This is a genomic window from Micromonospora sp. U21, from assembly GCF_018070045.1.
Taxonomy (GTDB): Bacteria; Actinomycetota; Actinomycetes; order Mycobacteriales; family Micromonosporaceae; genus Micromonospora.
Map to the genome: position 1 here is coordinate 114972 of NZ_JAGPYK010000016.1, position 48749 is coordinate 163720.

The 48749-nt window shown below is 71.8% G+C and carries 46 protein-coding genes and 2 pseudogenes (1 of these 48 only partly in view); 26 read left to right on the forward strand and 22 right to left on the reverse strand.

Annotated features, from left to right (window positions below; all coding sequences use genetic code 11):
* The 3 genes in view from KBX63_RS21185 to KBX63_RS21195 are tightly spaced (at most 27 nt apart) and all read right to left on the reverse strand, a layout consistent with a single transcriptional unit that may run on beyond the window.
* Positions 1-289, reverse strand: partial view of an extradiol ring-cleavage dioxygenase gene (locus KBX63_RS21185; protein WP_210913271.1) — the 5' portion only. It extends 578 nt beyond the left edge of the window; the window shows 289 of its 867 coding nt (coding positions 1-289); its start codon is at positions 287-289; the stop codon falls past the left edge of the window.
* 27 nt (positions 290-316) lie between these two features.
* Complete coding sequence (locus KBX63_RS21190) at positions 317-1087, reverse strand: citryl-CoA lyase (protein WP_210913272.1); 771 nt, start codon at positions 1085-1087, stop codon at positions 317-319.
* Positions 1072-2208: a CaiB/BaiF CoA-transferase family protein gene (locus KBX63_RS21195; protein WP_210913273.1), complete on the reverse strand. Its 1137-nt coding sequence runs from the start codon at positions 2206-2208 to the stop codon at positions 1072-1074. The genes KBX63_RS21190 and KBX63_RS21195 overlap by 16 nt, the downstream gene beginning before the upstream one ends.
* Before the next feature lie 195 nt (positions 2209-2403).
* Between KBX63_RS21195 and KBX63_RS21200 the strand changes: the two genes are divergently transcribed.
* The 3 genes from KBX63_RS21200 to KBX63_RS21210 all read left to right on the forward strand — a co-directional run bounded on the left by KBX63_RS21200 (position 2404) and on the right by KBX63_RS21210 (position 6731).
* Entirely contained in the window at positions 2404-3840 is a 1437-nt protein-coding gene (locus KBX63_RS21200; protein ID WP_210913274.1) for an amidohydrolase family protein, read from the forward strand.
* A gap of 3 nt (positions 3841-3843) precedes the next feature.
* Complete coding sequence (locus tag KBX63_RS21205; RefSeq protein ID WP_210913275.1) at positions 3844-4647, forward strand: IclR family transcriptional regulator C-terminal domain-containing protein; 804 nt, start codon at positions 3844-3846, stop codon at positions 4645-4647.
* A gap of 503 nt (positions 4648-5150) precedes the next feature.
* Positions 5151-6731 carry a DHA2 family efflux MFS transporter permease subunit gene (locus tag KBX63_RS21210; protein WP_210913276.1) on the forward strand — a complete coding sequence of 527 codons (1581 nt, stop codon included), beginning with the start codon at positions 5151-5153 and terminating at the stop codon, positions 6729-6731.
* A gap of 57 nt (positions 6732-6788) precedes the next feature.
* On the opposite strand, the gene KBX63_RS35345 is transcribed toward KBX63_RS21210, so the two are convergent.
* Together KBX63_RS35345 and KBX63_RS36465 are read right to left on the reverse strand one after the other, a co-directional pair.
* Positions 6789-7676 (reverse strand): DUF5709 domain-containing protein, encoded by an 888-nt coding sequence (locus KBX63_RS35345; protein ID WP_247662782.1) that lies wholly within the window; start codon positions 7674-7676, stop codon positions 6789-6791.
* Between the two features lie 106 nt (positions 7677-7782).
* Positions 7783-7971, reverse strand: a pseudogene (locus KBX63_RS36465) (transcriptional regulator); the annotation flags it as partial.
* A gap of 30 nt (positions 7972-8001) precedes the next feature.
* Between KBX63_RS36465 and KBX63_RS21225 the strand changes: the two are divergent.
* From KBX63_RS21225 to KBX63_RS21235, 3 genes are read left to right on the forward strand one after another with little or no spacing between them, the layout of a single operon-like run.
* Entirely contained in the window at positions 8002-8202 is a 201-nt protein-coding gene (locus KBX63_RS21225) for an epoxide hydrolase N-terminal domain-containing protein (protein WP_210913279.1), read from the forward strand.
* Positions 8199-9359, forward strand: coding sequence for a winged helix DNA-binding domain-containing protein (locus tag KBX63_RS21230; protein ID WP_307871781.1), 1161 nt, complete (start codon positions 8199-8201; stop codon positions 9357-9359). Before KBX63_RS21225 ends, KBX63_RS21230 begins: the two co-directional genes overlap by 4 nt.
* A gap of 19 nt (positions 9360-9378) precedes the next feature.
* Positions 9379-10122 (forward strand): YqjF family protein, encoded by a 744-nt coding sequence (locus tag KBX63_RS21235; RefSeq protein WP_210913280.1) that lies wholly within the window; start codon positions 9379-9381, stop codon positions 10120-10122.
* Between the two features lie 48 nt (positions 10123-10170).
* On the opposite strand, the gene KBX63_RS21240 is transcribed toward KBX63_RS21235, so the two are convergent.
* The gene (locus KBX63_RS21240) at positions 10171-11148 is read right to left on the reverse strand and encodes an aldo/keto reductase (RefSeq protein WP_210913281.1); all 978 of its coding nucleotides are present in this window, start codon (positions 11146-11148) and stop codon (positions 10171-10173) included.
* 173 nt (positions 11149-11321) lie between these two features.
* Between KBX63_RS21240 and KBX63_RS21245 the strand changes: the two genes are divergently transcribed.
* Together KBX63_RS21245 and KBX63_RS21250 are read left to right on the forward strand one after the other, a co-directional pair.
* Positions 11322-12347, forward strand: coding sequence for a class 1 isoprenoid biosynthesis enzyme (locus KBX63_RS21245; protein WP_210913282.1), 1026 nt, complete (start codon positions 11322-11324; stop codon positions 12345-12347).
* 194 nt (positions 12348-12541) lie between these two features.
* Positions 12542-13285 (forward strand): hypothetical protein, encoded by a 744-nt coding sequence (locus tag KBX63_RS21250; protein ID WP_210913283.1) that lies wholly within the window; start codon positions 12542-12544, stop codon positions 13283-13285.
* A 13-nt stretch (positions 13286-13298) separates the two neighbouring features.
* Here KBX63_RS21250 and KBX63_RS21255 read toward each other — a convergent pair whose 3' ends face one another.
* Positions 13299-15368, reverse strand: a complete 2070-nt coding sequence (locus KBX63_RS21255) for an NACHT domain-containing NTPase (RefSeq protein ID WP_210913284.1) — start codon at positions 15366-15368, stop codon at positions 13299-13301.
* Between the two features lie 327 nt (positions 15369-15695).
* Between KBX63_RS21255 and KBX63_RS21260 the strand changes: the two genes are divergently transcribed.
* From KBX63_RS21260 to KBX63_RS21285, 6 genes are all read left to right on the forward strand, one after another.
* The gene (locus KBX63_RS21260) at positions 15696-16058 is read left to right on the forward strand and encodes a helix-turn-helix transcriptional regulator (protein WP_210913285.1); all 363 of its coding nucleotides are present in this window, start codon (positions 15696-15698) and stop codon (positions 16056-16058) included.
* Positions 16055-16537, forward strand: coding sequence for an SRPBCC family protein (locus tag KBX63_RS21265; protein ID WP_210913286.1), 483 nt, complete (start codon positions 16055-16057; stop codon positions 16535-16537). Before KBX63_RS21260 ends, KBX63_RS21265 begins: the two co-directional genes overlap by 4 nt.
* 178 nt (positions 16538-16715) lie before the next feature.
* Positions 16716-17318, forward strand: a complete 603-nt coding sequence (locus KBX63_RS21270; protein WP_210913287.1) for a dihydrofolate reductase family protein — start codon at positions 16716-16718, stop codon at positions 17316-17318.
* Between the two features lie 93 nt (positions 17319-17411).
* Positions 17412-18173 carry a maleylpyruvate isomerase family mycothiol-dependent enzyme gene (locus KBX63_RS21275; RefSeq protein ID WP_210913288.1) on the forward strand — a complete coding sequence of 254 codons (762 nt, stop codon included), beginning with the start codon at positions 17412-17414 and terminating at the stop codon, positions 18171-18173.
* A 103-nt stretch (positions 18174-18276) separates the two neighbouring features.
* The gene (locus KBX63_RS21280) at positions 18277-19140 is read left to right on the forward strand and encodes a hypothetical protein (RefSeq protein WP_210913290.1); all 864 of its coding nucleotides are present in this window, start codon (positions 18277-18279) and stop codon (positions 19138-19140) included.
* A gap of 122 nt (positions 19141-19262) precedes the next feature.
* Complete coding sequence (locus KBX63_RS21285) at positions 19263-20615, forward strand: cellulase family glycosylhydrolase (RefSeq protein ID WP_210913292.1); 1353 nt, start codon at positions 19263-19265, stop codon at positions 20613-20615.
* A 136-nt stretch (positions 20616-20751) separates the two neighbouring features.
* On the opposite strand, the gene KBX63_RS21290 is transcribed toward KBX63_RS21285, so the two are convergent.
* On the reverse strand, positions 20752-21405 hold the full coding sequence (locus KBX63_RS21290; protein WP_210913294.1) for a GNAT family N-acetyltransferase: 654 nt from the start codon (positions 21403-21405) through the stop codon (positions 20752-20754).
* Between the two features lie 107 nt (positions 21406-21512).
* Between KBX63_RS21290 and KBX63_RS21295 the strand changes: the two genes are divergently transcribed.
* Together KBX63_RS21295 and KBX63_RS21300 are read left to right on the forward strand one after the other, a co-directional pair.
* A complete protein-coding gene (locus KBX63_RS21295; protein WP_307871782.1) occupies positions 21513-22055 on the forward strand; it encodes a hypothetical protein in 543 nt (180 codons plus the stop codon).
* Between the two features lie 50 nt (positions 22056-22105).
* Positions 22106-22717: a dihydrofolate reductase family protein gene (locus KBX63_RS21300; protein ID WP_307871783.1), complete on the forward strand. Its 612-nt coding sequence runs from the start codon at positions 22106-22108 to the stop codon at positions 22715-22717.
* Between the two features lie 7 nt (positions 22718-22724).
* On the opposite strand, the gene KBX63_RS21305 is transcribed toward KBX63_RS21300, so the two are convergent.
* Positions 22725-25760 carry a BTAD domain-containing putative transcriptional regulator gene (locus KBX63_RS21305; RefSeq protein ID WP_210913296.1) on the reverse strand — a complete coding sequence of 1012 codons (3036 nt, stop codon included), beginning with the start codon at positions 25758-25760 and terminating at the stop codon, positions 22725-22727.
* Positions 25761-25840: 80 nt separating this feature from the next.
* Between KBX63_RS21305 and KBX63_RS36780 the strand changes: the two are divergent.
* From KBX63_RS36780 to KBX63_RS21315, 3 genes and pseudogenes are all read left to right on the forward strand, one after another.
* A pseudogene (locus KBX63_RS36780) lies at positions 25841-26167 on the forward strand (alpha/beta fold hydrolase); the annotation flags it as partial.
* A gap of 564 nt (positions 26168-26731) precedes the next feature.
* Positions 26732-28606, forward strand: a complete 1875-nt coding sequence (locus KBX63_RS21310) for an adenylyl cyclase (RefSeq protein WP_247662817.1) — start codon at positions 26732-26734, stop codon at positions 28604-28606.
* Positions 28607-28802: 196 nt separating this feature from the next.
* Positions 28803-31190, forward strand: a complete 2388-nt coding sequence (locus tag KBX63_RS21315; protein WP_210913300.1) for a discoidin domain-containing protein — start codon at positions 28803-28805, stop codon at positions 31188-31190.
* Here the strand turns inward: KBX63_RS21315 and KBX63_RS21320 are convergent.
* From KBX63_RS21320 to KBX63_RS21330, 3 genes are all read right to left on the reverse strand, one after another.
* Positions 31178-32116, reverse strand: a complete 939-nt coding sequence (locus KBX63_RS21320; RefSeq protein WP_210913303.1) for a metallophosphoesterase — start codon at positions 32114-32116, stop codon at positions 31178-31180. The genes KBX63_RS21315 and KBX63_RS21320 overlap by 13 nt on opposite strands.
* 61 nt (positions 32117-32177) lie before the next feature.
* Positions 32178-32471, reverse strand: a complete 294-nt coding sequence (locus tag KBX63_RS21325) for a hypothetical protein (RefSeq protein WP_210913305.1) — start codon at positions 32469-32471, stop codon at positions 32178-32180.
* Positions 32465-32785: a hypothetical protein gene (locus KBX63_RS21330; RefSeq protein WP_210913306.1), complete on the reverse strand. Its 321-nt coding sequence runs from the start codon at positions 32783-32785 to the stop codon at positions 32465-32467. Before KBX63_RS21330 ends, KBX63_RS21325 begins: the two co-directional genes overlap by 7 nt.
* Positions 32786-32970: 185 nt before the next feature.
* Between KBX63_RS21330 and KBX63_RS21335 the strand changes: the two genes are divergently transcribed.
* The gene (locus tag KBX63_RS21335; RefSeq protein WP_210913308.1) at positions 32971-33822 is read left to right on the forward strand and encodes an alpha/beta fold hydrolase; all 852 of its coding nucleotides are present in this window, start codon (positions 32971-32973) and stop codon (positions 33820-33822) included.
* Positions 33823-33921: 99 nt separating this feature from the next.
* Here KBX63_RS21335 and KBX63_RS21340 read toward each other — a convergent pair whose 3' ends face one another.
* From KBX63_RS21340 to KBX63_RS21355, 4 genes are all read right to left on the reverse strand, one after another.
* Positions 33922-34938, reverse strand: a complete 1017-nt coding sequence (locus KBX63_RS21340) for a methyltransferase (RefSeq protein ID WP_210913310.1) — start codon at positions 34936-34938, stop codon at positions 33922-33924.
* Positions 34939-35019: 81 nt separating this feature from the next.
* Positions 35020-35424 carry a hypothetical protein gene (locus tag KBX63_RS21345; protein WP_210913312.1) on the reverse strand — a complete coding sequence of 135 codons (405 nt, stop codon included), beginning with the start codon at positions 35422-35424 and terminating at the stop codon, positions 35020-35022.
* A gap of 102 nt (positions 35425-35526) precedes the next feature.
* Positions 35527-36450: an alpha/beta fold hydrolase gene (locus KBX63_RS21350; protein WP_210913313.1), complete on the reverse strand. Its 924-nt coding sequence runs from the start codon at positions 36448-36450 to the stop codon at positions 35527-35529.
* Positions 36451-36543: 93 nt separating this feature from the next.
* Positions 36544-37578 (reverse strand): LacI family DNA-binding transcriptional regulator, encoded by a 1035-nt coding sequence (locus KBX63_RS21355; protein WP_210913314.1) that lies wholly within the window; start codon positions 37576-37578, stop codon positions 36544-36546.
* 296 nt (positions 37579-37874) lie between these two features.
* On the opposite strand from KBX63_RS21355, the gene KBX63_RS35360 reads away from it, so the two are divergent.
* From KBX63_RS35360 to KBX63_RS21375, 4 genes are all read left to right on the forward strand, one after another.
* Entirely contained in the window at positions 37875-38666 is a 792-nt protein-coding gene (locus KBX63_RS35360) for a LamG-like jellyroll fold domain-containing protein (protein WP_307871784.1), read from the forward strand.
* Positions 38667-38703: 37 nt separating this feature from the next.
* A complete protein-coding gene (locus tag KBX63_RS21365) occupies positions 38704-40806 on the forward strand; it encodes a PQQ-dependent sugar dehydrogenase (RefSeq protein ID WP_307871785.1) in 2103 nt (700 codons plus the stop codon).
* A 134-nt stretch (positions 40807-40940) separates the two neighbouring features.
* A complete protein-coding gene (locus KBX63_RS21370) occupies positions 40941-41426 on the forward strand; it encodes a molybdenum cofactor biosysynthesis protein (protein ID WP_210913315.1) in 486 nt (161 codons plus the stop codon).
* A gap of 130 nt (positions 41427-41556) precedes the next feature.
* The gene (locus KBX63_RS21375; protein ID WP_210913316.1) at positions 41557-42144 is read left to right on the forward strand and encodes an SUKH-4 family immunity protein; all 588 of its coding nucleotides are present in this window, start codon (positions 41557-41559) and stop codon (positions 42142-42144) included.
* A gap of 33 nt (positions 42145-42177) precedes the next feature.
* Here KBX63_RS21375 and KBX63_RS21380 read toward each other — a convergent pair whose 3' ends face one another.
* Entirely contained in the window at positions 42178-42582 is a 405-nt protein-coding gene (locus KBX63_RS21380) for a nuclear transport factor 2 family protein (protein WP_307871786.1), read from the reverse strand.
* A 163-nt stretch (positions 42583-42745) separates the two neighbouring features.
* Between KBX63_RS21380 and KBX63_RS21385 the strand changes: the two genes are divergently transcribed.
* The gene (locus tag KBX63_RS21385) at positions 42746-44290 is read left to right on the forward strand and encodes a PP2C family protein-serine/threonine phosphatase (RefSeq protein ID WP_210913317.1); all 1545 of its coding nucleotides are present in this window, start codon (positions 42746-42748) and stop codon (positions 44288-44290) included.
* A gap of 10 nt (positions 44291-44300) precedes the next feature.
* Here KBX63_RS21385 and KBX63_RS21390 read toward each other — a convergent pair whose 3' ends face one another.
* The 4 genes from KBX63_RS21390 to KBX63_RS21405 all read right to left on the reverse strand — a co-directional run bounded on the left by KBX63_RS21390 (position 44301) and on the right by KBX63_RS21405 (position 46569).
* Positions 44301-44723, reverse strand: coding sequence for an ATP-binding protein (locus tag KBX63_RS21390; protein WP_210913318.1), 423 nt, complete (start codon positions 44721-44723; stop codon positions 44301-44303).
* Positions 44723-45055 (reverse strand): STAS domain-containing protein, encoded by a 333-nt coding sequence (locus tag KBX63_RS21395; protein WP_210913319.1) that lies wholly within the window; start codon positions 45053-45055, stop codon positions 44723-44725. The genes KBX63_RS21390 and KBX63_RS21395 overlap by 1 nt, the downstream gene beginning before the upstream one ends.
* Positions 45056-45257: 202 nt before the next feature.
* Positions 45258-45590, reverse strand: coding sequence for a nuclear transport factor 2 family protein (locus KBX63_RS21400; protein WP_210913320.1), 333 nt, complete (start codon positions 45588-45590; stop codon positions 45258-45260).
* Positions 45591-45762: 172 nt separating this feature from the next.
* On the reverse strand, positions 45763-46569 hold the full coding sequence (locus tag KBX63_RS21405; protein ID WP_307871787.1) for an SAM-dependent methyltransferase: 807 nt from the start codon (positions 46567-46569) through the stop codon (positions 45763-45765).
* Positions 46570-46738: 169 nt separating this feature from the next.
* Between KBX63_RS21405 and KBX63_RS21410 the strand changes: the two genes are divergently transcribed.
* Positions 46739-47125, forward strand: coding sequence for a DUF2267 domain-containing protein (locus KBX63_RS21410; protein ID WP_210913328.1), 387 nt, complete (start codon positions 46739-46741; stop codon positions 47123-47125).
* A gap of 143 nt (positions 47126-47268) precedes the next feature.
* On the opposite strand, the gene KBX63_RS21415 is transcribed toward KBX63_RS21410, so the two are convergent.
* Complete coding sequence (locus KBX63_RS21415; protein ID WP_247662785.1) at positions 47269-48468, reverse strand: discoidin domain-containing protein; 1200 nt, start codon at positions 48466-48468, stop codon at positions 47269-47271.
* Positions 48469-48749: the final 281 nt, after the last annotated feature.

Genomic DNA, 48749 nt, shown 5'->3' on the forward strand with positions numbered 1-48749 from the left:
GCATGCGGGGCAGGCCGAACTCGCGCTCCTCGTTGTACCAGTTGGCGTCGTAGTGGGGCGCCTTGCCGACCAGGAACTGCGGCATGTTGTCCAGCCAGAGCTGGTGGAAGTGGTCGGAGCCGACCATCACCAGCACGTCGGGCCTGGCCCGGGTCAACGTCTCGCGGAAGGCCAGGATCTTGCTGGTCCACTCGTCGGCGAACGGTGGCCGGTCCTCGCCCGTGGCCGTGCTGGCCCGGTAGTAGAAGGGGTGGTGGGTGGAGGCGATGACCGCGACGACGGTGGCCATTCCGCTCCTTTCGCTGCAGCAGAGGGGTCAGGGTTCGTAGACGGCGTTGCGGTCGACGGTGCGGTAGATGTCCATGCCGAGCGGTCGGCGCCGCTCCTCGGCGAGGTGCCCGAGCAGCCCGGCCGCGCGGGCCAGCAGGGCGAAACCGCGCAGCATCTCGACGGGGAGCCCGAGGTCGGCGAGCGCCGCGCCGCAGACCCCGGCGCCGTTGAGCGGCAGGGTCCGGCCGAGCACCTGCGGGTGCACCCGTCCGATGGCCTCGAACAGTCGCAGGTGCGGGCCGTGCAGACCCTCCTCGGTGGCGATCCGGATCAGGACGGGGGTGCGGGGGTCCTGTTCCTTGTGCACGGGGTGGCCGAGCCCGGGGACCAGCCGGCGCTCCTGCCTGGCCCGGGTGACAGCCTCGAGCGCCACGGCGTCGTAGTCGGTCACCTCGCCGGCCTGTGCGAGTGTGTCGGCGAGGAAGCGTCCACAGTCCTCGGTGACGCCGAGGAAGCGGGAGCCGCCACCGAGCAGGCCGGCGGCGAGCGCGCCCTGTAGCGACTCCGGCGCGGACAGGTAGGTGAGTCGTGCGGCGATCGCCGTGGGGGTGAAGCCGTGGTCGGCGAGTGCCACCAGCACCGCCTCGAAGACCCGTACCTCACCCGGGGTGGGACGGCGGCCGGCGACCAGCCAGTACGCCAGCTCGCCGAAGCCCACCGTGCCCATCAGGTCGGCGGCCAGGTCCTGCCCGAGCAGCGAGATGGTGGTCGGGTCGGAGGTGCCGATCCCGGTGGGGAAGCTCAGCTCTTCAGCCACGCGCGGATCTCCTCGCCGTGTTCGTCGAGCCCGGGCGGCGGCAGCTCGTACCGGGCGGGGGTGTCGGAGAAGGTGATGGGGTTGCGGACCCCCGGCACGTCGCCGACGGCGACCACCGGGTCGAGCCCCAGCTCCTCGGCGAGTGCCACGCCGCCGTCGATGGTGTTGATCGGTGCGCACGGTACGCCCGCGGCGAGCAGGTCACGGAACCACTCGTCCTTGGTCCGCTTGGCGAGCCGTTCGACGAGCAGGGGCCGCAGCTGCTCGCGGTTGGCGGTGCGGTCCTGGTTGCGCCCGAAGCGTGGGTCGTCAGGCAGGTCGGGCAGGTCGAGCACCTGACAGAGCTTGCGGAACTGCCCGTCGTTGCCGGCGATGACGATCAGCTCGCCGTCGGCGGTGGGCAGCGGCTCGTACGGGAAGAGGCTGGGGTGCGCGTTGCCCATCCGGAACGGAACGGTGCCACCGGCGACGTAGCCGCTGGAGTGGTTGACCAGGCCGGACAGCGCCGAGCCGAGCAGGTTGACCTCGACGTGCTGCCCCTTCCCGGTCGCGCCCCGGTGGTGCAGCGCGGCGAGGATGCCGATACTCGCGTGCAGCCCGGCCATCACGTCGAACACGGAGATGCCGGCCCGGTACGGCGGGCCGTCCGGGTCGCCGGTGAGACTCATCAGGCCGGAGATCGCCTGCACCATCAGGTCGTAGCCGGGGAAGTCCGCTCCGGCGCCGGTGCCGAAACCGCTGATGCTCGCGTACACGACCTTCTCGTTGCCGGCGGTGACGGTGTCGTAGTCCAGGCCGAAGCGGGCGAGGCCGCCGGGCCGGAAGTTCTCGATCATCACGTCGGCCCGGCGGGCGAGTTCCTGCGCGGCCGCCAGGTCGTCCGGCTTCTTGAGGTCGAGGGCGACCGACCGCTTGTTGCGGTTGATGCCGAGGTAGTACGTCGAGACGCCGTCGCGGGTGGGCGGCATCCAGGTGCGGGTGTCGTCGCCACCGGGGCTCTCCACCTTGATCACCTGGGCGCCCAGGTCTGCCAGGAGCATCGTGGCGTACGGCCCGGCGAGGATCCGGGAGAAGTCCGCGACGAGCAGGCCGGCCAGTGGCCCCGTCGATTGCTGCACCATGTTTCCGCCCGTTCTGCGGACACCTGTCCGCCGAAACAGCTTGCGTCACCGGCCGGGACCTGTCAACGGCCACTTCCTTGTGCCGAAACACGTCCTTGACACGACTCGTGACCGGGACCACACTGGCGCCACTCGGGCTGACCGCAGAGCGGACAGTGGTCCGGATCCCTCGTACCCGGAAAGGAAGGGGTGGCGATGAGCGCAACCTCCCGGCCGGTGATCTTCCGCAACGGCCTGGTTCTCACCATGGACGACGCACACACGGTGCTGCCCGGCGCCGACGTGCTGGTCATCGGCGACCGGATCGCGGAGGTCGGCGTCGGCCTCACCGCCCCCGACGACGCCCTGGAGATCGACGCCGCCGGCGGCATCGTCATGCCGGGAATGGTCGACACCCACCGGCACATGTGGCAGACCGCCATGCGGGGGTACGGCGCCGACTGGACCCTGACGCAGTACTTCGTCTGGTACTACCTGGAATCCGGCAGGCTGTTCCGGCCCGAGGACGTGTACGCCGGCAACCTGCTCGCCGCGATCGAGGCGGTCGACGCGGGCGTCACCACCACCGTCGACTGGTCGCACGGCCTCCAGACGCCCGACCACGCCGACGCGGCCGTCGACGCCCTCGAGGCGGTCGACGGACGGTTCGTGCTCGCCTACGGCAACATCCAGCAGGGCCCGTGGGAGTGGGCCACCTCGCCGGAGTTCCGTGACTTCCACCGCCGCCGCGTCGACGGTGGCAAGCTGGCCGGCTTCCAGATGGCGTTCGACGTCACCGGCGATCCCGCCTTCCCGGAGCGGGCCGCCTTCGAGGTGGCCCGGGAACTGGGCGTCGCGGTGACCACCCACGCCGGCGTGTGGGGCGCCACCAACGACGACGGCATCCGGCTGATGCACGAGCACGGCTTCATGAGCCCCTCAACCGTCTACGTGCACGCCGCGACGCTCACCCATGACTCGTACAACAGGATCGCCGCCACCGGCGGCTCGGTCTCCGTCTCGACGGAGAGTGAGCAGAGCGCCGGGCAGGGCTATCCGCCCACCTGGCAGCTGCGCCACCACGACATCCCGGTGTCGCTCTCCATGGACACCAGCGTCTGGTGGAGCGGCGATCTCTTCTCGGCGATGCGGAGCACCCTCGGCGCCGACCGCTCCCGCGAGCACCTGGAGGCGCACGCCAAGCAGGACACCATCACCCACTGTCACCTGCGCGCCGAGCAGGTCGTCGAGTGGGCCACCCGGGGCGGTGCCCGCGCCCTCGGCATGGACTCCACGATCGGCGCCCTCACCCCCGGCCGGCAGGCCGACATCGTCCTGATCAAGAACGACGCCTCGCCGGTGATGTTCCCGATCCTCAACCCAAACGGTCACGTCGTCTTCCAGGCCCAGCGCGGCGACGTGCACACCGTGCTGGTGGGCGGCCGGATCGTCAAGCGGGACGGCCGCCTGGTCGACGTCGACCTCGCCGCCGCCCGGGCCGGGGTGGCGGCCACGATCGACCACCTCCGCGAGACCATGGGGGAGGAGGCGTGGCAGCGGGGCATGAACCCGGACGTCCCCGAGACCGCGATCCTGGAGAACCCGTACCAGTACACCGAGTGGGACGCCGGCTCCGCGCAATGGAAGCATTAGGACATGAGTGACAACGGAAGGGGCGCCGGGCCCGACTTCATCGAGGCTCTCGCCCGTGGTCTCGACGTCCTGCGCTCCTTCCGTCCGGCCTGCCCGTCGATGACGCTCAGTGAGATCGCCGCCGCCACCGGCCTGGCCCGGCCCACGGTCCGGCGCATCCTCATCACCCTCGAGTCGCTGGGCTACGTCCGCGCGGTCGGCCGTGGCCACACCCTCACCCCGCGCGTCCTGGAACTGGGGATGGCGTACGTCAACGCGCTGAACATGTGGGACGTGGCCCGCCCGCACATGGAGAAGCTCGTCGCGCAGACCAACGAGTCGACCTCGATGGCGCAGCTCGACGGCAGTGACATCGTCTACGTCGCCCGCGTCGCCGTACCGAAGATCGTCACGCTCGCCGTGACCATCGGCACCCGCTTCCCGGCCCCCGCGACGTCGATGGGCAAGGTGCTGCTCGCGGGGCTGCCCCCGGAGGCACTGGCCGCCGTGCTCGCCGAGCCGACCCGCTCCGGGATCACGCCCCGCTGGCAGCCCTCGCCCGGCGAGTTGGACGCCGTGTTGCGCGAGGTGCGCGCGAAGGGTTGGGCGCTCGCCGACCAGGACCTCGCTCCGGGGATCCGGTCCGTCGCCACCGGCGTCCGCGATGGAGACGGCCGGGTCATCGCCGCGATCAACGTGACCGTGCACGCCGCCGAGACGTCGCTGGAGACGCTGCTCGACGACCATTTGCCCCTGCTGCTACGCGCCGCCGCCGACATCGGGCACGACTGGGCGCTGACGGCCGCGGTGCCGGTGACCACCGCCTGAGGGTCAACCTCGCCGGCCGGGTGCGCTGAGCCGCGGCTCGCGGCGCGCAGCTCGCTCGCGGCTCGCGGCTCTGCGTCCTCCTCCTCCGCGTGCGGCCGCCGGGCCCCGGCCCTCTCTCTGTGCGCCCTCTGCTCTGCTTACGCCCGCGCAACAGTGCGGGCCCCTCGGTGTTGCGTCAGGTCAAGCAGAGCAAAGGGCACGATCGGGGGTCAGCCCCCGGCACGTAACTCGCCGCGCCTCCACGTGGGAACCGCCCTTGGCGACTGCGTCGACGGTGGCTCGGTCGGCCCATCGCTGACCGACACCCCGACGACCGGTTGTAATCGGAGGGCCGTTCGGACGCGCGGCCGGGCGGTCACGAAATCCGGCGGCGAATCGTCACAACCGGCGGATAGTCTGCCTGCGCGCGTCGTCGCTTCGGTACGCCGCGCCCCGCGACTGGTCGGCGCGGCACCGCCGCCACCGCCCACCAGACGCCGGCTCAACCGACTTCAGGAGCGTTTGTGACACAGCAATCTGTCGCGACATCGGACAAACTCGACGCCGCGGTGCTCAAGGTGGCAGGCGTCGTCGTCCTCGGCGCGATCATGTCGATCCTCGACGTGACGGTGGTCAGCGTCGCGCTGCCGACGTTCCAGAGCGAGTTCGACGCGTCGTACGCCCGCGTCGCGTGGACGATGACGGCCTACACCCTCGCCCTGGCCACGGTGATCCCGCTGAGCGGGTGGGCGGCCGACCGGTTCGGCACCAAACGCCTCTACATGGTGGCGTTGGCCCTGTTCACCATCGGGTCCGGGCTCTGCGCCACCGCCGACACGATCGGCGAGCTGATCGGCTACCGCGTTCTGCAGGGCCTCGGCGGCGGCATGCTCATGCCGCTGGGCATGACCATCATGACCCGGGCCGCCGGGCCGCACCGGATCGGTCGGTTGATGGCGGTCCTCGGCATCCCGATGCTGCTCGGGCCGATCGGCGGCCCGATCCTCGGTGGCTGGCTGATCGACACCGCGAGCTGGCACTGGATCTTCCTGATCAACCTGCCGATCGGCGTGATCGCGCTGGTCTACGCGCAGATGGCGCTGCCGAAGGACGCTCCCGAGCCGTCGGAGTCGTTCGACTTCATCGGCATGCTGATGCTCTCACCGGGGCTCGCGCTGTTCCTCTACGGCGTCTCGTCACTGCCGGAGACGGGCACCTTCGCCGAGACCAAGGTGTGGGCGCCCATGCTGGTCGGCGCCGCGCTGGTGGTGGCGTTCGTGCTCTACTCCTTCAAGCCCCGGCACCCGTTGCTCGACCTGCGGCTGTTCACCAACCGCAACCTGACCATCGCCTCGGTGACGCTGTTCGTGTTCATCATCGCGTTCATGGGCGCCGGCCTGCTGTTCCCGAGCTATTTCCTCCAGGTGCGCGGCGAGTCGACGCTGGCCGCCGGTCTGCTGATGGCCCCGCAGGGCATCGGCGCGATGATGACCATGCCGATCGCCGGCATGCTGGCCGACCGGGTGCCGATCGGCCGTACGGTCCCGTTCGCGCTGGCGCTCATCGTCGCCGGGTTCTTCAGCTTCACCCAGGTCGACCCGCAGACCTCGTACTGGCTGCTCGGCGGGTCGTTGTTCGTGATGGGCCTGGGCATGGGCGGCACGATGATGCCGATCATGACGTCGGCGCTGCGGACGCTCCAGGCCCACGACGTGGCGCGCGGCTCCACGCTGGTCAACATCCTCCAGCAGATCGGCGGGTCGATCGGCGCCGCGGTGATGTCGGTGATCCTCACCAACGAGCTGAACGGCTCCCGGCCGATCCCCGGCCTGGTGGACCCGAGCGGCAAGCCGGTCACCGAGGCCGGGCTGGCCATCGCCGCCCAGCAGCGGCCGGAGCTGCTCCAGCAGACGCCGGTGGACCCGTCGCTCATCGAGCGCGGGCTCGACTTCGCCGCCAGGTCGTTCGCCACCACGTTCTGGGTGGCGTTCGCGCTGGTGCTGCTCACGTTCGTTCCGGCCGCCCTGCTGCCGCGTCGGCGGAAGCCGACGCAGCCGCTCGACGACCAGGCCGAGCTGGTCAAGGCGCCCGTCGTCATCCACTGAGCGACCCGCCCGCCGCGCTCGACGCCCCTCGTGGTGCCGAGCGCGGCGGCGCGGCGTTCAGCGAAGGGGGCCGTCCCCGGGCCCGTTCGGGTCCTCGATGATGTGGATCGCAGCCTCCTCGGCGCTGGCGGCGCCTCCATCGATCCCGACGTCCCACGCCACCGACTCGGCCTCCTCGTCCTCGCCGAGACCCTCGTCGTCGGCGACGAGGCGACCCGCCCGCGCCTCGCGCTCGTATCCCCGTCGGGTCAGCTCATCCTCGTCGTCGACGCTCTCGGCGTACGGGTCGGTGTCCGGTTCCTCCTGGGCGAGGTGCTGCTCCAGGGACTCACCCGCCCGCTCCTCGGCGGGCGTGGTGCCGAACCGGTTCGCCGCCGTCCAGTGGTCCTCGGCGATGATGCCGGTGTCGAGTGGGTCGCTGACGCGATCGTCGTCCAGGGTGTCGGAGGCGTCCAGCACCCCGTCGTCCTCGGCCACGTTCCACTCGTCGACGGAATCCATCCGCTCGGCCTGGCTCACGATGGTCTCCTCTTCGTTCACGGCGCAGCGACGGGACCAGCCTATGACCGCCCACCGGCGCCGCACCCCCGAGGCCCCCGGACACGACGGGCGGACCTCGGGGTACGACTCGCGGCGCGGGATCAGCGCTCCAGCAGCTCCATCACGGCGCGGGTGAACTCCGCCGGCTGCTCGATGTGCCCGAAGTGTCCGCTGCGCTCCAGCAGCACGAGACGCGAGTCCTTGAGACCCTCGTGCAGCTGCCCGGGCGCCGATCTCCCGGAGGTACGCGATCAGCTCCGGCGGCTCGTGCACCTCGATGTCGCAGCCGAGGGTCAGCAGGCGCCACGCCAGCCAGTCCAGGGTGTCGGCGTGACCGCGCAACCGGCAGGAGTTGACGTCGATCGGCTCCAGGTCGACCGAGGCGCCACCGAGCGGGCCGGTCATCCGCTGGACCGGTGCGTGCAGGGTCACCACCGCCCGGTAGACCGGCGTCAGTTCGAGCAGCTTCGTAGCCCACCAGATACCAGCGGCGGCCCGCAGACACCAGCTTGTAGGGCTCGACCAGCCGCTCACCGGCCGCGCCGTCGCGCCGCCGGTAGGCGAACCGCAACTGCTCGCGGTTGGTGACGGCGGCGGCCAGCGCGGTCAGCCGCTCGGGGTTGACCGTCGGCCGACCCCAGGTGAGCAGCGGTTCGACAGCAGGCCCAGCAGCCGGGCGGGGGTGTCGGATTTGGCTCACCTGACATACCTAGGTCGTAACGTGGCCGGCATGGCGCCATCCCGCATCGACATCCCGCAATCGGACCTCGACGACCTGCGTGACCGGCTCTCCGGGACCCGGTGGCCCCGTTCGTTGCCCGGCGCCGAGTGGAGCCGCGGGGTGCCGGTGGACTACCTGCGCGACCTGGCCGACCACCAGCCGCTGGCGCACGCGGCGGACATCCGCGCCTTCTTCGGGAGCCTGCGGTGACCCGCCTGAGCTGGGCGCAGGTGTGCGCCCGACGCCTGGAGCGGCACGCGCTCTCGGCGCCGGCGTCGACCGCGGCCGGGTTGGCGCCGGAGGCTGAAGCGGTCGCCGCCGTGGTGTCCGCGATGTGCGGCGCGCATGCCCAGATCGCCTCCGCCGCCGAGCTGTCCGTCGGGCTGCGGGTCCCGGGCGCCATCCGTACCGTGGTGCGCCAGGCACTGTGGACGGACCGCACCCTGGTCAAGACCCGCGGGCCACGCGGCACCGTGCACCTGCTCGCCGCCGCCGACCTGCCGATGTGGACCGGCGCGCTCTCCGAGCTGCCGGTCGCGTCGCACGAGCAGAGCCTGCTGACCCCCGAGCAGACCGAGCGGGTCCTCGCGGCCATCGCCGACGCCCTGGCAGAGGCCGAGCTGACCACCGCCGAGTTGACCGAGCAGGTCGTCGCCCGCACCGGGCCCTGGGCCGGCGATCGGGTCATGGAGGCGTTCCAGGACAAGTGGCCGAGGTGGATCTCCGCGATGGCGGCCGCCACCCGGGGCGGGGTGATCTGCTTCGGCCCGAATCGCGGCCGCTCCACCACCTACACCAGCCCGGCCCGGTGGCTGCCCGGGTTCGCGCCGATGGGCGGTCGGGCCGCGCTGGCCGAACTCGTCCGGCACTACCTGTACGCGTACGGGCCGGCCACCCCGGCGCAGTTCGCCCGGTGGCTGTCGGCACCCGCGACCTGGGCGGCGAAGCTGTTCGAGTCGCTGGACCTGACACCCGTCACGGTGGAGGGCGCGCGGGCGTGGGTGGCGGCCGGCGACACCGACTTCCCGGACGACCAGCCGGCGGGGTTGCGTTTGCTGCCCTACTTCGACGCGTACACGGTCGGCTGCCACCCGCGTGAGTTGCTCTTCCCCGCGGCGGCCGCCGACCGGGCGCTGGCGCGTGGGCAGGCCGGCAACTACCCGGTGCTGCTGGTCGACGGGACGGTCGGCGGGGTGTGGCACCAGCGCCGCTCCGGTCGCACGATCCACGTGACGGTCGAGCCGTTGCGGACGCTCGGCGCCCGTCGACGGCGGGCGTTGGAGGAGCAGGTCGAGCGGGTCGGTCAGATCCTGGAAGGAACAGCGTCGCTGACCATCGGCGCGGTGGATGTCGGTCCACACGCCTGAGCCGGGGCAGGATGAGGCTGTGCACATCGAGCCGGTCGACTCCGCGCCCCAGCGGCTGTTCCCCTGGGCGATGCTGCGGCAGCGCTGGCAGGATCTCACCTTCCTGCACTGGCCCGTCGCACCGGAACTCGTCGCGCCGCTGCTGCCGGCCGGGACCCACCCGGACACCCTCGACGGGGTCAGCCACGTCGGCCTGATCGGCTTCCGGATGGTCGGGCTGGGCCTCGGCCGTGGGCCGGGGGTGCCGTACTTCGGCACCTTCTGGGAAACCAACGTCCGGCTCTACTCGGTGGACGACACCGGCCGGCGGGCGGTGGTGTTCCGGTCGCTCGACGCGTCCCGGCTGGTGCCGGTGCTGGTCGCCCGGGCGACGCTCCGGCTGCCGTACCTGTGGTCGTCGATGCGGTTGGACCGCGACGGTGACCGGCTCACCTACCGGTGCCGGCGGCGCTGGCCCGGCCCGGCCGGTGCGACGAGCCGGATGGTGGTCCGGGTGGGGGAGCGGATCGCCGACCCGACCCCCCTGGAGCATTTCGTCACGGCCCGTTGGGGGCTGCACACCCGGGCGTACGGGCGCACCCTGCACCTGCCGAACTGGCACCCGCGCTGGCCGCTGCACCGCGCCGAGCTGCTGCACCTGGACGACGAACTGGTGGCCGCCGCCGGGCTGCCGGCGCCGATCGGGCCCCCGGTCAGCGTGCTGTATTCCCCCGGTGTCGGGGTGCGGTTCGGCCCGCCGGTCACCGTGCGCCGGCCAGGCTGACCCGCTGGTGCCGGTCCCGCCGGGCCGGTCGCGATGGCACGTCGGGCGTCAGTAGCGGCCACCCTCGGGCGCGGGCAGGGCGTCGAGGTCGGCCAGGTCCTCGGCGCTGAGCCGCACGTCCCCCGCCGCGCAGTTGTCCACCAGGTACTTGGGAGTCTTGGTGCCGGGGATGGGGATGACGTGGCGTCCCTGGGCGGCCACCCAGGCCAGCGCGACCTGTGCGGGGCTGACGCCGGCCCGATCGGCGATCTCCCGGACCCGGCCGACGATGGCGAGGTTGGCGCATAGCGCCTCCTGCTGGAAGCGCGGCAGGCCACGCCGGAAGTCGTCGGTGGGCAGATCGTCGAACGAGGTGAACCGGCCGGCGAGGAAGCCCCGGCCCAGCGGGGAGAACGGCAGGAAGGCGATGCCCTGCTCGGCACAGTACGGCAGCACCTCGGTCAGCGGGTCGCGGGTCCACAGTGACAGCTCGGACTGCACCGACGCCACCGGGTGCACCGCCTGCGCCCGCACGATCTGGGCCACCGTCACCTCGGACAGACCGAGGTGCCGCGCCTTGCCCGCCGCCACGACCTCCGCCATCGCACCCCAGGACTCCTCGATGGGCACGTCGGGATCGACCCGGTGCAGCTGGTAGAGGTCGACGTGGTCGCTGCCGAGCCGGCGCAGGCTGTCGTCGATCGCCGCGCGGATGTGCTCGGGGCGCCCGTTGTTGCCGATGGTCGGCGAGTTGCCGGGGCCGCCGGTCGGGGAGGTGACGACCAGCCCCACCTTGGTCGCCAGGACGGCCCGGTCCCGGTGCCCACCAGCCAGTGCCCGGCCGACCAGCTCCTCGTTGGTGTACGGCCCGTACACGTCCGACGTGTCGATCAGAGTGGCCCCCAGGTCGAGCGCCTCACGGATGACGGAGATCGACGTGTCGTCGTCGCGAGGGCCGGTGATGTCGTATCCGTGGCTCATGCCCATGCACCCGAGGCCGATGACACCGACCTCGGGACCTGCACTGCCCAGCGTGGTGGTTCGCATGCGCCCTACGCTACGGCGGGCTCCAGCCTCCGGCGAGCGCGCGGCGGCGCCCCTGCCGATCGGACGTCACCGGTCGGATACTCGCGGTGATAGCCTTCGATACTGTCGGGGCATGCGCCAGCCTCGTCAGCGAGTCACGGGACGCGGGTCGGGTCCGGCCGAGTGCGCCGGCCGTGTCCGCTGAGACCGTCGCGGTCCTGCGGCTCGCTCCACTGGCCGTCGGGTGGCCGAGTGTGTACCGGTACGTGCGCCGCGAGGTCGACCAGGTCATCGGGGTCTTCGACCGGACGGTGGGGCCGATCGTGGATCGGAGCATCGAGGGAGCCCGCCGACGACGGGAGGTCTCACGAATCCTGCTGAGCACCAGCGTCAAGGTGTGCCTCGCCATGTCCGGGTACGCACAGGCCATCGGCATCGCGTTCCAGGCCGACCGTGCCGTACTGGGTAGTTCCTTCACCCGGGTGTACGACGACCTGTTCGACAATTTCCGCAGCCCACGGCTGGATGAGCGGCTGACGGTCCTGTTCGACGGCGGACCTTTCCGGCCCCGGTCGGACGCGGAGTCGCTGCTGTTGGCGTTGTACCGCACAATCGAGATCGCGCTACGGCGCGAGGATTCCGAGCCGGTGTACGCGGCCCTGCGGCGGATGCACAGATTCCAGATCCAGTCGCGGCAGCAGCGGGGCTCCGAGGTCTCCGGGCCGGACCTGCGCCGGATCACCCGCGGCAAGGGCGGGCTCGGCACGACCGCCCTGTTCGGGCTGCTCCGGCCGGCGCTGGCGCCGGCCGACGAGCGGTTGCTCCTGGAGCTCGGCGACATCCTCCAGGTGCTGGACGACTACCACGACGTGTCCCTGGACCGGGCCACCGGAGTCGTTACCGAGGTGACTCTCGGTACGGTCACTCTCACCGAGACCGCCCGGCGGATCAGGTACCTCCGCCGGGAGTTCGACCGGCAGTACCCCCGGTGCAGCGGTGACCGGCTGTTCGGCATGTTGTTCATGATGCTGGCGGGCGCCCTGCTCCAACATCTGGCTGACCGGCGCCGCCGCCCGCCCGGTGCCCCGTCCCGGCGGCGGTCCGGGGCGGGGCTGACCGGATCCCATCCGGACGATCGCCGACCGCACCGGTTGCTGCTCTGGCCGGCGGGGAACATCCATCCCGCGGCGGGCACCGCGCCGGCACGCGAGTCAGACTGATTGTGCGCATCATGCCAGCTTGCTGGATTCACATTCGGTGGCCGCGCGGTGGCCGGCGGTACAGTGAGCGCGGCGGCGCATGCTCCGCGGTCGCCCGCGCGCTCGGGGCCGACAGGCCGGGCTCACCGCCATGACCAGGTCGCGGCACGGCCGGCGACGGTGCGGGCACGGCGCCGGGGGAGAGGCGGCAGGCGGTGCGGACGACAGAGGTGGTGCTGGTCGAGCCGGGCACTGTCCGGCCGGAGGTGCCGATACCGTTGGCACCACTGGGCGGCCCCGCGCGGCTGTTGCGCCGGCTCGCCGTCGGACCCGGCCGGTCGTCCTTCCAGCGAGCCCGCAATGTCACCCTGGGTTGGCTGGTGGCCGCCGTGCTGGCCGTGATCGTCGACCGTCTGGTCGTCGCCCACGTCCTGGCGATGTGGGCCGCCGTCGCGCTGGTCGTGTACGCGGTCGCACGCGTCGTCGCCCTCGTGGTGGTCGAGCGGCGGCAGTGCGCGTTCGAGTGGCGATGGCTGGACGACCAGTCACGCCTGCTGCGCCGGCATCCCTTCGAGGTGGTCGCGGTGCGGGTACGGGTGACGTCGGCCGGGACCGGGCCCGCCGTCCGCACCCTCGACCTCACCGACGCCGCCGACGTCGGTTGGCTGCTGGACCGGCAGACCGACCCCGGGGTCGACGTCTCGTCCCAGGCGCGGATCGAGTTCGGCTACTGGGCCGTCAATGGCTCCGGTCGGAGCAGCGACAGCGTACGGAGGGGCTTGTGGGATCTCCAGGTGCATCCCGTGGACGCGCCCGTCACCCGTGCACGCATCCGGTTTCCGCAGGCCCGGTATGTGACTGTCGCCGACAGCGGTGGGGCGGGTGGCCAATGGCCCGGCCGCGCCGCGCACTGGTCGCTCGTCGGGCCGGTGCGACTCACCACCGCACGGGCGGCGTAGTCCACCTCGCCGGTCACCCGTGGATCGCCGTCTGCGCTTCCGGCGCGCCCCTCGATGCGGGCTCGGGCTGCGCCAGCCGCTCCTGGAGCAGCGCGTGCCGGAACTGGTAGAGCGGTCCCACCTGGCGAAGCACGCCGAGTTTGTGCGCGTCCTGGAGGAACGTCATGAGCCGCAGCGGGGTCCACCCCCGGTACGCCAGCCACAGCCGCGCGACCACGAGCTGGGACCACGCGCTGGTGGTATACACCATCAGCCCGAGGCCGGCCGCCCCGAGCAGCAGCCCGACCGCCGCGCCGAGCAGCCCCTCCAGCGGTGGGCTCAGCTGGACGATGAGCCCGTACTGCTCGGCGCCGACGACGCCGCCCAGGAACCCGCCGACCAGTGCGCCGGCAGCCCCGCCCAACGCGGTCCCGTACAGCACGGTGCTGCGATCACTGTGCAACACGTTGCTGGGACTGGCCGGTTCCTTCGGCTCGGTCGGCTCCGTGAACCGGCGCACCAACCCGAAGACCAGCCCGAAGAACAGGCCGATCAGCACGCCGTACCCGACGCTGAACAGCAGACCGACGATGAGCCCGCCGACCAGAGCGCCGATGATGCCGAAACCGAGGTCACGCACCAGCAACGTCGGCGCCAGCTCCGCACGACGAAGGAACCGGGGTACGAACCGGCGTGGCCTCCTGGCTCGCAGCCTGCCCAGCGCCAGCACGGCGAAGAAGCCGACCAGCAGGCCGAAGGTCACACCGAGGTAGGGCCGACCGAACAATCCGAACATCACCCAGCCCAGCAGGCCGCAACTCAGGGGGCCCACCGTCAGCCGCACGGCCTCGTGGACCGCCCGGGGCACCGCGCCAGGCAGCTGCCACCAGGCGAGGTCGCGGGTCCCCAGGGTCTGCAGGTGTGCGGCCAGGAACGCCAGAGCCCGCTGCGCGACGACCGGATCCCACCGACGGGAGACCCGGGTCGGACTGGGCACTCCCCGGTGTGGGCGGGTGCGGAACGCGCTGGGGATGAACCGATCGAGGAGGTACTCCTCGACGTCGTGCTGTCGGGGGAACCGACGCCTGTCGAGCAGTTCCCGGGGTGACACCTCCTCGGCCTCGTAGACGGTGCGGGCGAGCGCGAGCATCAGCGGGTTGGTCAGCGTCTGCGCCAGCTCGTCCGACGAGTGTTCGACGAGGTCCGCCAGGACCGGCTCCCACTCCTCCAGCCGGGTGTCCGCGGCGGCGTCGAGCAGGAAGGTCGCCGCTGCCTGCGGCTCCAGCGGTTGCAGGCGGACGACGAGCACGCCGACGAGGAGGTTCTGCGCGTTGGCCGCCTGGAACTCCTCCGTACGGCAGGTCAACACGAAAGGCCGGTCGGCTGACCAGTCGTCATCGAGCGCACGTAGCGCGACGGGCCGTAGCTCGGCCGGCATCTCGTCCAGCCCGTCCAGGATCGGCAGCACCAGGCGCTGGGTGACGATCTCCCGGCAGGCAGTGGCGCCGAACCGCGCCTCGTTGCCCAGGAACGGGTAGTCCTCCAGCAGCCGGCGGACCAGCCAGTCGTCGAGGTTCTCGTCCGGGTCCCAGGACGCGATCTGCAACGGCACCGGCAGTCGTCCGGACGCCTCCCGCAGCAGATCCAGTGTGAGGATGACGCACAGACCCGTCTTGCCCGACCCGGGTTCGCCGATGACGACCAGCGGGCGGGGCTGCCCGACGAACTCGTCGATCAATCGAGGTAGCTGACCGGCCGGCGGGAACCGCAGCCGGTCGTTCGGCCGGTCCACCACCTCCCAGCGGACCGGCATCTGGCGTGCCTCCTGAAGCTGCCGCCGGCGCGCCTCCTCGTCCCACTGGTTGCGCACCTCGACGGCCAGCACCTGCACGGCGTCGTCGATCTGCTGCTGGGTGCTCTGCCGACCCCGCGCCAACCAGCTCAACGGGCCAACCCTCATCACCGGCAACAGTGCGACCAGGGTGGACACGATCGTCAACACGGTGGTGAGGTCGGAACTGCCGAACCGTATCCACGCACCCGCGATGATGGCGGCCAGCGCGAACCAGAGGAGCAGGGGATAGGCGGTCCTACGTCGCCACATGTTCGCCATCGGCTCCCCGCTCGTCCTTCCGTCCGCACCGCCCCGACGCGCGCGAGTACTCACAGGACACACGAAGCGTGCCATGTTGGGCGCAACGGGTAAAGAGTCGACCCGGCCAGGCTGAAGCTCACCAGCCAGGCGGCGAGATCGACGGGAGCTCACGCCGACCGGATCGGATGCGTCCCATCGACGCCTCGACGCTCGTCGTAATCGGGAACGCGTCATCGCGGCCGCGCTCCGGCCCTGAGGGGTTGGTCCGTAGCGAGTTTCGCATCAGCCATCGGTTAGGGCTTGACCTAAGTGACGTGCGCGGGGATAGTTAGGCACATGCCTAAGCATGTGGGGGAGGGGAGCGGCTCAACCGACGCCGCCCTGGACAGCGTGTTCCACGCACTGTCCGACCCCACCCGCCGCCAGGTCGTCGAGCGGCTCGGTCAGGGGCCGGCCACCACGAGCGACCTGGCTCGCCCGTTCGACATGGCGCTGCCGTCGTTCACCCAGCACCTGCACGTTCTCGAGCGCTCCGGGCTGGTGACGTCGGAGAAGAAGGGGCGGGTGCGCACCTATCGGCTCGCGACCCAGCCGCTCGAACGCGTCGACACCTGGCTCGCCGTCCAGCGCGCGCGATGGACCCGGCGCCTCGACCAACTCGATGCGCTTCTCTACGACCTCAAGGAGCAACAGCGATGACCACCTACACCGCCAACCCCGCACTCGACCTCGTCCTGGAGCGCACCGTCGACGTGGCGCCCGAGCAGGTCTGGCGTGCCTGGACGACTCCCGAGCTGCTCATGCAGTGGTTCGCACCGAAGCCCTGGTCGACGACGGCCTGCGAGATCGACCTGCAGCCCGGGGGCCGGTTCGACACCACCATGCGCTCGCCCGAGGGCGAGGAGTACCCGAGCAGCGGCTGCATCCTGGTGGCCGAGGAGGGCAGGACCCTGGTCTTCACCTCCGGCCTGGGCCCCGGTTTCCGTCCGCAGGTCTCCGAGGACGGCTTCCCGTTCACCGCGGTGATCAAAATCGAGCCGCATGGCGACGGCACGAAGTACACCGCCATCGCGATCCACGCCGACGCTTCGGCGAAGAAGTCGCACGAGGAGATGGGCTTCCACGAGGGCTGGGGCGCGGCGCTGGACCAGCTTGTCGAGGTCATGAAGGCCGGCTGACCGGCGTACCCGTACGGCCGAACGGCCGCGTGGCGCAGGGCGTCTGATCGCCGGACGGCGCTGGGCGAAAGAATTTCGGCGGAAGCGTCGAAGAAGCTGCTGCCGGCTTCGACCCTGGGGTGAGGGCCGGGCACGCCGGTCCCACCGGCGGGCTGACCCAGACCAAGGGAGCGGATCGATGACGAAGGTGACGACCGGGGCGACGATGTCGTTGGATGGCTACATCGCGGACGCGTCCCACGGTGGCTTCGAGTACCTCTTCCAGTGGTACACCAACGGCGACGTCGAGACGCCGACGGCCAATCCCGACATGACCCTGCGTACCTCCGCCGCGAGCGCGCGGCACCTGCGCGACCTGAACGGGCGGACCGGTGCGCTGGTCGTCGGCCGGCGGCTCTTCGACATGACCAACGGATGGGGCGGCCGGCATCCGATGGACGTGCCCGTCGTGGTGGTCACGCACAGCGTGCCGGACGGTTGGGCGCCGGAGAACGACTCGTTCGTCTTCGTCACCGACGGCATCGAGAGAGCCATCGACCGGGCGAAGGCGCTCGCCGGCGACAAGGAGGTCGGCGTCAACGGCGGCACGATCGCGACGCAGGTCATCCAGGCCGGTCTGCTCGACGAGGTGCACGTCGACCTCGTCCCGGTCCTGCTCGGAGAAGGCATCCCGCTCTTCGCCGACCTGAAGATCGCGCCGCTCCAGCTGGACGGGCCCGTCAGCGTCGTCGAGGGCGACGGGGTCACCCACCTGGCCTACCGGGTACGCGCGGGGGCCTGACCACCCCGGGAGCCGGCCGATCCGGGTCGGCTCCCGGTCCGTCCGCCCCGCGTGGGCCCTCGCGACCCGTCGGCGTGTGGTCGACTGTCCGGCATGGAGCCTTCCGGATTTCTCGACTGCCTCGCGGACGACTTCGCCCGGCTGCGCGCGGTCGCCCCGACCGACCTCACCGCGGCGGTGCCCAGCTGCCCCGGTTGGAGTGTCGCCGACCTGACCCGTCACGTCGGCGAGGTCTATCTGCACAAGACCCTGGCGATCCGTGACGGCGCCGAGCCCGAGCCCTGGCCGCCGGCAGAGCTGGCGACAGAGGAGCCGCTGGCACTGCTCGACCGGGCGTACGCCGGGCTGCTGGCCGAGTTCGCGGCCCACGACCCGGAGGACGCGGCGGGCTCCTGGTACGCGCCGGGCCAGACTGTGGGTTTCTGGATGCGGCGGATGGCGCAGGAGACCGTCATCCACCGCATCGACGCCGAGCTGGGCGTCGGTGCGCCGGTCGCGCCCGTTCCGGATGACCTCGCCGTCGACGGCGTCGACGAGCTGCTCAAGGTGTTCGTGGAGTATGCGGTGGCCCAGTGGGCCGACTACTTCACGGAGATCCTGGCCGGCTCGCCGGGCTGGACGTACACCTTGCGTACCGACGGCGCGGCGTGGTCGGTGCGTACCGGGCCGGGGGTGTTCCGCGTGACCGACGGCGCGGCCGACGCCGCCGACGTGACCGTCACCGGCCCGCCGGCGGCGATGCTGCGCTGGGTGTGGGGCCGGGAGCTGGCCGGTGAGCCGAGCGGCGTCACGATCGAGGGTCCGGCCGGGGCGGTGACGCAGTTGCGCCGCTGCATCGTGACGGCGACACAGTGAGTTGTCCCTACGGCTCTGCGCCGTCACCACCATAGAATCGACGACATTCACTGCCGCAGGCCGGCGGTGTGACGGGTGGCCAGCGCGGAGGGCGGTGCGGGAGATGGGACCGGACGAGCGGGAACGGCTGTTCGAGCGGGCGCGGGAGCACTCGACGCGGCAGGGCACCTGGGCGGAGGCGGACCGGCTCTGGGTGCGGGTGATCGACGCTTACCGGCAGGCCGCGCAGGGCTCGGGCCGGGTGAGCCGTCGCGACCAGCAGCAGTTGGCCCGGGCGCTGTGGCGGCGCGGGATGCTGCTGTCGGCGCTGGGCCGGGCCGCCGACGGGATGGCGCCCGGCGGTGAGGCGGTCGCCCTCTTCGAGCGGGTGCACGACGCGGTGGCGGCCGAGGGTGGCGATGTGGCCGCTCCGGCGTGGGACGAGGCGCTCGCGGAGCTGATCACCGCGCTGGTGGACCTGGCGGAGGTCGCGTTCGCCGCCGGTCAGCCCGTCACCCGGCTGGAGCTGGTGGAGCGGGCCGTGGCCGTGGGTCTGCTCACCGTCGCATCCCCGCCGTCCGCCGGGCCCCGGACCAGGGAGGCGATGGGCACCGCCTATCACAACCAGGCCGTCGCGTTGCTGCACCGGTCCGTCACGCGACCCGCCTCGGACGACTCCAACCGGGAGGCGGCGCTGGCCGCGTCCCGGGCCTGCGAGCTGCGCCAGGGGCTGCTCGATCCGCTGCGTCCGCTGAGTCTGTGGGAGATGGCCAACACCTACGGGGTGTACGCGCAGTGCCTGGCGCTGATCCGGGACTTCGACCGCGCCGGGATGGTGCTGGGGCTCGGCAATCGGCTGGTGGAGCTGCTGGGGCCGGCCGGCGCGCAGCCCGCGCAGGCCCTACGTGTGGCGACCGAAATGGTGGCCCGGGAGAAGTCGGCGTCGGGCGTGCCCGGCTCGCGCCGCTGGGGGTGGCGGCGGCACTGACCTCCCGGCCAGCGGGAATCCGCTCGCCCCACCTTGCCGCACATAGCTGTTGATCGATACTGTGCGCCCAGGCGCCGCCCCGCCTCAGGCCATCACAGTCGATCGACCGAAGCGGGTTCAGCATGCGCACTCTGAGACTTGTCACGGCCCTGGCCATCGCCGGCCTGCTCGCCGGTGCGGTGGCGATCGCCGCCACACCGGCCAGCGCGGCGACCGCCCTGTTCTCCGTGACGAACAACTGGGGCAGCGGCTATCAGGGCCAGGTCACCGTCACCAACAACACCTCCGCACAGATCACCAGCTGGCGGGTCGAGTTCGACCTGCCGTCCGGCTCGAGCATCAGTCAGTCGTGGAACGCGCAGCAGGCCAGCGTCGGCAGCCGTCACACGTTCACCAACCTCTCCTGGAACGGGACCCTCGCCGCCGGTGCCTCGACCTCGTTCGGCTTCCTCGTCGCCGGCTCCGGCACCCCGGCCAACTGCACGGTGAACGGCGCGTCCTGCGCGGGCGGGCCGCCCCCGACGCCCACTCCGACCACCCCGACGCCCACCCCGACCGATCCGCCGCCGACCTCGGGCACCCCGGTCGAGCGGTACGGCCAGCTGCGGGTCTGCGGTACCGGGATGTGCGACAGGAACGGCGCGCGGGTGCAGCTGCGCGGCATCAGCAGCATGTGGCTCAACTGGGAGAGCGCCCCCTACGCCGAGAACCTCTCCGCGCTGACCTGGATGCGCGACAACTGGAACCTCCAGGTGATCCGCGCGGCGATGGGCGTGGAGCCGGCGGGTGCGTACCTGAGCGACCCGGTCAAGGCGCGTTCGCAGGTCGAGACCATCATCAACAACGCGGTCAGCGCCGGGGTGTACGTGATCGTCGACTGGCACGCCCACGAGGCGCAGCACAATCAATCCGAGGCGGTGGCGTTCTTCGCCGACCTGGCGCGCCGCTACGGCAACCTGCCCAACGTCATCTGGGAGCCCTGGAACGAGCCGCTCCAGGTGAGCTGGACGGGCGTCATCAAGCCATACCACCAGGCGGTGGTGTCCGCCATCCGCGCCGTCGACCCGGACAACATCGTCGTGCTGGGCACCCCGACGTGGTCGCAGGACGTGGACGCGGCAGCGGCCAGCCCGGTCGCCGGCACCAACCTGATGTACACGCTGCACTTCTACTCGTGCACGCACGGCGCGTCGCTGCGCGCGAAGGGCGACGCGGCCATCCGGGCCGGCCTGGCGCTGTTCGCCACCGAGTGGGGTGCCAGCCACGCCGACGGCGGCCTCGACGGCCGGGCCTGCCTGCCCGAGGCGCAGACCTGGGTCGACTGGATGAAGGCGAACGGGATCTCCTGGACCGCGTGGAAGCTCGACGTCGGCACCGACACCACCAACCTGCTCAGCCCGGGCGCGCCGGTGACCGGCGGGTGGAACAACTACCTGCACGGTCACGCGCCGTTCGTGGTCGCCAACATGCGGTGACCCCGACGGTCGGGCCCAGCTCCGGCCGGGAGCTGGGCCCGAGCGGGCGCGACCAGACCGTGATCGACTGCAGGTCGGCGATGGCGGGGTATCCGCGCGTCGGTTGGACCCTCCGACATCGCCGATCCCGTGTCGATCAGGAGCCACCCCGCCGCGGCTGGTCGCTGGCGAAATCGATCCGCATGACCACCCGCCGCAGCGTGGGGTGGCTGACCTCCGTGAACCCGGCGTCCTCGAAGATCTGCCGGACCCCGACGTGCGCCTCACCCCAGGTGATCTGCTTGCCCGCCTCGGCGAGCATCGGGTACGCCTCCAGCGACCGCGCGCCGCGCTCCCGAGCGAAGTCGATCGTGGCGCGGGCCAGGGGATAGGTGAGGCCGCGACCCCGGTAGCCCTTGCGCACCACCAGGCAGGTCACCGCCCAGACATCGCCGTCGTCCTTGTCCTCGTCGCGGCCGAGCCAGGGGACCCGTTGGTTGCGCAGCTTCGGGTACGCCGTCCTCGGCTCGACCGCGGCCCAGCCCACCGGCTGGTCGTCGAGGTACGCGACCAGCCCGCTGGTGGTCGGGGCGTCCGGCTCGCCGCAGCCGGTCTGCTCCCGGCACGACGCGACCCGCTCCTCCTGGGTGGAGGCCCGCCACAGCCAGTCCGCGACCTTGAACCACTGGCACTGGCACCGGCCCGCGTCGGCGGTGCCGAGGATGTCCTGGAGGTCGCCCCACGACGCCTCGTTGGCCGGCACGATCCGGAGGGCCGGGTCGGCGGTCGGAGCGCCGGTCAGCTCAGTCATGCCGCGTCTCCCCGGACGATCGTCGTGATTACGCCGTCCGATTCTGCCTCGTCGAGCGCCAGCGCCGCGACTGCGACCACCGCCGCCTGAGGCGTTATCCTGCGCCGGTGGACGTCACGGCGGAGGGCGAGCGGCTGGCCGACGACCTGGGCCGCTGGCTGAACGACCTGACCTTTGTCGACCTGGACACCGACGAGGTCACCGCGCGGGTGATCGACTCGGTGGTGCGGTGGGCCGAGGCCCAGGGCTGGCGGGTCTACCGGCGCGCCCCCAGCGTCCTGCCGCTGCCACCGCCACTGGAACAGCGGCTCTCGGTCCTCGACGTGGCGTGTGCCCGCCCCGACGGCCCGCCGGTGGTCGTGGAGGTCGACCACACCGATCGGGCCAGGACGGTGCATAAGCTGCGGGCGGAGGGTGACGCCGGCCGCATCCCGATCTGGGTGCGTTGGGGCGTCGGCCGTTTCACCGCGCCCCCACCGCCGGTGCGGATGGTGACCTGCGAGGTGACCCGGCGCGCCGGGCCGACGGGGCGCGGGCGGTTGCACAGCCGGACCGGCGAACGCCCCGCGCCGGCGCACTCGACCGGCGGCGGCACGGCGGACACGCAGGCGCTGCCGATCCCGTTGACCGACCCTGAACGACCGGCTTGACCGACGCGTCACGGACGCGGGTAAGGGCACCTGAAGCGAATCGTAAGCGCGTGCCGGCAGAGTTCTGGGTGTCACCGGAGAACACGACCGACAGCCAGGAGATTCCGATGCGCAAGCTCATCAACTCGACCTACGTCACCCTCGACGGCGTCATCGAGAACCCCATGTGGACCTCGCCCTACTTCGACGAGGAGGCCGCCAGCTTCGCCGGCGAGCAGACCGACGGCGCGGACGCGATGCTGATGGGCCGGGCCACCTACGACGGCATGTCCGTCGCCTGGCCGAGCATGGACGAGAACGACCCGAGCACCGGCGCCGCGTACTTCAACAACGTCAAGAAGTACGTCGCCTCGACCACCCTGACCAACCCCACCTGGAACAACACGGAGGTGCTCCAGGGCGACCTGGTCGAGGCGGTCACCAAGCTGAAGGCACAGGAGGGCAGGGACATCATCCAGTACGGCTTCGGCTCGGTCACCGCGCAGCTGATCCAGGCGGGGCTGGTGGACGAGGTCCGGTTCTGGATCCACCCGGTGCTGGAGGGCACCCCCAGCCTGACGGTGCCGCTGAAGGACTTCAAGGCGTCGTTCGATCTGGTCGACACCCGAGTGCACAAGAGCGGCGTGATCATCGCCTCGTACCGGCCGAAGACGGCCGCCTGACCACCGATCAGAGCTGAGCCCGCGCCTCGCCCGGGCTCAGCTTCGCGCCCTCGGCGACCAGCGCGTCGAAGCGTTCCCGCCCGAGCGCGGCCAGCAGCCGTTCGGTCACCCGGTCGGTGTCGTCGCGTTCGGCGGGGGCGGCCGGGGCCTGGACGGCGAGCCGGGCGGCGGCCGCGGCGCCGAGCAGCCGGGCGGCGACCTCGGGGGAGCGCACCGCCGACGCCATCCCCTCCAGGGTGCTGACCGCGTCCCGTGGAATCTCCATCGCCTCGGCGGCCTCGAACGCCTCGATGTGCAGGGCCAACGCGGTGTCCGGGTCGCCGCCCTGCTCGACCGCGTAGCCCAGCTCGACCAGGACCATTGGCAGGTAGAGAGCGGGCTGTGCCTCGCCGCGTCCCCGCTCGGCGAGGCGGGTGAGGTGGATGACGGCCACGTCGAGCTTGCCGTCGCGGCGGGCGGCCAGCCCGAGACTCATCTCCGCGAAGACCAGCGCACTGGGCATCGCCTGCTCCACCGCCAGCTGGTACGCGCGTTCGGCCAGCTCCCGGCCCTGCATGTAGTCGCGGGTCTGCACCGCGAGCCAGGCCAGCCACGACAGCTCGGTGCACACCTGCGGCCACAGCGCCAGATCCTCGGCCCAGCGCAGCCCCTCCCGGTGCAGGGCGGCCGCGCGTTCGTGCTCGCCGCGCATGTCGGCCAGCCCGCCCATCCATTCGGTCGCCTGGAGCCGGCCCCACCGGTCGCCGATGCCGGCGAACAGCGCGGCGCTGCGGGTCGCGGCGCTCTCCAGCGCGGCCTGGTCGCCGTTGGCGTGCGCGATCTTCGCCCGGGAGCTGAGCACCGCGGCCTCGGTCCACGGGTCGGCGGCGGACGCGCCGGGCAGCAGCTCCGCCGCCAGGGCCAGGTCGCTGTGTTCGATGACCGCGCTGGCCGCGAACCAGGCGGCCCGGCCGTCCGGGTCGCCGGCCAGCGCGGCGCGCACCTCAGCCGGCACGATCGGGTCGCCCTGCAACAGCGCGAAGCCGACCCGCCAGGCCGCCGCGCGGGCCTCCTGTGCCGGGTCTCCGGGCACCGCCAGCGCCTGCCGCGCCTCGGTGAGCCGGCCGCGCAGATACCAGTACCAGCTCAACGCGATCGCCAGTCGCAGCCCGCCGCCGTGGACCAGCGCAGTCCGCAGGTTCGCCGTCTCCGCGTCGAGCAGCGCCAGCCACCGCTGCTGGTCGGCGCCGCGCAACTGCGGATCGGCGCGTTCGGCCAGCTCGGTGTAGTACGCGGCGTGCCGCGCGCGTACCTCGTCGGCGTCTGCCACGCGCTCCAGGCAGAACGCGGCGACCGATTCGAGCAGCCGGTAGCGCGGCGCCACGCCGGAATCGTCCAGCACCACCAGCGACCGGTCCACCAGTCGGGCCAGCGCGTCCAGATCGGTCTGACAGACCCGCTCGGCGGCCTCCGGGGTGCAGCCGTCGCTGAACAGCGCCAGCCGGGCGAGCACCACCCGGTCGGCCTCGTCGAGCAGGTCCCAGCTCCAGCCGATCACCGCGGTCAGTGTCCGCTGCCGCGGCGGCACGTCCCGTTGCTGGGTGGTGAGCAGCCGGAACCGGTCATCCAGCCGGTCCACCACGCCACGCACACCGAGCGCGCGGACCCGGGTCGCCGCCAACCCCAGCGCCAGCGGCAGGCCGTCGAGGCGGCGGCAGAGCTGAGCCACCACGGGAGCGGTCCGGCCGTCGAGTCGGAAACCCCGCTGCTGCGCGGCGGCGCGGGCGGCGAACAAACGGGCCGCCGCCGAGCGCCGGACCGCGTCCAGGTCACCGTCCTCCGGCACGGACAGTGGGGGTACCTCCCAGAGCACCTCCCCGGTCAGGCCGAGCGGCTCCCGGCTGGTGGCCAGCAGGCTCACCCCGGGCGCGTCCCGCAGCAGCCGGGCCACCACCTCGGCGACGGGCTCGATCACGTGCTCGCAGTTGTCCAGGACGAGCAGCAGCTGTCGGTGCCGCAGCGCGGCGGTGAGCCGGTCGGCGGGGGACAGGCTCGTACCGGCGGTCTCGCGGGTGTCCAGCGCGCCGAGCACCTGTTCGGCGACGCGCGGGTCACCGGGCGGCAGCGCGGCCAGCTCGACCAGGTGGACACCGTCCGGAAGGAACTGCGTGCGGGCGGTCTCGGTGGCCAGCCGGGTCTTGCCGACGCCGCCCGGCCCGACCAGCGTGACCAGCCGCTGCCGCGGCAGCAGGGCCCGCAGCTCGGACAGCGCCTCGGACCGCCCGACCAGCTCGTCCAGCTGCGCCGGCAAGCTGTTGCGGATGATCGCGGCCTTCGGCGGCGCGCTCAGGCCGGCGTCCTGTTCGAGGATCCTGCGGTGCAGGGCGACCAGCTCCGGCCCGGGGTCGAGGCCCAGCTCGTCGGCGAGCCGGTCGCGCAGCTCCGCGTAGCTGTCCAGCGCCTCGGACTGGCGGCCGGCCGCGTACAGGGCGCGTAGCTGCACCGCCCGCAGGCCCTCGCGTAACGGGTGCCGGGCAACCAGCTCCGCCAGCTCGGCGGCGACCAGGTCGTGCTCGCCCCGGGCCACCCGAGCCTCGGCCAGCCGCTCGTGCACGGTGAGGCGCTGCTCGGCGAGCCGGGTCGCCTCCGCGCGGACGAACTCCGCGTCGGCCACGTCGGCGTACGCCTCGCCGCGCCACAGCGCGAGGGCCTCGGTCAGCCGCTCGACGTCCGTGCACCGGGCCAGCTCGGCGAACCGGTCGGCGTCGATCGCGCCGGCCCGCAGCAGGTACCCGGGCGGCCGGGACTCGATCATCTCGCGGGCGCCCGGCTCGGCATCGTTGAGCGCCTTGCGCAACTGCGACACCCGCACCTGGAGGGCGCCAGCGGGATTGGCGGGTGCGTCGTCGCCCCACAGGTCGTCGATGAGGCGGTCCGCCGAGACCACCTGGTTGCGGTTGGTCAGCAGGTCGGCCAGCAGCGCCCGCACCTTGGTGCCGGGCACCACCACCGGCTCGCCGGCGTCCGTGCTGACGGCGAGCGGTCCGAGCACCCCGAACTGCACGGCGGTCATCCTAGGGCAAGCCCTTCCCCGGGTAAGGCGACCTGAAGCCGGCTGTAAGCGCCCCGGCGCACGGTGTGGCCATGGACATCCACCACGAAGAGCACGGCAGCGGCGAGGGCCGCCCGCTGGTGCTGATCCACGGCGCGCTCTCCGGCATCGGCACCTCGTTCGGCACGATCCTGCCGCTCCTGGCGAAGACCCGGCGGGTGATCGCGGTCGAGTTGCAGGCACACGGTCACACGCCGGATCTCGACCGTCCGCTGACCGTGGAGCACTTCGCCGCCGACGTGGTCGAGCTGCTCGACCGGCTCGGCGTCGCGCGCGCGGACGTGTTCGGCTGGAGCATGGGCGCGGCCGTGGCCCTGCGCCTGGGCACCGACCACGCCGCCCGGGTCGGCCGGCTGGTGCTCGCCTCGGTGAGCTTCGACGACGCGGGTCTGCATCCCGGGCTGCTCGACGGGATCCAGGATCTGCGACCGGGAGCACCTGCACGGCTCGGAGTTCCACGAGGAGTACCTGCGGACCAGCCTGACCCGGCGGGCTGGGCCAGTCTGGTCACCAAGATGAAGGTGCTGGACGCGAACCTGCCGCAGTGGACCCCGGCGCAGATCACCGCGCTGGCCGCGCCGACCATGATCGTGCTGGCCGACGCGGACATCGTCCAGCCTGAGCACGCGGTGCGGATGTTCCGGCTGCTCGGCGGCGCGGTGTCCGGCGACCTGACCGGTCTGCCGGCCTGCCGGCTGGCCATCCTGCCCGGCACCACCCGCATCGGTACTGCCCCTGCACCGTCCGTTCGCACCCGGCTCGCACCGAAGCTCGCCGTCCGCGGTCATGGCGTGCGGCCGATTTACCAGGTAGAAACATGTCAACCCTTCGCTTCGGTCCGATCCCGCGCGAAGGCGTCAGAGAGCGCTCTCACGCCCCAGCTGCGCCGGGAGTACGTCCGGCCAGCGGAGAGGACGAACCGCATGACAACCCAACCCCGACGGGTGCGCCGGAGAACCGGTCGTACCCTCTTCCTCGCACTGGTGCTGACCACCGTCGTCACGGCGACCAGCACGGCCGCCACCGCCGGCCGGCCGACGCACGGCGCCCCGGACTTCGGGCCCAACGTCACCATCTTCGACCCGAGCATGCCGGTCACCGAGATCCAGCAGACGCTGGACGCGGCGCACGCCCGGCAGGTCGACAACGAGATGGGCACCGCGCGGCACGCCTACCTGTTCAAGCCGGGCACGTACGGGACGACCGAGCAGCCGTTGCAGGCCAAGGTCGGCTACTACACCGAGGTCTCCGGCCTGGGTGCCTCGCCCACCGACGTCACCGTCAACGGCAAGATCGAGGCGTACAACCGCTGCCTCGCCGACGGCGGCACCGGCAACTGCCTCGCGCTGGTCAACTTCTGGCGCACCCTGTCGAACCTCTCGCTCACCATCAACGCCGCCGGCCAGGACGGCTGCCGGTCCTCGGCGAACTTCTGGGCGGTGTCCCAGGCGGTGTCCATGCGCCGCCTGAACATCAGCGGCGGCGGGCTGTCGCTGATGGACTACTGCACCGCGGGCCCGCAGTACGCCAGCGGCGGCTTCATCGCCGATTCGCGGCTGCCGGCCACCACCAACGGGTCGCAGCAACAGTGGCTGACCCGCAACAGCGAGGTCGGTAGCTGGTCCAACGCGGTGTGGAACCAGGTCTTCGCGGGGGTCGAGGGCGCGCCGGACGACGCCTCCTTCCCTGACCCGCCCTACACGACGCTGGAGACCACCCCGCTGAGCCGGGAGAAGCCGTACCTCTTCGTTGACGGCGAGGGCCGTTACAACGTCCGGGTGCCCGCCGCGCAGCGGGACAGCCGGGGCGTCTCCTGGGCCGAGGGCATGACGCCGGGGCGGACGATACCGATCCGCGACTTCTTCATCGCCAAGCCGTCCGACCCGGTGCACGTCATCAACAGCCAGCTCGCGCGCGGCAAGCACCTGCTGCTCACCCCGGGCACGTACGACATCGCGCGCAGCATCGAGGTACGGCGTGCCAACACCGTGGTGCTCGGCATCGGCCACGCCACCCTCACCGCGGTGAACGGCGCCATCCCGCTGGACGTCGCCGGCGTCCCCGGTGTCGTCGTCGCCGGCGTCACGATCGACGCCGGTCGGGTCGAGTCACCGGTCCTGCTGCGGGTGGGTCGGCAGCACGGCCGCAACGTCAGCAGCGCGGCCAACCCGACCACGCTGTCCGACGTGTACTTCCGGGTCGGCGGCCCGCACATCGGCCGGACGAACACGGCGCTGGAGGTCAACAGCGACAACGTGCTCATCGACCACACCTGGGTGTGGCGCGGCGATCACGGCGTCGAGGGCTTCACGGAGGGCGTCAACGGCGACACGGATCGCTGGCGGACCAACACCGGCCGCTACGGCGCCGTCATCAACGGCGACCATGTGACCGCGACCGGCCTGTTCGTCGAGCATTTCCAGCGGTACAACACCGTCTGGAACGGCGAGCACGGCACGACGATCCTCTACCAGAACGAGCTGCCGTACGACCCGCCGACGCAGGCGGATTGGATGCACGGTGGCGTCGAGGGCTGGGCCGGCTACAAGGTCGGCGACCGGGTGCGGCACCACACCCTGTACGGCGGCGGTGTCTACGTCTTCAACCAGAACAATCCGTCGATCCACACCGAGAACGGCTTCGAGGTCCCGGTCACCCCGGGCGTACGGCTGCACCACATCATGACCGTCAACCTCAGCGCCGGCACGATCGACCACGTGGTCAACGGCGTCGGCGACGCGGCCGACATGACCAAGGTCGGCGCGCCGGTCTACCTCACGCAGTATCCGACTCCGTAGGGGATCCCGGGCATCGAACGGGGGCCGGAGCCGGCGCGGCTCCGGCCCCCGTTCGCGCGGCCTTCGGCGTGCGAAGCACTCGCATACTTCCGATCCGTTGGCTAACAATTTCATCGATCAGTTTAACTCTTGCGTGGTGGCGATCGGTACTGCCACGATGACCGTCAATGCCTTCCGTCCCGAAGGAGTGGTCGTCATGGCGGTCTCCCGCCGCAGGTTCGTCACATCGGTGATGGCGGGGTCCGCCCTCGCCGCCGCCTCCACCACCGAACTGCTCACCACCCTGAGCGGCCCGGCCCGCGCAGCCAGTCCTCCCGGGGACGTGGTCGGCAAGGTGACGGTCGGCTACCAGGGCTGGTTCAGCTGCCCCGGCGACTCCGCGCCAATCGGCGGCTGGTGGCACTGGAGCCGCGACCGGTTCCAGCCGCCCTCGCCCAGCAACACCACCATCGTGTCCTGGCCGGACATGCGCGAATACACCCGCAGCTACCCCACCGCCTACCCCAACCTCGGCAACGGCTCGCCGGCCACCCTCTTCTCCTCGTACGACCAGCAGACCGTGGACACCCACTTCCGGTGGATGCAGGAGTACGGCTGCGACACCGCCGCGTTGCAGCGGTTCAACCCGATGGGCGACGAGGGGCCGACCCGCGACGCGATGACGCAGAAGGTGCGCTCCGCCGCCGAGCGCCACGGCCGCAAGTTCTACATCATGTACGACGTCACCGACTGGTTGAACATGCAGTCGGAGATCAAGACCGACTGGACGACGAAGATGTCCGCGCACACCGCGTCCAGCGCGTACGCCCGACAGAACGGCAAGCCGGTCGTCTGCATCTGGGGCTTCGGCTTCAGCGAGCCCAGCCGGCCCTTCACCCCGGGACCCTGCCTGGAGGTCGTCAACTGGTTCAAGGCGCAGGGCTGCTACGTCATCGGTGGCGTGCCCACCTGGTGGCGGCAGGGGATCGAGGACTCCCGCCCCGGCTTCCTCGACGTCTACCACGCGTTCAACATGATCTCGCCGTGGATGGTCTACCGGACCACCACCCTGGAGGGGCTCGACTCGTACTACAACAACGTCAACATCCCCGACATGGCCGACTGTGTGGCGCGGGGCATCGACTACCAGCCCTGCGTGATGCCCGGTGACCTCGCCGGGGGGCATCGCCGGCACGGCGACTTCTACTGGCGGCACATCTACAACATGGTCCGGCTCGGCTCCCAGGGCCTGTACGTGTCCATGTTCGACGAGTACAACGAGGGCAACCAGATCGCCAAGACGTCCGAGACCCAGGCCACCACCCCGGCCGGCGCGAACATCCGTGCCCTGGACGAGGACGGCGTGGCCTGCTCCTCGGACTACTACCTGCGGATCACCGCCGACGGTGGGCGGATGCTCAAGGGGCAGCTCGCACTCACCCCGGTGCGCCCCACGCAGCCGATGCTCGACGGGCCGCCGCCGACCGGCGGAAACCTGGCCGCCGGTCGTCCCACCTCGGCGAGCAGCCAGAACGGTCCGTTCCCGGCGTCGAACGCGGTGGACGCCAACGCCTCCAGCTACTGGGAGAGTGGCAGCGGCGCCTTCCCGCAGTGGTGGCAGGTCGACCTCGGCGCCAGTCACCAGGTCGATCGGCTCGTGGTGCGGCTGCCCGCCGGCTGGGGGGCGCGTACCCAGACCATCACCGTGCTGGGCAGCGTCGACGGCAGCTCCTTCGGCACCATCGCCCCCGCCGCCGGCTTCACCTTCGACCCGGCGACCGGCAACACCGTCACCCGTACGTTGCCGGCCACCGCCGCCCGGTACGTCCGGCTCAGTATCGGCGGCAACACCGGGTGGCCGGCCGGCCAGCTCGCCCAGGTCGAGGTGTACGCCGCGACCGGCACGCCGGACACCCCACCGACCGCGCCGACCGGCCTCACCGTGACCGGGCGGACGGCGACCAGTGTGTCGCTGGCCTGGACGGCGGCGACCGACGACACCGGCGTGAGCGGCTATCAGGTGCGTCAGGGCGGCACGGTGGTCGCGACCGTCACGGGCACCACGGCGACCGTGAGCGGACTCAGCCCGTCCACCGGATACAGCTTCACCGTCACGGCGCGGGACACCGCGGGCAACACCTCCGCTCCGTCGAACACGGTCACGGTCACCACGGACGCGCCGGCCAACGCGGACCTCGCCCGTGGCCGACCCACCGCCGAGAGCAGCCACACCCAGAGCTACGGGTCGGGCAACGTGGTCGACGGAGACCCGAACAGCTACTGGGAGAGCGTCAACAGCGCCTTTCCACAGTGGGTGCAGGTCGACCTGGGCGCGGCACGCACGGTCGGGCGGGTGGTGCTCAAGCTGCCGCCGGCGGCGGCCTGGGCCACCCGGACGCAGACCCTCGCCGTGCAGGGCAGCACCGACGGGGCCAGCTTCGGCACGCTGGTCGCGTCGGCCGGGCGCACCTTCAACCCGGCCACCGGCAACCAGGTGACCCTCACCTTCACCGCCGCGCAGACCCGCCACCTGCGCATCACCGTCACCGGCAACACCGGCTGGCCGGCGGGGCAACTGGCGGCACTGGAGGTCTACGCGAGCTGACCACGAGTGGGCGGCCACCGGAGCGGACCGGTGGCCGCCCTCCGGTCACGATGGTTTGCGTCAGCCCGCCGGCTGCGCATCCGGCGCAGGTCGTCCGCCGGGTGGATGGTGCGCACCGGGTTGGGCACCGGCCCGCGCCGCCGCCACTCGCGCGGGTAGCCGAGGGAGACCTCCTCGAAACGCACCCCGTCGTGGAACGTCGTCCGGGGGATGTGCAGGTGCCCGTAGACCACGGTGGCCGCGCCGAAGCGCAGGTGCCAGTCCCGGGTACGCACGGTGCCGCACCACTGGGCGAACTGCGGATACCACAGGACATCGGTTGGTGCGCGTACCAGCGGATAGTGGTTGACCAGCACGGTCGGCAGGGCCGGGTCGCGCTCGGCCAGCCGGCGCTCGGTCTCGGCGACCCGGGCCTCGCACCACGCCTCCCGGCTCGGGTGGGGATCGGGGTGCAGCAGGGCCTCGTCCGTGCACACCACCCCAGCCTCGTACGCCAGGTCCAACGACTGCTGTTTGGTGCTCGCCTCCGGCACCCGGAACGTGTAGTCGTACAGCACGAAGAGCGGGGCGATCGTGGCCGGACCGCCCTCGCCGTCCCACACCGGGTACGGATCCTCCGGGGTGACGACCCCCAGCCGCCGACACAGCCGCACCAGCTCTCGGTAGCGCTCCTCGCCGCGCAGCTGCACCGGGTCGTCGGGCGGTGTCCACAGCTCGTGGTTGCCGGGCGCCCAGACCACCCTCGCGAACCGGCTGCTGAGCAGCGCGAGCGCCCACTCGATGTCGGCGTACCGCTCGGCCACGTCGCCGGCCACGAGCAGCCAGTCACCGTCGTTGCCAGGGCACAGATCCCGCACGAACGAGCGGTTCTCCGGATAGCCGATGTGCAGGTCGCTGACGGCCCGCAGCCGGCGCGGAAGGCTCACACCCCGAGGCTAGGGCCTGTGTCAAAGCCCTGGCCAGCCGGTGTCGCGGCATGCCGGGCGGTCAGCAGAACCAGCCGTCCTGCACCCAGCCGCGCCGGTTGATGTGCCCGTAGGCGAAGCCGTAGATGTAACCGCCGCTGCGGGGACCCTCGACCAGGAAAGTCTGGCCCTGGTAGAGGGTGCCCATCCAGGCCCCGTTGGGCTGGGTGCGGACGAACAGGTCGGTCGCGCACACCGTCTCCCGCTGGCCGATGGTGCCGTTGGCGGCCAGCGCCGGAGCCGGCGCGGTGAGCGTGGCGGCGATGATGCCGGCCAGTAGGCCGGCCGTCGCACGGGTGGCGAACCGGCTCACCATGAGTCGTACCCGCCGACGCACTCGGCCCGGAGGTAGCCCCAGTCGTTCGGACCGAAGTCGAACGAGGCCGCCCACCCGTTGTAGACCGGGTGCGCGCCCGGGGTGTGGCCGATCTTGTTGCCGTACCCGAGCGTGCGTTTCAGGCCGGTGGGGCCGCTGGCCGAGTCGTAGTTGGCGTAGAAGCTGGCGCTCTGGCAGACCACGATGGCGTGCCGCGGCACCACCGGGTCGGCGTGGGCCGGCGCGGCGCCCAGGGCGGCCGTGGCCGCCCCGATGGCCAGCGCGGCGATCCCGGTGTGGATCCGACGAGGCATGCCCACCTCCCGTACGCCGAAACTTTCCACCGGCGACCTTAACAGCAGCGTCGATAAATGTCGATGGAGTTCGGCCGGCCTGCCGGTCTGCGGCCCAGGGCCCGGCCCTCCGGTGAACCGGCATATGCGGCGATCGGGCGGGAACGCGCTGACGTCCGATAGCCCGAACGGAGCGGGAGAAGAACATGCCTTTCATCACCGTGGGTACGGAGAACTCCGCGCCCATCGACCTGTACTACGAGGATCACGGATCGGGTCAGCCGGTGGTGCTGATCCACGGCTTCCCGTTCAACGGGGCGACCTGGGAGAAGGAGACCAACGCACTGCTCAACGCCGGATACCGGACGATCACCTACGATCGTCGCGGCAACGGCAACTCCGCGCAGCCGGCGTTCGGGTACGACTACAACACCTTCGCGGCGGACCTCGACATCCTGATGACCGAGCTGGACCTGCGCGACGTGATGCTGGTGGGTCACTCGATGGGCACCGGCGAGGTGGTTCGCTACCTGGGCAACTACGGCTCGCAGCGGGTGAGCCGGGCGGTGCTGCTCAGCCCGCTGCAACCAATGCTGGCCAAGGCCCAGGACAACCCGGAGGGCGTCGACAGGAGCCTCTTCCAGGGGTTCCAGCAGGCCATCACCAAGGACCGCTTCGCCTACCTGACCCAGTTCTGCGACGCGTTCTTCAACTACAGCGAGAACAAGGGCAAGCTGGTCAGTGAGGAGGCGTACCGCGCGCACTGGCAGATCGGCGCGATGGCCTCCGGCAGAGCCACCCACGACTCGGTGGACGCCTGGCAGGAGGACTTCCGGCCCGACCTGCCGAAGATCGACGTGCCGGTCCTGATCATCCAGGGCGACAAGGACAACGTGCTGCCCTACCCGGTGACCGGCCAGCGGCTCGCGCCGATGCTGCCGACCAGCCAGCTCATCACGCTCAAGGGCGCGCCGCACGGTATCCCGTGGACACATGCCGACGACATCAACAAGGCGATGTTGAAGTTCCTCAAGCAACCGGCCAAGGCTCGGGCCTGATCCGTACCGGAATCTGATCGGACGCCAGCGCGGCGATTTCGCCGCCACACCCGGCCCACGCAGCCCCTCGGGCTCGCGTGGGCCGCGTGGCGTCGGCGGTCAGGCCCGGCGGGCCACCACCGCGCCGTTGGCGCCGGGGGCGTCGAACGGCACCGTGCGGACGTCGACGAAGCCGGCGTCGGCGAGCCAGGCGCTGTACTCGGCGCCGGAGTAGTTCCGGCCACCTTCGGTCTCGACCAGCATGTTCATGCCCATCAGAGCGGCTTCCGGCGGTCCGGTGCGCTCATCGTTGAGCAGCAGTTCGCAGACGACGACCGCGCCGCCGGGCGGGAGCGCCGCGTGGCACCGGGCCAGCAACGCGCGATTCGTCGGCTCGTCCCAGTCATGCAGGATCATGCTGAGCAGGATGACGTCGTGCCCGCGCGGTAGCGCCGGGTCGGCGAGGAAATCGCCGGCCAGCGTGCCGATCCGCCCGGTCAGACCGGCCGCCGCGATCCGCTGCTCGGCCCGTACGCAGACATGTGGCAGGTCCAGGACGGTCGCCCGCAGTCCGGGCAGGCGGCGGCAGAACTCGATCGGAAACGCGCCGGCTCCGCCGCCCACGTCGAGCAGCCGGTGATGCGCGGAGAAGTCGTACGCGTCGGCCAGCGCGGCGGCGGTGAAGCTGGACGTGGAGTACATGGCATCCCAGAACTGCGCCAGCATCTCCGGGTCGGTGGTGTCGAACATCGACTGCTGAACCTGCGGGTCCCAGGTCAGTGGCCGGTCGGTGCGCAGCGCCTCCCCGATTCGGTGCCAGGGCAGATAGGTACGCAGGTCGGAGTAGCGGACCTGGGCTCCGAAGTAGTACGGGCGGCCCTCGACCAGGAACTGCTCGGCCAGCGCGGAGTTGCGGTAGCCGTCGCCGGCCTTTTCGAGCAGGCCGAGCGAGGCGCTCGCGGCCAGCAACAGGTCCGCCGGGCGGTCGGCCAGGCCGAACTCGGCGGCCGCCTGCTCGACGGTCATCGTTCGGCCGTCGGCGAGCCGGGTGAACAGGCCGAGTTCAACGCCGACCGCGAGGGTCTTGAAGCCCCAGACGCCGGCAACCAGGCTCATGAGGGGAGTCGGAGTGATCATGGGCACATGAGATCACACCTGACCTCCGTCCACTATGGGCGGTTGACGACGAAGGGCGATCCCGGCCGCGGCCAGCACGCCCTAGCTGGGTCGGTGGGCCAGGCGCCGGCTGAGCCAGTGCGCGCCGAGGCTCACCAGCATGCTGCCGACCGCCATCCCGACCAGCACCAGGATCGCCCCGACGGCCCACAACCCGCTGTCGTCGGACGACAACGCACCCCACGACCAGGCCACCGTGAACGCCACCGTCATCACCGGCGCCACCAGCCACGGACTCAGCCGCGTGCCGGCGAGGGCGGCGAGCAGCGCGAGGGTCAGCACGCAGCCGATCACCTGCCACGGCTCGTACGGGCCGCTGCGCGAACCGGTCTGCGGGTCGACGGTGTACTCGGTGTCCCAGCCCAGCCAGAGCAACCACACCCCGACCGTGGCCACCGCCAGGAACAGAGCCCCGAGCGATGCGCGCGTACCCCTCGTCGCTGTCATCCGGCGATCATCCCCCGCGGTGGCGCGGTTCCGAAATGGGCGGATCGACCACCGCAGGCATGTTTGAACGTGGATCCGTGCTGCTGGTAGGGCGGGGGATCTTCACCTGCCAGCTCCCGGTGTCGGCGTCCCGAGCGGCCGGGTCGTCGCTGAGGGCTGGACACGGGTGAGGAAGTCGCGGACCAGCCGCACCACCTCGTCGAGGTGCGTCTCGAGCAGCCAGTGGCCACCGTCGAGCAGGTGCAGGTCGGCGTCGGGCAGATCCCGCAGGTAGGCGCGGGCCGCGCCCGCCGGCATGTAGCCGTCGTGCGGCCCCCAGACGATGAGCGTGGGCGGCCGGTGGGTCCGCAGGTACTCCTGCTGCCGGGGGAACCACGCGACGGTGCTGCCCTGGTCGGCGAGGAGCCGGAGCCAGGCGTCGCGTCGCCGCGGATCCGCGACCAGTGCCCCGGAGAGCCGCCACAGGTCCGGGCTCACCCGGTCGGCCAGTCGGTCCGGCAGCTCGCCCAGGAACTCGCGCCGGAAGCCCTCCTCGTTGATCGCGGCGGCCAGCTGGTCCCGGCCCTCGTGGGTCGGCTCACGCCAGAATCGTTTGAGCGGCTCGTACCTGGGCCCGTGCTGGTCCGGGTAGATGTCGCCGTTCTGGATGATGAGACCGGCGACCCGCTCCGGTGCGGCCATCGCCAGTCGCAACCCGAACTGGCTGCCGTAGTCCTGAAGGTAGATCACGTAGCGGGTCAGCCCCAGCGTCTCGGTGAACCGCCGGAGCAGGTCGGCGTGCGCATCGAAGGTGTACGCGAACCGGCCGGGGTCGGGCGTGTCGCTGTAGCCGAAGCCAGGGTAGTCGGGCGCGACGCCCCGCCACCGGTCGCCCAGCGCGGGCAGCAGGTGGCGGAACTGGAACGATGACGACGGGTAGCCGTGCGGCAGCAGCACCACCGGCGCGTCCGTGGCACCGGCCTCCCGGTAGAAGATCGTGATGCCGTCGACCTCCACCGTCCGGTGGCGCACAGCGGACCCGGCCATGACGTCTCCTCAACCACGGATGGGCGGACCCCTCGACGGTGCCAGAAGCGGTGCAGGATTGCCGCCGAATCCGGCGGGCCGCGCTCCGCCGCGTCAGGCCGTCGGCACGGGGCCGGTCGAGTCGCGGACGACCAGCAGGTGCCCGGTGGAGCGGCGTCGGGGACGCGCCGAGCGGGGCTTGAGTGCCAGGCTGAGCGCCGTACGGCCCATCTCGGTCATCGGCAGCCGGATGGTGGTGAGGCTCGGCGCGAGGTCGGCCGCCACCGAGACGTCGTCGAAGCCGACGACCGACATCCGCCCGGGCACCGGGATGCGGCGGGAGCGCAGCGTGGACAGCACTCCCATGGCCATCGCATCGTTGAGCGCGATGATCGCGGTCGTCTCCGGGTGTTCGTTCAGGATCTGCTCGGTGACCGTCCGGCCGCCGCCGCGGGTGAAGTCGCCGTGCACGACGGCGAGGTCGGCCGGGGGCAGCCCGCGCTGCCGCAGCGCCGACGAGACGCCGGCGAGCCGGTCGGCGACCGTGGTGAGACCGGCGCTGCCCGCGGCGACCGTGATCCGCCGGTGGCCGAGATCTATCAGGTGGTGGGCGAGCGCGTTGCCGCCGGCCTCGTTGTCGGGCAGGACGGCGTCGACGCCGAGCGCGTGCCGCCCGATCGCGGCGACCCGGCCGCCGTGGTCCTGGAACGCCGCCAGCTCGGCCCGCGCCGCAGCTTCCACCCGGGGGTCGTCGTATCCCGAACCGCTGATCAGGATGATGCCGACCCGTTGGGCGATGAGGTGGCGTAGCTGTTGCAGCTCGTAGTCGGGATCCCGGCCGGACTGGCAGATCTGCACCAGCAGCCCCTGCTCGGCGGCGAGCTGGATGACCCCGCCGGCGATCTCGGAGAAGTAGGGGTCGTCGACCTGGTGGACGATCAGGCCCACGGTGGAGCTGGCGCCGCCGGCGAGCGTGCGGGCGTACGGGTTGGCGACGTACCCCAGCTCGCGGGCGACCTGGCGGACCCGGTCGGCCACCTCGGCGCTGACCCCGTCACGACCGGCGAGGGCCCGGGAGGCGGTCGCCAGCGAGACGTCGGCGCGTTCGGCCACGTCCACGAGGCGCGGCCGCTGGCCAGCCCTGGGCATCCGCAACTCCCCGGAAACATCCATGTCACCCGATCTATTGCCAGTGACGCTGATCGAAGCCTAGGGTACGTAAGCGCTTACGTAAGCGCTTACGTACCCGGCACCGGCGTGCCGCGAAATGAGGTGAACGCGATGTCCAGCGTCAGAAGAGCCGCCATCGCCGCCGTCTCCCTACTGGCGATCGGCGCACTGACCGGCGTTGGAGCACCCCGGCGCAGGCGGGTCGGGACCGCCCGTCCGACGTCCACCCCGCCCTGCGCGCGCACCTGGTCGCCGCCTACGACTTCGACCACCCGGTGCCGGGCGACCCCGCGCTCGAGCGCGACCAGGGCCGATCCGGCACCGAGATCGAGCTGGTCAACGGCGGTGCCGCCATGCGGGTGCGGGACCACGCCTACCGGGGCAGCGGCAACGCGGTGCAGACCCGGCAGATCGACCCGACGGTGGCCGGCAACGACGACTGGAAGGCCGGCACCTGGTCGGCCAGCGGGGTCCGCACCCTACGCGCCTTCAGCGCGACCGCGGGCACCACCGTGATGGGCTGGTTCAAGCTGGAGATGGACAGCCCGCTGCCCAACTCCACCACCGCCGACCCGAACGACCGGTACAACGCCATCGGCCTGGCCGGGGTGCTGACCGGCGACTCCGACGGCCACGGCGTCCGGGCCCTGCTGGAGCTGATCGACGTCAACGGTGAGCTGCGCCTGGTCGCGCTCGGCCGTCGCCTCGACGGCGGCAACTCGCAGACGTTCGCGGCGAGCCAGGACTGGCGGGACCTGCTGCCGGCGGGCGAGTGGGTGCACCTCGCCGCCACCTTCGACTTCGGCACCGGCGCCCTCGCCCTCTACCGCAACGGCGAACCGGTGGACGGCTTCTACACCCGCACCGACGACCCGTGGCTCGTGTCCGGGCCCGGCCCGCACGTGACCACGGCCTCCGACCCTCGGGGCATCAAGATCGGTGGAAGCTTCCCCCAGGACACGGTGGAGCGGAACCCGTGTGACTGCCGCATGGACGGCCTGATGTTCCTCGACAGCGTGGTCTCCGCGAGCGATGTGCGGAGGCAGCACCGCCACCTGGCCCGCTGACCACCCTCGGCACCGTCCCACCGAGAAGGAGACACGCGTGCTCATCCTCCACGACAGCGCCCGCAGGATCCGCAGATCCGTGTTGACGGCCGGCCTCACCGCCGTCGTGCTGATCCTGTCCACCGTGCTCGCGACACCCGCCCGGGCCGCCGACGCGGTCTACGACCCGGTCCCCGAGATGCCGATCCAGTCCCGGCTCGGGCTGGTCCTCACCGAGTACGCCAGCTTCCCGCAGTCGCACCCGAACCCGGCCCCGACCGATCAGCGGCTCATGCGTACCGCCCGGATCAACACCATCATGGAGGTGCCCGACGGCTCCGGCCGGCGGGCGGTGCCCGACCTGAACGGCAGCCTCTACCTGGTCGAAGGTGGCGTGCCGCACGTCTACCTCGACGTGGCGGCGACCTTCGCGCCGCAGTTCTTCTCGGGCCGTGGCCTGGGCCAGGGCTTCGGGTACGTCGCCTTCCACCCCGAGTTCGGCGCCAACGGCCGGTTCTACACCATCCACACCGAGCTGGCATCGGCGACGACCACCCCGCCGGACTACGCCCAGGCCGGCACGATCTACCACGGTGTGATCACCGAGTGGACGGCGACCGACCCGAGCGCCGACACGTTCGCCGGCACCCGGCGGGAGGTCCTGCGCATCGGGTTCGGCGGCCAGGTGCACGGCATCCAGGAGATCAACTTCAATCCCACCGCGAAGCGCCACGATCCCGACTACGGCCTGCTGTACCTGGCGGTCGGCGACGGTGGTCTGGGCGTCCGCAACACCGACCCGCAGAACCTGGGGATGCCGCACGGCAAGCTGCTGCGGATCGACCCGCGGGGCACCGACTCCGCCAACGGGCGGTACGGCATTCCTGCCACGAACCCCTTCGTCGGCCACGCCGGCGCGCTCGGCGAGATCTACGCCCTGGGCTTCCGCGACCCGCACCGCTTCAGCTGGGACCGGGCGACCGGTCGCATGTATCTCGGGCACATCGGTGAGCACGCCATCGAGGCGATCTACGAGGTTCGCGCCGGCGACAACTTCGGCTGGAGCGAGCGCGAGGGATCCTTCGTCTTCGACAGGACGGCCACCAACCCCTGCGACCGCCTCTTCCCGCTCCCCGCCGACGACGACCGCTACGGATACACCTACCCGGTCGCCGCGTACGACCACGACCCCGCCGCGGACTGGAACTGCACCGCGGACGTCGGCGTCGCGGTGGCCGGCGGCTTCGTCTACCGGGGACGCGCGCTGCCCGCGCTGCGCGGCAAGTACGTCTTCGGCGACCTGGTCGACGGCCGGGTGCTCTACACCGAGGCGAACGAGATGCGCCGCGGGCGGGGCCTGGCCCCGATCCACCAGCTCGCCCTGTTCGACGCCGCGGGCGCTCCCGTTCGCATGCGGGACCTCTCCGGGCCTGGCGCCCCCGGTGACCCGAATCGCGTCGACCTGCGCTTCGGCACCGACGCCGCCGGCGAGCTCTACGTGCTCGCCAAGGCCAACGGGAAGGTCTGGAAGGTCACCGGCACCCGGGTCTTCGCCAGCGGCGACGTCGGGAACACCACCCTGCGCCGCACCGCCGGGGCATCGAACTGGGCGCCGGTGACCCCGGCGAAGTGGCAGTTCACCCACGACCAGGTCATCCTCGCCGAGGCCGGGGTCAGCCGGCCGGGCCCACGCCGGCCCTTCGAGTACGCCGTGCTGACCGCCGGGCCGGCCTGGTCGTCGGTCGAGGTCGAGGCGCGGGTACGGCTCGACACGCCGGTGGAGGTCACCAACCGGGACGTGATCATCGTCTTCGGTTGGCGTTCGGACACGGAGTTCTACTACGCCCACCTCTCCACCGACAACACGATCTACCCGCACAACGGCATCTTCAAGGTCGACAATGCCGACCGGGAACGCATCGACCACCAGTGGAACGGCCGGTCGCGCGGCGCCAACCCGGCGATCACCGATGCCGACTGGCACCGCGTACGGGTCGTGCACCTGCCGGCGACCGGCGAGATCGCCGTCTACATCGACGGGCGACGGGACCCGTTGATGACCGCGAAGGACAGCACTTTCGGCTCCGGGCGGGTGGGTTTCGGCTCGTTCGACAACGTGGGTCGGCTGCGTAACCTGACGGTCACCGGCACGCCGGCCTGAGCACCGACGGGGACGGCGGCACCCGTGCCGCCGTCCCCGTGCGCCTGCCGGACGCGTGATCGCCCGTGGCCGCTCGCCGGCCGGGAACGCCGAGCCGGCCCGGGGTGCGTCATCCGGTTCGTAGAATCGCTGCCATGCCACAGATCGTCGAGTTGCTGGCCTCGCCCGTGCACCGCTTCCTGGGCCGGCCCACCGCCGGCCCGGCGCCGGCCCCGCCCGGTGAGCTGGTCGACGTGGTGCGGATCCGGGCCGGCCTCGGCATCGTCGGCGACCGGTACTTCGGCCAGCCGGCGCACCGCGACGCCAGCGTGACGGTGATCGCCCAGGAGTCGCTGCCGCCCGGCATCGGTCTGGCGGCTGTCCGGCGCAACGTCCTCACCACCGGTATCGCGGTGGACGAACTGATCGGCAAGGTGCTGGTGCTGGACTCCGGGGACGGCCCGGTCAGCCTGCGGGTGAACCGGGCCGCCCGCCCCTGCGCCTGGATGGACGTCACGGTCGGCCCCGGTGCGTGGAAGGCGCTACGAACCACCGGCGGCATCCGCTGCACGCCGCTCAACGACGGGGTCCTGCGGATCGGCCCGGTCGACGCCACCGTCGAGCGGGTGCCCGCGTCCTAGCGCTGGTCGCGGGCGGGTCAGGTGCTCCGCGGGAGGCGTCGAGGTCCACAATGCAGATCTGGGACAGGTACCGGCCGCACGACGAGGACCGGGCTCAGCAGGTACCCCCGATCCGGATGGAGGTGGTGACATGACCCCCGAGCTGCACCAGCTCATCGAGGAGCTGCGGGCCGACCTGGCCGAGGACCAGCCGGCAAGCCTGGGGTACGCCCAGTTCGGCGACGGCGCGGCCACCGACGCCGTGCCGGCGGACGTCCCGGCCGACCTTCGGGATCTCCTGCTGGTGGTCGACGGGCTGCGCGCCGGCCGGATCGAGCTGGCGTCCACGTCCACCCTCGCCGGCATCCAGTACCACCTGGACTACGCGCCGGACTTCTCGTCCATCCCGGATGACCGGACGGGCTGGCTGGTGATCGGCACCCGCAGCGACGAGCCGATCTTCTTGGATCGTGGCACCGGCGCCATCTGGTACTTCCCACCGACCGGCACCGAGTGGTTCATGTCGGACGCCTTCGAGGAGCTCGCCCCCGACCTGGATTCCTTCGTGCACTACTACCTGCTCGGCCCGGGCTACGCCGACCTGACCCCCGCGGACGACCAGTGGTACGCCTTCCTCGACCAGCAGGGCCTGCTCGACTACGAGGACGACGACGAGTCCGACGGCGACGAGTCCGACGGCGACGCCGGCGCGGGGGGACGGGCGGTGACCGTCACCTGACCTGGTCGCGCCGACGACCACCCGGCCGACGGGTCAGACCGGGCTGATGTGCGCGGCGAGCACCCGCCAGCCGTGTGGGTCGTCATGGATCCAGGTCCGGGTGTACCGCAGGCGAGCCGCGAACGGCGTGCCGTCGAACACTCCGGCCACCCGGCCCAGGAAGAACGTCACGCCGGTCGACCCGGCGACCAGCAGGTCCAGCTCCTCCTCGACCAGTTCCTCGATGACCGAGGTCCGGTCGCGGTGCGCGGCCAGGTCCTCCCGTTTGGTGTGCTTGCCGCCCTCCGGGCCGATGGCGATCAGCTGGTCGACGAGCAACTCGTCGAGGGCCGCCACGTCGCCGGCCCGCTGGGCCGCCTGAAGGGTGCGCTCGGCGTCGAACAGTTCCGCCTCGCGTTCGCTGTCCGGCATGGTGCCGTCCTCCTGATCGGGGTCCACCCGGCGCCACCGTCCACCGGGGCTTTCCGCATTGTGGCAGCCGACGCGGCCCGAACGGGTGCGGATCGGCCGGCGGCCGGTCGCACCCGGCGGCGGGCGCGTGTCGCGTCCAGTCGACGCGGCGGCTGTGGGCCGCGGGCCGACCGGTGGCTAGGCTGCTGGCATGGCGGACCAGGGCGGGCGTGCCACACACGCCGCCGGGGCGGCGCGGCCGGTCGAGGCGGTCGTGCGGGAGATCCTGGCGGTCGTTCCGGCCGGCTGCACGTGGCTGCTGCCGGTGCCGGACGACGGTCGGCCGGTCGCGGACTTCCGGATCGCGGCCACCAGCGGCCAGGGCCACGACATCTACGGCCGGGGAATCGAGCGGGTGGGCGCGCGGCTCACCGAGCTGTACCCGAGCATGGTCGACGGTCCGCTCTGGCGGCTCTACCTCGACGTGCTGGCCACCGGGTCACCCGGCCGGATGGCCGACTTCCGGTACGTGGAGAAGCGCACCGGCGTCGTCGCCGACTCGCTGTTCGACGTGCACGTGCACAGGGTGCTCGGTGGCCTGCTGGTGGCCTGGCAACGACTCGACGAGGACCTGCGTCGACTGGAGCGCACCGAGTTGCTGGGCAGCCTCGGCTGGGCGGAGTACGACCTGGCCAGCGGCGTCAGCCAGTGGTCACCCGGGATGTACCGGATCTTCGAGCGTGACCCGGCGCTGGGCCCGCTGTCGCGAGCCGAGCAGTCCGCCGCCGTGCTCCCGGACGACGACATGCTGCGCGAGGCGGCGTGGCAGACGCTGGACAGCGGAGCCTCCTCGGACGTGACGGTCCGGTTCCAGGCGGCGGGCGCGGTGAAGTACCTACGGATCCTCTCCGACGTGTCGCGGGATGCGGACGGCACACCGTTGAAGATCCACGCCGTGGTGCAGGACGTGACGGCCAGGGTGGACTCGCGGACCGCCATCGAGCAGCTCGGCGACCAGTTGCGGACCCGGGAGATGACGGCGCTGGCCGAGCACCGCCTTGCCGGGCAGTTGCAGAACCTGATCCAGCCGGTGCCCCGGGAGCCGTTCCCGCTGGCCGGCCTGGAGGCGATCGTCAACTACCTGCCGGCGGAGAGCACGGTGCGGGTGGGCGGGGACTGGTACCACGCGCAGACCCTGCCGGACGGGTCGGTCGTGCTAGCGGTCGGTGACGTGGCAGGTCACGGGCTGAACGCCGCCAGCGGGATGGCCCATCTGCGCTTCGCGCTGGTGGCCTGGCTGTCGGTCGGCATCCGCGACCCGGCGGTGCTGCTCGGGCATCTCAACCGGCTCTGCGGTCAGCTCGCGATCACCGGGACCGCAGTGGTCGCGGTCTACGACCCGGGGACCCGGGTGCTCTGCTGGGGACGCGCCGGGCACCTGGCGCCGCTGCTGTCCCGCGACGGCGAGACCGGCCCGCTGGACCGGCCGACGGGCCTGCTGCTGGGCGCCGACGGCGACTCGGTGTACCCGGTGCTCACCCCGCGGCTGCGTCCGGGCGACGTGGTGCTGTTCTACACCGATGGGCTGGTGGAGCGGCGCGCGCCCGAGGAGGACCGGCTGGAACAGGTGCGCTCGATGCTCTCGGCGCTCTCCGCCGCGCCCGGGGAGCAGACTCTCGGCAGGCTGCGTGACCTGCTGCACCACCCCAGCCCGGACGACGACACCTGCACGCTGGCCGTACGCGTGCTGCCCTGAGTCGCCCGGCTCACAGGCCGAGCCGGAGCCGCACCACCGTTCCCTCCGGCTCGGTCAGCACGGCGACCTCGTCGCAGACCTGCTCGACGATCGCCAGCCCTCGACCCCGTACCGCGTCGGCGGGTGGCATGTTCCGGCCGAACGCTCGCGCCGGCGGCCCCTGGTCGATGACGTCGCAGAACAACTGGTCCGCCTCGGCCCACAGCCGGACCCGGCCACCGCCGGTGGTGTGCTGCAACGTGTTGGTGGCCAGCTCACTGACCGCCAACGTCAGCAGCTCCACCCGGTGTGGCGGCAGGCCCCGGGCCAGCGCCCCGGTGCAGACGAACGCACGCAGCGCTCGCAGGTCGGTCGCCACCTGGTACGCCATCGTGGCCGGGGCGTGGGCGGACTGCTCGGCCACGATCCGGATCTCCCGCCGGCCGGCCGACATCAGCCCGCCAGCCGCGGGTCGTCGGCGGGCGGGCGCAGCAGGTTGCCGACGCCGGTGATGTCCAGCACGGCGGCCACCGGCCCGCTGGCGTTGACGGCGTACAACCGCCGACCGGCCGCGCGGGCGGTCTGGTGGGCGGTCACCAGGCTGTGCAGGCCGGTGGAGTCGAGGAAGCGCAACCCGCCCACGTCGACCACGACCACGGGCGCGCCGCGGACCGCCGCGGACAGCACGGTGGTCAGCTCCTCCCGGGTGGCCAGGTCGCACTCGCCGGACAGCGTGACGACGATCCGGCCGGATGCCGTGGACGTCCGGGCCTCGAAGTGCGCCATCGGGCAGCAGCACCTTCCTCGTCGTGACAGCCGTTGTCGGCACATCATGTCACCCTCCGGCCTGCCGGCTGTGTCCTCCGTTCGGCGGCGTTCGGCAGGTGCCGTCGCGATCGACGGGCGTCCCCGGCGGCGATCGGGCTCCACCCGTCGCCGTCGCCCGGAGCCGCGCCGGACAGGGTCATGGGGAGGGGCGAACCGGTCGCTACGGGCGGATGTCCAGGGCGCCGATCAGGTCGTCGCGCAGCGTGAACCGGTACCGCAGCTCGACCGGGCTGCCGGGGAAAGTGCCCGACACCCGGGCGAGGACCAGGTACGAGTCGCCCGCCTGCGGCGTGACCGTCACCGGCTCCACGGCGTACGAGTAGGCCTCCATCGTCCGCTGCCGCCAGGCGCGGATCGCCGCCCGTCCCTCGTGCAGCCGGTCCTCGTCGGCCACGGTCGCGGTGTCCGCGAAGCAGGCGACGAAGGTTTCCAGGTCGCCGTCCTCTGCGGCCCGGAAGTACCGGTCGATCACCTCGGGCAGGTCGACCGCCATCTGCTCCTCCTGCGGCGTGGGCCACCGTCGGGCAGCCGAGTTCCCCGTTCGACCTCACGGTACGAGACGGTGCCGGTGCCGCGCGGAGCAACCGACAGACCCGCCGTCGACCCCATCGTCGCGGTGTCCCGCGCCGTGAGCGGCCCGCCGGCCGCTCACGGCGCGGCGCGGGTCAGGGCTTGCGGCCGACGGCGCAGTAGCCGTCCAGGTCAGCCGGCGGGCCGTCCTGCTCGGGCCGCCAGTGGGTGAACGGCACCAGGCCGGGCTCGACCAGCTCCAGGCCGTCGAAGAACCGGGCGATCCGCTCCGGGCTGCGCAGGTGGTACGGCAGCGCGCCGCTCTCGTTGTACTGCCGGTGCGACTCGACGACCGCCGCGCTGGTGTCGGTGCCGTCGGACAGCGCCAGGTAGCTGCCGGACGGAACCGCGTCGAGCAGGGCACGGATGATGGCGACCGCCTCGTCGTCGTCGCCGACGTGGCCCATCACCCCGAACAGCAGGACCGCGACGGGCTGGCCGAGGTCGAGGTGCTCGCGGGCATGCCCGAGCACCTCCTGCGGGTCGTGCAGGTCGGCGTGGATGTACCGGGTCAGCCCTTCCGGGCTGCCGACCAGCAGCGCCCGCGCGTGGGCCAGCACCATCGGGTCGTTGTCGACGTAGACAACCCGGCTCTGCGGGTTGACCCGCTGGGCAACCTGGTGGGTGTTGTCGGCGGTGGGCAGCCCGGTGCCGACGTCGAGGAACTGGCGGATCCCGACCTCGCCGGCGAGGAAGCGCACCGCCCGGGAAAGGAACGCGCGGGACTCGCGCGCCGTCTCGATCATCGCGGGAAAGAGTTCGCGAACCTGCTCGCCGGCCAGCCGGTCGACCTCGAAGTTGTCCTTGCCGCCGAGCCAGTAGTTCCAGATCCGGGCGGAGTGCGGGACACTCGTATCGATCTTGGTGCCGTCGGTGGCCGGGAGAGGGGCGGTTTCTGCCACGGGCGTCCTTCCGCTGGAGGTGGGGGAAGACACAGAGGACAACCATGCTCGCACAGCCCTTCGGTCGGTAAAGCGGACACCCACGCCGGCCGGTACGCACCGTGACCGGTCCGGGTTTGCCGCCGGTGGACCCGGGTAGCCACGCGTTTCCGGAACGAAGGGCGGGGGCATGGCCGAGCTGGCGTTCGTCGACAAGGTTGCGGCACGGGCGGGGGTCCCGCCCGAGCAGGCGCGACCGCTGACCGAGGCGGTTCTGCGGACCCTCACCGAGCGGCTCAGCGGCGGCGAGGCGGCCGCGCTGGCGCCCCACCTGGCCGCCGAGTTGAGCCCGCTGCTGGTGAAGGCCGCCGAGGCGCCCGAGGCGTTCGGCTACGACGAGTTCCTGCGGCGCGTGGCCGACCGCGCGGGGACCGACCGCCCCACCGCCGAGCGGGGCTCTCGGGCCGTGCTCCAGACGATGCACCGGGTGGTCGGGCACCGGGAGTTCGAGGACGCCCTGTCGCAGCTCCCGGCGGACCTCAAGGAGCTGGCCCAGCCGCTGCCGCAGGGCCCCTGACCGGCCGCCGCGGCCGTCCGGGGACGCGGTGACAGGGGTGCTGGCGCTGCACGCGCTGGTCGCCGACGATCTGCGCCGGGCGGCCCGGGGCGGGCCCTGACCGGTTGCGGCCAGACCCCGCCCCACGCCCGGCGGTCAGGTGGCTACCCGCCGTTGACCACCCACTTCTGGTGGGCGCCGCCCACGTACGTGCCGATCTGGATCTGCGTGCCGTCGGCGGTGCCGGCGCCGGCGGCCTGCAGCACCTTGCCCGACTGCGGGTTGCGGATCGACCCGTCGGACTGCGGCTGCCACACCTGGGAACCAGTGCCGTTGCAGGTCCACAGCTGCACCTTCGTGCCGTCGGCGGTGCCGGCGTTGTCCACGTCCAGGCACTTGCCCAGGGCCCGGTAGGTGTCGCCGACCCGGCTCCACGTCTGGGCGACGGTGCTGTTGCACGTCCACAACTGCACCTTGGTCCCGTCGGCGGTGCCCGCGTTGTCCACGTCCAGGCACTTGCCGCCGACGCCGGTGATGCTGCCCGATCCGCCACCGGCCGCCGCGTACACCTCCAGTTCGTAGATCCGTGCGGCCGGGTCGGTGGTGCTGGTCGGCGCGGTGATGGCCAACCGGACGTAGCGGGTGCCCGGCGCGCTGACGTCGTGCGTGGTGGTGCTCGCCGTGTTGCCGGTCACCGTGGCCCGGGTCGTCCAGGTGGTGCCGTCGGCGCTGGAGGCGACCGTGAAGTCCCGGGTGTTCCAGGCGGTGTTCTCACCGCCGGCGCCGGCGTGCTTGACCACCACCCGGTTCACCGCGTGGCTGGACCCCAGGTCCACCTGGAGGTACTTCGAGGTGCCCTTCGAGCACCACTTGTCGCCGTTGCCGCCGGCCACGCTGCCGTTGACGGCCTTGGCCGGGCCCTCGGTCGTCGAGCAGGAGCTGTCCGCGGTGGCCGCCTTGTTGAGCGCCAGGTTGGTCCCGCCGGTCGGTGGCGGGGTGACGCCCGGGATGCCGTTGAGCGTGTACCACGCCTCGGTGCTCCACAGTGACTGCCCGGTGGTCGAGGTGAACGGACGTGGCGAGCGCAGGTACACCACGTGGCCGGCCTTGCGCCCGTTGACGGCGAGGGTGACCTTCTTGCCGTCCGCCGACAGGGTCGCCGAGGTGACGGTCAGCGTCTCCTCGTCGATCTTCGGGCCGCCGTAGTTGGACGTCGCCTGGTACCGCCACTGCTTGATCTTGTAGTGCGCGGCCAGGTTCGCGGCGGTCTCCGCGGAGACCGGCTGGGTGTACTCCACCTCGAATCCGGCCGTGGTGGCCCGCATCGCCAGCATCTCGAAGGTGGTGGCGCTGTTCGGGGTCAACTTCTGCAGGCCGTACGCCAGCTTGCCGGACTGGCCCCAGTTGCCGCCCGCGCCGAGCCCACCGACGTAGATGGCGCCGTCCGGGCCGACGTTGACCTCGGAGACGCCCGCTTCCAGGCCCTGGGTGAGCCGGAACAGCGCGCCCTGGTACTCGCCGTTGACCTAATGGGCAGAAGTTGAAGCCGCTGAAGTCTGCTGGTCACTCGAGCGCGAGTTCTGAGGGTGGATCGGCTTGGCGACTTCAGCGGGTCCGTCGTCGGCCGGCCAGCGCCAGCACTACG

Bases quoted from the DNA above. Each gene is read 5' to 3' on its own strand.
- KBX63_RS21330 (WP_210913306.1), bottom strand. From the start codon at position 32,785: ATGCCTCGTCGGATCCACACCGGGATCGCCGCGCTGGCCATCGGGGCG.
- KBX63_RS21355 (WP_210913314.1), bottom strand. From the start codon at position 37,578: ATGCCCAGGGCTGGCCAGCGGCCGCGCCTCGTGGACGTGGCCGAACGC.
- KBX63_RS21335 (WP_210913308.1), top strand. From the start codon at position 32,971: ATGCCTTTCATCACCGTGGGTACGGAGAACTCCGCGCCCATCGACCTG.
- KBX63_RS21350 (WP_210913313.1), bottom strand. From the start codon at position 36,450: ATGGCCGGGTCCGCTGTGCGCCACCGGACGGTGGAGGTCGACGGCATC.
- KBX63_RS21385 (WP_210913317.1), top strand. From the start codon at position 42,746: ATGGCGGACCAGGGCGGGCGTGCCACACACGCCGCCGGGGCGGCGCGG.
- KBX63_RS21315 (WP_210913300.1), top strand. From the start codon at position 28,803: ATGGCGGTCTCCCGCCGCAGGTTCGTCACATCGGTGATGGCGGGGTCC.
- KBX63_RS21240 (WP_210913281.1), bottom strand. From the start codon at position 11,148: ATGCGAACCACCACGCTGGGCAGTGCAGGTCCCGAGGTCGGTGTCATC.
- KBX63_RS21325 (WP_210913305.1), bottom strand. From the start codon at position 32,471: ATGGTGAGCCGGTTCGCCACCCGTGCGACGGCCGGCCTACTGGCCGGC.
- KBX63_RS21280 (WP_210913290.1), top strand. From the start codon at position 18,277: ATGGGACCGGACGAGCGGGAACGGCTGTTCGAGCGGGCGCGGGAGCAC.
- KBX63_RS21205 (WP_210913275.1), top strand. From the start codon at position 3,844: ATGAGTGACAACGGAAGGGGCGCCGGGCCCGACTTCATCGAGGCTCTC.
- KBX63_RS21390 (WP_210913318.1), bottom strand. From the start codon at position 44,723: ATGTCGGCCGGCCGGCGGGAGATCCGGATCGTGGCCGAGCAGTCCGCC.
- KBX63_RS21255 (WP_210913284.1), bottom strand. From the start codon at position 15,368: ATGTGGCGACGTAGGACCGCCTATCCCCTGCTCCTCTGGTTCGCGCTG.
- KBX63_RS21400 (WP_210913320.1), bottom strand. From the start codon at position 45,590: ATGGCGGTCGACCTGCCCGAGGTGATCGACCGGTACTTCCGGGCCGCA.
- KBX63_RS21225 (WP_210913279.1), top strand. From the start codon at position 8,002: ATGGCGCCATCCCGCATCGACATCCCGCAATCGGACCTCGACGACCTG.
- KBX63_RS21370 (WP_210913315.1), top strand. From the start codon at position 40,941: ATGCCACAGATCGTCGAGTTGCTGGCCTCGCCCGTGCACCGCTTCCTG.
- KBX63_RS21410 (WP_210913328.1), top strand. From the start codon at position 46,739: ATGGCCGAGCTGGCGTTCGTCGACAAGGTTGCGGCACGGGCGGGGGTC.
- KBX63_RS21375 (WP_210913316.1), top strand. From the start codon at position 41,557: ATGACCCCCGAGCTGCACCAGCTCATCGAGGAGCTGCGGGCCGACCTG.
- KBX63_RS21200 (WP_210913274.1), top strand. From the start codon at position 2,404: ATGAGCGCAACCTCCCGGCCGGTGATCTTCCGCAACGGCCTGGTTCTC.
- KBX63_RS21260 (WP_210913285.1), top strand. From the start codon at position 15,696: ATGCCTAAGCATGTGGGGGAGGGGAGCGGCTCAACCGACGCCGCCCTG.
- KBX63_RS21395 (WP_210913319.1), bottom strand. From the start codon at position 45,055: ATGGCGCACTTCGAGGCCCGGACGTCCACGGCATCCGGCCGGATCGTC.
- KBX63_RS21290 (WP_210913294.1), bottom strand. From the start codon at position 21,405: ATGACTGAGCTGACCGGCGCTCCGACCGCCGACCCGGCCCTCCGGATC.
- KBX63_RS21270 (WP_210913287.1), top strand. From the start codon at position 16,716: ATGACGAAGGTGACGACCGGGGCGACGATGTCGTTGGATGGCTACATC.
- KBX63_RS21345 (WP_210913312.1), bottom strand. From the start codon at position 35,424: ATGACAGCGACGAGGGGTACGCGCGCATCGCTCGGGGCTCTGTTCCTG.
- KBX63_RS21310 (WP_247662817.1), top strand. From the start codon at position 26,732: ATGACAACCCAACCCCGACGGGTGCGCCGGAGAACCGGTCGTACCCTC.
- KBX63_RS21275 (WP_210913288.1), top strand. From the start codon at position 17,412: ATGGAGCCTTCCGGATTTCTCGACTGCCTCGCGGACGACTTCGCCCGG.
- KBX63_RS21195 (WP_210913273.1), bottom strand. From the start codon at position 2,208: ATGGTGCAGCAATCGACGGGGCCACTGGCCGGCCTGCTCGTCGCGGAC.
- KBX63_RS21340 (WP_210913310.1), bottom strand. From the start codon at position 34,938: ATGATCACTCCGACTCCCCTCATGAGCCTGGTTGCCGGCGTCTGGGGC.
- KBX63_RS35345 (WP_247662782.1), bottom strand. From the start codon at position 7,676: ATGACCGGCCCGCTCGGTGGCGCCTCGGTCGACCTGGAGCCGATCGAC.
- KBX63_RS21285 (WP_210913292.1), top strand. From the start codon at position 19,263: ATGCGCACTCTGAGACTTGTCACGGCCCTGGCCATCGCCGGCCTGCTC.
- KBX63_RS21265 (WP_210913286.1), top strand. From the start codon at position 16,055: ATGACCACCTACACCGCCAACCCCGCACTCGACCTCGTCCTGGAGCGC.